Raw genomic sequence first — 56,049 nt, 5'->3', positions numbered from 1 at the left:
GCTGCCGCCCGCGAGGTCGCCCGCGAAGCGGTCGTCGGAGAGCAGCAGCCGCAGGGCGTTGGCGATGAGGTTCTGCTGGGGCTCGGTGCCGGCGCCGATGAGGACGACGAGCTGGTGGAGCATCTCCTCGTCGGTGAGCCGGGCGGGGTGGGCCATCAGCCAGGAGGTCATGTCCGCGCCGGGCTTGACGTGCTTGAGGCCGACGAGCTCGACGAGGCTCTGGGTGATGAGGGCGTCGGCGCGCTCGTGGTCGACGCCGTCGAAGATCCCGGAGAAGCCCTCGACGAGCCGGTCGCCGATCTCGGGCGGGCAGCCGAAGAGCTGCTGGAAGACCAGCAGCGGCAGCATCTTGGCGTACGCGCCGAGGAGGTCGGCCTCGCCGAGGGTCGCGAACCGGTCGATGAGGGTGTCGGCGCTGCGCTCGACGTAGCCGCGCAGGGCGTTGGGGTCGATGCGGGAGAGGCTGTCGGTGACGGCGGCGCGCAGCCGTCGGTGGGCCTCGCCGTCGGAGAAGAGGCAGTTGGGGCGGTAGGCCATCATCGGGACGACGGGGTTGTCCGCGGAGACGCGGCCGTCGGCGAGGGCCCGCCAGCGGCGGGCGTCCTTGCCGAAGCTGTCGGTGCTCCGCAGGACGTCGAGCGCCGCGCGGTAGTCGGTGACGAGGACGGCGTGGGCGCCGGGTGCCAGCTCGACGGGGGCGGCGGGGCCCTGGGCGCGCAGCCGTCGGTAGACGGCGTGCGGGTCGGCGGCGAAGTCCGGCCCGTGCAGCGGGGTGGGCGCCGCCTGGTGGGCGGGGCAGCCCGGCGGGGGGACGGGCGGTGCGGCGGTGCCCGCGTCGGGGCGGTGGGTCACACGGGCTCCTGGGCGGTGCGGGGCTGCGGGCTCTGCCGGTCGCGGAGGTATTCCACGAGGGAGATCAGGGCGCGGGTGGAGGAGACCCGGTCCCTGGCGTCGCAGGTGATCAGCGGGGTCTCGGGGAGGAGGTCGAGGGCCTCGCGGATCTCCTCCTCGGGGTGGGCGGGCGCGCCGTCGAAGTGATTGACGGCGACGGCGTACGGCAGGCCGTGCTCCTCCAGCAGCCCCATGACGTCGAAGGACTGCTCAAGGCGCCGGGTGTCGGCGAGGACGAGGGCGCCGAGCGCGCCGCGGGTCATGTCCTGCCAGAGCCGGGTGAAGCGCTGCTGGCCGGGGGCGCCGAAGAGATAGAGGACGAGGCTGTCGCTGAGGGTGACGCGGCCGAAGTCCATGGCGACCGTGGTGGTGCTCTTGCCCTCGATGCCGGCGAGGTCGTCGACGAGGGCGCCGGCCTGGGTCATGGTCTCTTCGGTGCGCAGCGGCCGGATCTCCGAGAGGGAGCCGACGAAGGTGGTCTTGCCGACCGCGAAGTGGCCCACGACGAGGAGTTTCGCGGCGGTGCGCACGCTCTGCCGCAGATAGACCGCTCCCTCAGAGGCGAGCGCGGAGTCCATCCAGTACCTCCTGAAGGATCTGGGCCTCGGGGAGTTGTGCCGAGGGGATGGGGGCCCGGGTGATGAGGTGGCCGCTGTCCACGAGGTCGCCGAGCAGCACCTTGGTGACGCTGACGGGCAGCATCAGGTGTCCGGCGATCTCGGCGACCGACAGCGCGCCGCCGAGGCAGAGTTCCATGAGCCGGCGTTTTTCGGGACTGAGCCCGCCGAGCGGCCGGTCGTACTGGGCGATGACCAACGTGACCAGGTCGAAGGTGTTGCGCGTGGGGTGGGCTCGGCCGTCGGTGACGACGTACGGTCGTACTAATCCCTGTCCGCGCCTCGGCGCCGGGGGTGTCATGGGGTGCCCGTGCCGTGCCAGGCGGCCTGCCGGGGCGGGCTGGTGAGCTCCTTCCCCAGCCGGTCGACCAGCTTCTGCATGCGGTAGGTGACGGCTTCCATGTCGACGTCCGCGGTGGTGGAGACGGCGAGGTAGGCGCCGGGGCCCGCGGCGATCAGGAAGACGTAGCCGTGGGCGAATTCCACGAGCGTCTGCCGCCAGGGGGTGTCCTGGTGGTTCTGGTGGGTGCAGAACTCCGAGGTGGAGCGGCTGATCGACTGGAGCCCGGAGAGCGCCGCGGCCTGCCGCTCGGCCTCGTCGCGGTCGATGCCCCCGGAACGGGCGCGCAGCATGCCGTCGGCGGAGAGGAGGATCGCGTGCCGGGCCTCCGGCATCTTCACGACCTCGTCGAGCATCCAGCCGAGCTCGTTGGTGAGGTGGTCGTTCACGCGTACGGGTTCCCTTCGTCGTCTGCGGGTGCCGGGTCGGGGTGACCGGCGGGGCCTGTGCTGCCCCCGGAGCGGCCGGAGCGGGTGCCGCGGGCGAAGGCGCCCATGCGGCGGGCGGTCTCCTCCGCGGTCCGCTCGGGGGCCGCGGCGGAGCCGGGCGCGGGCGGCGCGTCGGGTACGGCGGACGGTGCGGCGGGCCGCTCGGCGGGCAGGGGCGCGGCCGGCTGCTGGGGGGCGGGCTGCCGGCGGCGGCGCTTGGGGAGCCCGCCCGCCGTGGAGCCGGTGACGGCTCCGGCGTCCGCCGGGGGCATGGCGGAGGGCGGGAAGACGTCGGGCGCGGGCTCGGGGTGCTCCCGCGGCGCGGGGGCCCGGTGCTCCGGCGTGCGGACGGCGCCGGCGGCCGTGCGGGCCGGGCCGCCCTCGCGGGAGGGCGGCGCCAGCGGTGTGGTGTCGGGCCCGTCGAGGTCGATCTGGCTGAGCAGGGCGCTCGGCAGGAAGAGGACGGCGCGCACGCCGCCGTAGGGCGAGCGGGTGTCGACGGAGACGCTGAAGCCGTAGCGGGCGGCGAGCACCCCGATGACGGGGAAGCCGAACTGCGGGGGGTCGCCGAGCCGGGAGACGTCAACGGTGCGCTGGCCGGAGAGGAGGGCGGCGGCGCGCTGGACCTCCTGGGCGTTCATGCCGACGCCCGCGTCGTCGATGACCACGCAGGCGCCGTTGTGCACGGGCTGGAGGCCGACCTCGACGGTGGTGTTGGGCTGGGAGTGGCGGGCGGCGTTGTCGAGGAGTTCGGCGACGGCGAGGACGACGGGTTCCACGGCCCGGCTGACCACGGCGACGTCGGCGTGGTTGTGCACCTTGACGCGCCGGTAGTCGCGGATGCGGGAGGTGGCGCCGCGGACGACGTCGGTGAGCGGGGAGGCGGCGCGCTGCCTGCCGGGCCAGGATCCGCAGAGCACGGCGATGGCCTGGGCACGGCGGCCGAACTGGGAGTTGGCGTGGTCGATCTGGAGCAGGTCGCGCAGCACGTCGGGGTTGTCGTGCCGCTCCTGCATGTCGGAGATGGCCAGCTGCTGTTCGTGCGCGAGGCCCTGGAGGGCGCGCATGGACGCCTTGAGCGCGGCCTTCGCGGACTGGTCGGCGCGGGCCTGGGCCTTGTCGACGGCCTGGGTGAAGGTGTCCATCACGGCCTGGAGGCCCTGGGCGAAGACGGTGCCGCCGAGCCGCTCGTCGAGCAGTCCGGGCAGGGGCACCGGCTGGTGCATGGACGCCGTGACGGCGGGGAGCCGGACGGTGACCAGGTGCCTGACTTCGGTGTCACGTGACTGGAGGCTGTCTTCCAGTGCGGCGACACGCCTGCGCACGGCGGCGGTGATACCTCGCTGGCGCACCAGCAGCACCGCCACGGCGACCAGCGCGACGGCCAGGCACCAGCTCACCACCTCCGGTATGTGATGTGACATCAATTCCTCGCGGGCGAAGGGGGCATACGGTCGGCTGTACGGGGTCGGTGTCCTGAACGTCCCGCGCAGAAGCGGAATACGCCGATCATCCTAACCACGCGAACGGCCGCGTGGCCGATCTTCGCCCACGCTTTACCGAACAGGCATCCGAACCCTTCCCTCGTACGAGTCAACCGTACGACGGCTGCCCGGCGGCTCGGTGAAGATGCGTCATGAACACGGCGACCTGAACCCGTCGGTCCGCGCAGAGGGTGGGCTCAGACGGTGACTCAGGCGGTGACTCGGCCGGTGACCCGGGCGGTGACGGCGTCCCGTCGCCGGCCGGGGAACTCCGCGCCGGTCAGGGCGGTCAGCGGGGCGGCCTTCACCGCCGTCTCCTCGAACTCCTCCTCGGCGTCGGACAGCGCGATGATCGCGCCACCCGCGCCGTAGCGCACCCGGCCGGGAGTGATCACCGCGGTGCGGATGACGACGCTGAGGTCGGCCGCGCCGTTGAGCGAGAAATAGCCGATGGCGCCGGAGTAGACGCCGCGGGGCCCGCCCTCCAGCCGGTCGAGGATCCGCATGGTCCGGACCTTGGGAGCCCCGGTCATCGAGCCGGGCGGGAAGCAGGCGCGTACGCAGTCCACCGCCGTACGGTCCGCGCGCAGCCGGGCCCGGACCGTGCTGACCAGCTGGTGGGCCTTGGCGTAGCTCTCGACGCGGAAGATGTCGTCGGCCTCGACCGTGCCGGTGCGCGCGCAGCGGCCGAGGTCGTTGCGGACCAGGTCCACGATCATCAGGTTCTCGGCACGGTCCTTCTCGCTGGCGCGCAGGCCGGCCAGCAGCCCGGCGTCCTCCTCGGGGGTCGCGCCGCGCGGCCGGGTGCCCTTGATGGGCCGGGACTCGGCGAGCCCGTCCCGGCCGACGCGCAGGAACCTCTCCGGCGAGGTGCTGAGCACCGACAGCTCGCCGAAGAGCAGCAGCGCGCCGAAGGGGGACGCGCTGGCGCGGCGCAGGAAGCGGTAGCCCTGCCAGGGGTCCAGGGCGCTCTCGGCCTCTGCCATGTTGGTGAGGCAGATCTCGTAGGTCTCCCCCGCCGCGAGCTGTTCCGCGCAGTCGCCGATCAGCCGCAGGTACGCCTCGCGGTCGTGGCGCAGCCGCAGCGCGCCGGTGGACCCGGCGGGCCGGGCCGGTGCGGGCAGCCGCACGCCGGCGAGCGCCGCGAGCCGCCGGACGGTGACATCCAGCCAGGCGCGGGCGGCGCCCTCGGCACCGTCCTCGGCGAGCACGAGGAGGTGGGTGGTGCCCGTGTGGTGGTCGAGGACGAGCGCCCGGTCGGCGAACACCATGGTGGCGTCGGGCTCCTCGGACCGGTGGACCCGCTCGCCCCCGCACTCGGCCTTCAGGCCGTAGCCGAGGTAGCCGACCCAGCCCAGCGCGAAGTCGAAGGGCAGCTCCGGCCCCTCGGGCGGATCGGTGCGCGTGGCCCGCAGGTCCTGGTCGAGCCAGTCGAGGAACTGACCCGTGACCATCTCGGCGCCCGTCGCGGAACGCACGGTCACGGTGCCGCTCCAGACGTCGGCGGTGGCGACCCGGGCGAGCGGCCCGGAGGCGTCACCCATGACGGAGAAGCGGCCGGTGCCGGCGTCGCGGCGGCCGGCGTCGAGCCAATAGGCGTAGGGGTCCTCCCGGAAGAGCCGGTCGAACACGGTCTCGCCGTCCCACCGGGTGGGCAGGGCGGCGGCCAGGACGCGCAGCCGGCGGCGCGGACGTACGGGCGGGGCCGCCGGGGCGGGCGGGGACAGCGGCAGGACGGTGCGTCTGCCCCGGCCGCTCTCCTCGCTCAGGCGGCGGAAGTTGCGCAGGAGATGGTGGCCGTGGGCGCTGCCGACCGACTCCGGGTGGAACTGCACGCCCCAGAGCGGGCGTTCACGGTGGCGGAGCGCCATGACCAGGCCGTCGGCGGTCCAGGCGGTCGCCTCCATGACGGCGGGGAGCCCGCCGACGACGAGCGAGTGGTAGCGCACGGCCCGCAGGGGCGACGGCAGCCCTTCGAAGAGCCCGGTCCCCGTGTGCAGCAGGGACGAGACACGCCCGTGGTACGGCTCCGGGGCCCGGCGGACCTCGCCCCCGTGCAGCAGCGCCATGCCCTGGTGGCCCAGGCACACCCCCAGCGTGGGCAGGCCGCCCTCCGTCACGATCTCCCGGCAGATGCCGAAGTCGGCGGGGCGGCCGGGGTGACCGGGGCCGGGCGAGAGCACCACGTTGTCGAAGGCGGCGAGGTGGGCCGGCCGCCAGGCCGGGTCGTCGTTGACGACGACCTCGGGCTCCCGGCCGTTGATCTCGGCCAGATAGTGGAAGAGGTTGTAGGTGAAGGAGTCGTGGTTGTCGACGAGCAGCGTGCGCACAGGCCTCCCCCTGGACCGCAACTGGGCCCGCCCATCCTATCGTTGACGATCAGTCACCGGCCGGGGCGCCCTCGCGCCGGGCGGCCGGCCCCCGCGCTCCCGGCCGCGGACCGGGGCACGCGTCGACGCGGAGGCCGCGCCCCCGGATCTCTGGAGCACGCTCCGCGCGTGTCCCGCGGGCGCTCCGGGTAGGACCCCCGACGGCCGTCCGCGCCCGGCGGGCGACCCCGACCACTGCGTGGCCGACACCACCACAACAGCTACGGTGGACCCATGTGTGGACCCGGGCGAAGCCCAGGCGCCGAACAGAAAACAACAAGGGAAGATGTGAGCAGGTTGTTGGTGCAGGTCAGCGCGGTAGTCCGGAGCACGGGGTAACGTCATGCACATTGTGATCATGGGCTGCGGCCGAGTGGGCTCGGCCCTCGCGCAGACCCTTGAGCAGCAGGGTCATACGGTCGCCGTGATCGACCAGGACCCCACCGCCTTCCGGCGCCTGGGCTCCGGCTTCGGCGGACGGCGGGTGACCGGCGTCGGCTTCGACCAGGACACCCTGCGCGAGGCGGGCATCGAGGAGGCCGGGGCGTTCGCCGCGGTCAGCAGCGGCGACAACTCCAACATCATCGCGGCCCGGGTGGCCCGGGAGATGTTCGGCGTCGAGAATGTCGCGGCCCGCATCTACGACCCGCGGCGCGCCGAGGTCTACCAGCGCCTGGGCATCCCCACGGTGGCCACCGTGCGCTGGACGGCGGACCAGATGCTGCGACGGCTGCTGCCGTCCGGCGCGGAGCCCCTGTGGCGCGACCCGAGCGGCGGTGTGCAGCTCGCGGAGGTGCCCATCGCGGATGCCTGGGTGGGCCACAAGATCAGCCAGCTCCAGGACGAGACGGGCGTGCGCGTGGCGTTCCTCACCCGGCTGGGTGAAGCGATGCTGCCGACGTCGCAGACCGTCCTGCAGGAGGGTGACCTGGTGCACGTCATGATGCGCACGGACGAGGTCGAGAAGGTCGAGGCCGCGTGTGCGGAAGGCCCTGAGGAGGCGCACCGATGAGGGTTGCCATTGCGGGTGCGGGTGCCGTCGGGCGTTCGATCGCGGGTGAGCTGCTGGAGAACGGGCACGAGGTGCTGCTCGTCGACAAGGCGCCCACCGCCATCTCGGTGGAGCGCGTGCCGCTCGCGGAGTGGCTGCTGGCCGACGCGTGCGAGATCACCTCGCTCGACGAGGCGGCGCTCCAGCGCTGCAACGTGGTGATCGCCGCGACGGGTGACGACAAGGTCAACCTGGTCGTCTCGCTGCTCGCCAAGACGGAGTACGGGGTGCCGCGGGTCGTGGCCCGGGTGAACAACCCCAAGAACGAGTGGCTCTTCAACGAGTCCTGGGGCGTGGACGTCGCCGTCTCCACCCCGCGTCTGATGTCGGCCCTGGTCGAGGAGGCCGTGAGCGTCGGTGACCTGGTGCGCCTGATGCGCTTCAGCCAGGGTGACGCCAACCTCGTCGAGCTGACGCTGCCGCCGGAGTCCGCCCTGGCGGGCACGCGCGTCGGTGACGTGGACTGGCCGGAGGACACCTCGCTGGTGACCATCATCCGCGGCAACCGCGTGCTGACCCCGAACAAGGAGGACGCGCTGGAGGCGGGCGACGAGCTCCTCTTCGTGGCGGCTCCCGCGCGCGAGGAACAGCTGGAGGACCTCCTGTCGGTGCGCCGCGAGGACGCCACGGGCTGAGGCAAGCGGTAGAAACGCCGGACGGGCTGAAGTTCGCGGACCCGTGGTCCACGAGCTCCAGCCCGTCCGGCGTTTGAGGACAACGCGCGAAGCGTGTTGCGGGGTCCGGGGCGGAGCCCCGCGCAACGGACCTCAGCCTTACGAGACGTCCCGCACCACGGACTCCGGCTCAGCGGAAGCGCGCTCCGCGCGCTCGGCCGCTTCCATCTCCGCGAAGACGTCGATGGGCGCCGGGGCCTTCGCCAGGAAGATCCAGGTCAGGTAGACGGACAGCAGCATCGGCGGGATGCCGAGGGCCACCTTGACCCAGCCCAGGGACGTCGCGTCGCCCCACCAGTAGAGCGGGAAGAGGATCGCCGACTTGGCGAGCAGGATCAGGCCCCAGGCCCAGCTGGCCTTGGTGTAGGCGACCTTGCGGCCGGGGTTGCGGGTGCGCCAGGAGAGGTTCTCCTTGAACACCGGGCCGAGGATCAGGCCGAGCAGCGGATAGCCGGCGATCGAGGTGACGATGTACGCCACGGCCAGCCCGAGGCTGTAGAGCATGCCCGGCAGATAGAAGTTCTTGGCGTCGCCGGACATCATCGCGAAGACCGCGCCGAAGGCGACCCCGAAGACACCGCTGAAGGCGTGCTTGAGGGTGTCCTTGCCGACCAGTCGCGCGATGCCCAGCACCAGGGACAGGCCGAGCGCCGCGATGGCCGCGACGTGGAGGTCCCGCTTGACGGTGTAGATCGCCACGAAGACCAGGCCCGGCACGGTCGTCTCGACCATGCCCCGCACTCCGCCGAACGCCTCGAAGAGGGCCGCCTCGGTGGCCGATCTCGCGTCGGCGCCGTCGGCGCCCTGCTCCTGCTGGTCCGTCGGCTTGTCGAGAGACGTCACCCGCTACTCCTGTCCGAGCGGTCGGAGTTCGTACTTGGGATTGAACAGCACCCGGCGTCCGCGGCTCATGGAGACCCGGCCGGAGGCGATCAGCTTACGGCCGGGTTCGATGCCGACGATGGAGCGGCGGCCGAGCCACACCACATCGAGCGCCGCCGAGCCGTCGAACAGCTCCGCCTCCAGCGCGGGCACCCCGGCACGGGGGCGGAGCGTGACGGTCCGCAGGGTGCCGGTGACCTTGACTATCTGACGGTCGTCGCAGTCGCAGATGCGCGTGCAGCCGGTGGCCTCCGCGTCCTGTTGCAGCTCCGCGGAGTGCAGGTCCTCCTGCGAGGTGGACAGCCGGTCGAGCATCCGGCGGAAACGGCCGGTCGGCTTCTCGGAACGGGGTACGGCACTCATGAATCAAGCGTACCGGGCGCCCTCCGGGCCGGGACCCGCGTCACAGGGCTCGCCCACCCCGGGAAAGGCCCCCCGGGGCTCCGCCCCGGACCCGAAGCGGTACCCCGCCCCCGGCTCAGTGATGCCGCATCCCCCGGGGGACCACCCCCGGACCCCCGGCCCGTGCCAGGCCCCCTCACACCTCGAAGCGGTACCCCATCCCCGGCTCAGTGATGCCGCATCCCCCGGGGGACCACCCCCGGACCCCCAACCCCGTACCGGGCCCCCTCACACCTCGAAGCGGTACCCCATCCCCGGCTCAGTGATGCCGCATCCCCCGGGGACCACCCCCGGACCCCCGGCCCGTGCCAGGCCCCCTCACACCTCGAAGCGGTACCCCATCCCCGGCTCAGTGATGAAGTGCTTCGGGTGGGACGGGTCCAGTTCGAGCTTGCGGCGGAGCTGGGCCATGTAGACCCGCAGGTAGTTGGTCTCGGTGCCGTAGGACGGGCCCCAGACCTCCTGGAGGAGCTGCTTCTGGCTGACGAGACGGCCCGTATTGCGGACCAGGACCTCCAGCAGGTGCCACTCGGTCGGCGTGAGGCGGACGTCGCGACCCCCGCGGTTGACCTTCTTCGCCGCGAGGTCGACGGTGAAGACCTCGGTCTCGACGATCGCGTCGTCACCGGCCGCGGACGGCCCCGTCGGCTCCGCCCGCCGGACGGCGGCGCGCAGCCGGGCGAGCAGCTCGTCCATGCCGAAGGGCTTGGTGACGTAGTCGTCCGCGCCCGCGTCGAGCGCCTCCACCTTCTCGTCGGAGGTCTGCCGGGCGGAGAGGACGAGGATCGGCACCCGGGTCCAGCCGCGCAGCCCCTTGATCACCTCGACGCCGTCCATGTCGGGCAGGCCGAGGTCGAGGATGACCACGTCGGGGTGGCGGGCGGCGGCGAGCTGGAGTGCCGTGGCGCCGTCGGGGGCGGCGTCGACCTCGTACTTCCGCGCCTTGAGGTTGATCACGAGAGCGCGGACGATCTGCGGCTCGTCATCCACCACGAGCACCCGGTTCATTCGGAACCACCTCTGCTGTTCGTTCGGGCCCATCCGCTGGGCCCGGGGTCTTGGTCGGTGAGCTGTCTGTACGGTGCGCCGCCGGGGTGTCGCCGGCGGTCAGGAGGTGGCATGGGCCGGCAGTTCCGGGCGTACGGGCGGGTGGCCCGCGGCGGCACGCAGCGTGAGGACCATGGTCATCCCGCCGCCGGGGGTGTCCTCGGCGGTGAGCGTGCCGCCCATGGCCTCCGCGAAGCCCCGGGCGACGGCGAGACCGAGGCCGACGCCGGCTCCGCGCGGGGCGTCGCCGTAGCGCTGGAAGGGCTCGAAGATGCGGTCCTTGGCGCTGTCGGGGACACCGGGGCCGCGGTCGGCCACGCGGACCTCGACGCGCTCGCCGAGCGCGCTGGCGGCGACGAGGACGGGGGTGCCGTCGGGGCTGTACTTCACGGCGTTCTCGACGACGTTGGCGACGCTGCGCTCCAGCAGCCCCGGGTCGACGGCCACCATGGGCAGCGTCTCGGGGATGTCCAGGGTGACGCTGCCCTCGGGGACCCCGCCCAGGGCCATCGGGACGACCTCGTCGAGGTCGATCTCGCGGATCAGCGGGGTGACGGTGCCGGTCTGGAGCCGGGACATGTCGAGGAGGTTGCCGACGAGGTGGTCGAGGCGGTCCGCGCCGTCCTCGATGCCCGCGAGCAGCTCGGCCTCGTCCTCCTCGGACCAGGCGATGTCCTCGGAGCGCAGGGAGGTCACGGCCGCCTTGATCGCGGCGAGCGGCGTGCGCAGGTCGTGGCTGACGGCGGCCAGCAGGGCGGTCCGGATCCGGTTGCCCTCGGCGAGCTCCTGGGCCCGCTCGGCCTCGCCGACGAGCCGCTGCCTGTCCAGGAAGACGGCGGCCTGGGCGGCGAAGGCGGCGAGCACGCGACGGTCCTCGGCGGGCAGCACCCGGCCGGAGAGGGCGAGCGCCATGTTGTCGCCCACCGGCATGTCCACGTCGGCGTCCTCGGGGCGCAGCAGGGGCTTGCCGGTGGGGGTGACGACGCTGCTCGCGCAGGTCCAGGGGTCGACCTCGCTGGCGCGTTCCAACAGGGCGACGGACTCCATCGCGAAGGTCTCCCGGACCCGCTCCAGGAGGGCGTCCAGGCTGGTGTCGCCGCGCAGGACGCTGCCGGCGAGGAAGGACAGGACCTCCGACTCGGCGCGCAGCCGGGCGGCCTGGTGGGTGCGGCGGGCGGCGAGGTCCACCACGGAGGCCACGGACACCGCGACGAACACGAAGATCGTGATGGCGACGATGTTCTTGGGGTCGGTGATCGTCAGCCGGTGCAGCGGCTGGACGAAGTAGTAGTTCAGCAGCAGCGAGCCGAAGGCCGCCGAGGCCAGTGCCGGGAGGAGGCCGCCGAGCAGCGCGGCCGCGACCGTCAGGCACAGGAACAGCAGCATGTCGTTGGCCAGACCGAGGTCCGGGTCGATGTGCGTGAGCAGCAGGCTGAGCAGCGCGGGGGCGACGATGCCGGCGAGCCAGCCGCCCACGATGCGGCCCCGGCCGAGGCGGGCGCCGCGGGCGACGGGCAGGCCGCGCCCCTTGGCGACCTCCTCGTGGGTGACGATGTGGACGTCGAGGTCGGGCCCGGAGTCCCGGGCGACGGTCTGGCCGACGCCGGGGCCGAAGATGTACTGCCAGGTCTTGCGGCGGCTGGAGCCGAGCACGATCTGGGTGGCGTTGACCCCGCGGGCGAATTCCAGCAGCGAGGCGGGGACGTCGTCGCCGATCACGTGGTGGAAGGTGCCGCCGAGGTCCTCCACCAGGGTGCGCTGGACGGCCAGCTCCTTGGGCGAGGCCGAGGTGAGGCCGTCGCTGCGGGCGATGTAGACGGCGAGGATCTCGCTGCCGGAGCCCTTGGCGGCCATGCGCGAGGCGCGGCGGATCAGGGTGCGGCCCTCGGGTCCGCCGGTGAGGCCGACGACGATGCGCTCGCGGGCCTGCCAGATCGTGGAGACGCTGTGCTCGGTGCGGTACTGCCGGAGGTATTCGTCGACCCGGTCGGCCGTCCACAGCAGCGCCAGCTCGCGCAGCGCGGTCAGGTTGCCGGGCCGGAAGTAGTTGGAGAGGGCGGCGTCGACCTTGTCCGGCTTGTAGATGTTGCCGTGCGCCATGCGGCGGCGCAGGGCCTGCGGCGACATGTCGACGAGCTCGATCTGGTCGGCGCGGCGGACGACCTCGTCGGGGACGGTCTCCTGCTGCCGGACGCCCGTTATCGACTCGACGACGTCACCGAGTGATTCGAGGTGCTGGATGTTGACGGCCGAGACGACGTCGATGCCCGCCTGGAGGAGCTCCTCGACGTCCTGCCACCGCTTGGTGTTGCGGGAGCCCGGCACATTGGTGTGGGCCAGCTCGTCGACGAAGGCGACGGCGGGGCGGCGGGCCAGCACCGCGTCGACGTCCATTTCGCTGAAGACGGTCCCGCGGTAGACGATCTCGCGCCGGGGCACCTCCTCCAGGCCGTGCAGCAGGACCTCGGTGCGCGGCCGGCCGTGGTGTTCCACGAAGCCGACGGCGGCGTCGGTGCCACGCTCGACCCGGCGGTGCGCCTCGGAGAGCATCGCGTACGTCTTGCCGACGCCCGGTGCCGCGCCGAGGTAGATCCGAAGCTTGCCGCGTCCCATGGCCCCATTGTCTTTCACGAAGCGCGACAGTGTTCGAAACGGTTGTCCGTCCCGAGGTGCAGCACTGTCACGCATGTTCGACCTTACGGCCATGGTTGGGGACATTTGGCGCACGGGGCGGCCGCTCACCAGGTATTGACGCGGTCCTGACGCGTGCCCCCGTGACCCCGGGCCCGGTCGGCCGGGCCGCCTCCGGCGGGGTCCGGGATGGCACCATGCCGGTATGACTGACGTACGCACCGCGCACACCTCACAGCTGAGCACGGCGGAACTCACGGCGGTCCGCGCCCTGGTGGACGACGCCTTCGAGGGGAACTTCAGCGACGACGACTGGGACCACACCGTCGGCGGCATGCACGCCCTCGCGTACGGGGACGGCGAGCTGATCGGCCACGGCTCCGTGGTGCAGCGCCGCCTGCTGCACGGCGGCCGCGCCCTGCGCGCCGGATACGTGGAGGCCGTGGCGGTCCGCGCGGACCGCCGCCGCCAGGGTGTGGCCTCGGCCGTGATGGAGGCGCTGGAGCACGTCCTGCGGCACGGCGCGTACGAGCTGGGCGCGCTCGGCGCCGCCGACGGGGCGGCACCCCTCTACGTGGGCCGCGGCTGGCGGCTCTGGCGCGGCCCGTCCTCGGTCCTCGCCCCCACGGGCATCGCACGCACGGCGGAGGAGGACGGCTGCATCCACGTCCTCCCCCTGGGCGCCGCTCTCGACCTCGACGGCGACCTGGTGTGCGACTGGCGCCCGGGGGACGTCTGGTGACGTACGCGCCCCTGCCCCGGGGGAGTTGAGGTCCTGTCCTGTCACGCGTCCGTACGCGGCTGCGGCACGGGCCGGCGGCCCAGCAGTCCGGCGAGGCCCTGGCGGGTGGCGGCGACCACGACGCGGTCGTCGGGGCGCAGGACGTAGTCGTCGGCGTGGTCGGCCTGTGAGCGGGGTGTCTCGCCGTTGGTCTCCGTGACCGGGGCGAGGACGCACCAGGCGCCCGGCTCGAACGCCTGGGCGACCGTGCGGCCCGCCAGCCCCGGGTGGCCTCCGGCCTCCACGGCGGCGATGAGGAGCACCCGCCGCTCCACGGGCACGGCCCCCAGTATCTGGCGGCCCATCATCGCTCCGGCGAAGGCCGGGGCGACCAGATAGGAGACGCTGCGGGTGCGGGTCCGCGCGCGGGGGTGGGAGACGCGCAGCGTGCGGTAGACGGCTTTGGAGAACCGGTCCTCGTAGAGCCGCATGACCACGCCGACTTCGGGCCTGATCGCGCGGGCGTACAGCACGGCTTCGAGGTTGGTGGTGTCGCTGCTGGTGAGCGCGAGCAGCGTGCGGCTCTCGCCGATCTTGGCGGCTTCCAGCACGCCCTCCTCCGTGACGTCGCCGATGACGGTCGGCACCCGCAGCGAGCGCGCCAGCGCCACCCCGCGGGCCTGCGGGTCGCGCTCCACGCAGACCACGGGGATGTCCAGTTCGCGCAGCCGGGCGAGCACCCGGGAGCCGATCTTGCCGAGGCCGAGCAGCACCACGTGGCCGGACAGCCCGCGCGGCGGGCGGCGCAGCGCGGAGGCCGAGCGGAAGGTGCCGAGCCCTTCGAGGGCGGCGGCCACCAGCAGCGGGAGCAGCAGCAGCCCGGTGAGGCCGGAGAGGAGCTGGAGGATCTGCCGGCCGAGCGGCTGGCCGATCGCCGGGTCGTTGATCGCGAAGAGGTCGAGGAGGGAGAGGTAGGCGGCGTGCGTGGGGTTGGTGTCGGTGACCAGCCAGGAGGCGACGGCCAGCCCGAGGACGGCGGCCGCCAGGCAGCCCAGGGCCCAGCGCAGCCGGGGCGAGAAGAACGACCCGAGCGGCAGGCTGCGGTCCGTCAGCCGCGCCGGGCGCTGCGGTGCTCCCGGATAGTGGACGCGCTCCAGGACGATGCGGCCGCGCCCGCCCGACGCCGCCACCGACTCCGCGTCCGGCAGCATCGCGGGGCCCTCCCCGTCGGTGCCGTCCGGGCGTGCCGGGGAGAGCAGGGCCACGGTCCTGGTGCCGGGGCGGTCCCGCTCGCCGGGGGCGAGCGGGGGCCTCTCGGCGGCCCTCAGCAGCAGCCCGCCCGCCTCGATGACCTTGAAGTGGCCGGAGACGGCGGCCGCGACGAGCGCGGGGGCCGCGGTGTCGGCGTCCGAGAGGACGGTGGTGGTCGCTTCGGCGGCGCCGGGGCCGGCCGGGTCGCCGTTGCCCATCCGGGCCGCCTGGTCGAGGAGTTCCTCCAGGCGCTGGCCGAGCCGGCGGTTGTACATCCGGATGACGAGCCGCAACTGGGGGTTGGCCCGGCGGGCGCGCAGCGCGGCGTGGATGTTGGTCTCGTCGTCGTCATAGACGAGAGCGAGCGCGGTGGCACCGGCCACCCCGGCCTCGGCGAGCGCCTCGTCGTCGGGTTCGGGCGCCTGCACGACGCGTACGGGGGCGCCCTGCGGGCTTGCGGCACCGGCGCTGCCGCCCGCCCCCGCCGCGCGGCCCACCACGCCGGTCACCCGCCCGAGGAGGGTGACGGCGCGGCCGGGCACGGCGGCCTGCCGGGGGCGGCCGTCGCGGGCGGGCGGCACGACGAGAGTGACGCGCTCGCCGTAGACGCCGGAGAGTTCGGCGGCGAGCCGGTGGGCGAGGGCGTCGTCACCGCAGACCACCATGTGTGGTGCGGGCGGGACGACTTGGGGCTGCGGTGAGAGGGAGGCCACGCTCCCCAGAGTGCCCTGCCGCGGGTCGAACGTTCAGCTGATTCGGCGTGTTTCCGGGACTCAAGGCATCGGCGGACGGCCGGGGTTCACCACCCTGGCCGTCCGCCGTTACCGCCACTGCCCTCGCGTCAGCCCCGGGCGAGCTCGCGGAGCGCGACGTTGAGCTTCAGGACGTTGACGCGCTCCTCGCCCATGAAGCCGAGGATGCGGCCGTCGACATGCTCGTCGACCAGCTTGCGTACCTCGTCGGCGGGGAGGTGGTTGGCCTTGGCGACCCGGTCGGCCTGGAGGCGTGCGTAGGCCGGGGAGATGTCGGGGTCGAGGCCGGAGCCGGAGGCGGTGAGGGCGTCGGGGGGGACCGCCGCCGGGGAGACGCCGTTGAAGGCGGCGACGTCGGCGCGGCGCTGCTGGACGCTGTCGAGCAGGACCTTGCTGTCCGCGGCGAGGTTGGAGGCGCCGGACACCACGAGCTTGTACTGCGTGTTCTCGGTGTTGGGCCCGGCGGCCGAGGGGCGGCCCTGGAAGAACTTCGGGTCGGGCAGTGGGTTTCCGGCCTTGTCCTTCTCGTCGAGGGTGTAGGACTGACCGAGCCGCTCGGAGCCCACCGACGTGCCACCCGCCTTGATCTCGGAGCCGTTGGCGTTGCCGTGGAAGGCGGCCTGGGCGATGCCGGTGACGACGAGGGGGTAGATCACCCCGCAGATGACCGTGAGGACGAGCAGGGCCCGCAGGCCCGCGCCGGCGAGGCGGGCCGTGCCGCGTACGGAGTTGTTCATGGAGGTCACCCGATGCCAGGGATGAGGGAGATGAGCAGGTCGATGATCTTGATGCCGATGAACGGGGCGACGAGGCCGCCCAGGCCATAGACGGTGAGGTTGCGCCGGAGCATGCTGTCCGCGCTCATCGGGCGGTAGCGCACACCCTTGAGGGCGAGCGGCACCAGGGCCACGATGACCAGCGCGTTGAAGATGACGGCCGAGAGGATCGCGGTCTGCGGGCTGTGCAGGCTCATGACGTTGAGCTTGTCCAGGCCCGGGTAGGCGACCGCGAACATCGCCGGGATGATCGCGAAGTATTTTGCGACGTCGTTGGCGATCGAGAAGGTGGTCAGCGCGCCGCGGGTGATCAGGAGCTGCTTGCCGATCTCGACGATCTCGATGAGCTTGGTGGGGTTGGAGTCCAGGTCCACCATGTTCCCGGCCTCCTTGGCGGCCGAGGTGCCGGTGTTCATGGCCACGCCCACGTCCGCCTGGGCCAGCGCCGGGGCGTCGTTGGTGCCGTCGCCCGTCATCGCGACGAGCTTGCCGCCGGCCTGCTCGCGCTTGATGAGCGCCATCTTGTCCTCGGGGGTGGCCTCCGCGAGGAAGTCGTCGACACCCGCTTCCTCGGCGATGGCCTTGGCCGTCAGCGGGTTGTCACCCGTGATCATGACGGTCTTGATGCCCATGCGGCGCAGCTCGTCGAACCGCTCGCGCATGCCCTCCTTGACGACGTCCTTGAGGTGGATGACGCCGAGGACGCGGGCACCCTTCTCGTCCTCCACCGCGACCAGCAGCGGCGTGCCGCCGGCCTGCGAGATGTCGTCGGTCAGCTTCGTGGCGTCCTCGGCGACCGTGCCGCCCTGCTCCTTCACCCAGGCGACGACCGAACCCGTCGCGCCCTTGCGGACCTTCCGGCCCTCGACATCCACACCCGACATGCGGGTCTGAGCGGTGAAGGGAATCCACTCGGCGCCGACGAGCTCGCCCTCGTGGCGCTCGCGCAGCCCGTACTTCTCCTTCGCCAGGACGACGATCGAGCGGCCCTCGGGCGTCTCGTCCGCCAGGGACGACAGCTGGGCGGCGTCCGCCACCTCGGCGGCCATGGTGCCCTTGACCGGGACGAACTCGGCGGCCTGACGGTTGCCGTAGGTGATGGTGCCGGTCTTGTCGAGCAGCAGCGTGGAGATGTCACCGGCCGCCTCGACCGCGCGCCCGGACATGGCGAGGACGTTGCGCTGCACGAGCCGGTCCATGCCCGCGATGCCGATCGCGGAGAGCAGCGCGCCGATGGTGGTCGGGATCAGGCAGACCACCAGGGCCGCCAGCACGATCATCGACTGCTCGGCGTGGGCGTAGATCGCGAACGGCTGGAGCGTGACCACGGCCAGCAGGAAGACGATGGTCAGCGAGGCCAGCAGGATGTTCAGCGCGATCTCGTTCGGCGTCTTCTGCCGGGCCGCGCCCTCGACGAGGTTGATCATCCGGTCGATGAACGTCTCGCCGGGCTTCGTCATGATCTTCACGACGATGCGGTCGGAGAGGACCTTGGTGCCACCGGTGACCGCCGAGCGGTCACCGCCGGACTCGCGGATGACCGGCGCCGACTCACCCGTGATCGCCGACTCGTCGACCGACGCGACGCCTTCGACGACATCGCCGTCACCGGGGATGATGTCCCCGGCCTCGCAGACGACCAGGTCGCCCACGCGCAGCTCGGTGCCCGGCACCGACTCCTCCGTGCCACCGCTCAGACGGCGCGCGACGGTATCGGTCTTGGCCTTGCGCAGCGTGTCCGCCTGCGCCTTGCCACGCCCCTCGGCGACGGCCTCGGCGAGGTTGGCGAAGATGACGGTCAGCCACAGCCACACGGTGATCGCCCAGCCGAACCAGGCACCGGGGTCCCCCAGCGCCAGCCCGGTGGTGACCACCGAACCGACCTCGACCACGAACATCACCGGCGACTTCACCATCACCCGCGGATCGAGCTTGCGGAACGCCTCCGGCAGCGACTTCAGCAGCTGCGCCGGGTCGAACAGCCCGCCGGAGACCCGGCCGGGCTCCTCGGAGCCGTGCGGACGCTCCTCCTCGGGCCCTTCGGGGGCGGTACGGACAGGGGTGGTCGTGCTCATGAGAGTCCCTCCGCCATCGGGCCAAGGGCCAGTGCCGGGAAGTAGGTCAAGCCGGTGATGATCAGGATCGCGCCCACGAGGAGGCCGGCGAAGAGCGGCTTCTCGGTGCGCAGGGTGCCCGCGGTCTCGGGCACGGGCGTCTGCTCGGCCAGCGAGCCGGCCAGCGCCAGGACGAAGACCATCGGCAGGAAGCGCCCGAGGAGCATCGCGAGGCCGATCGTGGTGTTGTACCACTGCGTGTTGGCGTTCAGGCCGCCGAAGGCGGAGCCGTTGTTGTTGGCGCCGGAGGTGAAGGCGTAGAGCACCTCGGAGAAGCCGTGCGCGCCGCTGCCGTCCACGGAGTTGCCCGCGACGTTGAGCATCGAGTGCGGCGGGGTCGCCAGCGCCATGGACAGCGCGGTGAAGCCGAGGACCAGGGTCGGGGTGATGAGGATGTAGCACGCGGCGAGCTTGATCTCGCGGGTGCCGATCTTCTTCCCGAGGTACTCGGGCGTACGGCCGACCATCAGGCCCGCGATGAAGACCGCGATGACCGCCATGACGAGCATGCCGTAGAGGCCGGAGCCGACGCCGCCGGGCGCGATCTCGCCGAGCATCATGCCCAGCAGCGCGATGCCGCCGCCGAAGCCGGTGAAGGAGGAGTGGAAGCCGTCCACCGCGCCGGTCGAGGTCAGGGTGGTGGAGGTCGCGAAGATCGACGTGCCGCCGATGCCGAAGCGCTGCTCCTTGCCCTCCAGCGCGCCGCCCGCCGCCTGGAGCGCGGGCCCGCCGTGGTGGAACTCGGTCCACATCATCAGCGCGGTGAAGCCGAGCCAGATCAGGCCCATGGTGGCGAGGATCGCGTAGCCCTGCTTGACGTTGCCCACGAGCTTGCCGAAGGTCCGCGTCAGCGAGAAGGGGATGACGAGGATCAGGAAGATCTCGAAGAGGTTGGTGAAGGCGTTGGGGTTCTCGAAGGGGTGGGCGGAGTTGGCGTTGAAGTAGCCGCCGCCGTTGGTGCCGAGCTCCTTGATGGCCTCCTGCGAGGCCACGGCACCGCCGTTGACCTGCTGGGTGCCGCCGGTGAGCTGCCCGATGCCGTGGATGCCCGCGAAGTTCTGGATGGCGCCGCAGGCGACGAGCACGACCGCGGCGATCACGGAGATCGGTATCAGGATGCGGACCGTGCCGCGCACCAGGTCCGACCAGAAGTTGCCCAGGTCGCCGGTGCGCGAGCGGGCGAAGCCCCGTACGAGCGCGACGGCCACGGCCATGCCGACGGCGGCGGAGACGAAGTTCTGCACGGCGAGGCCGAGGGTCTGGACGGCGTGACCCATGGCCTGCTCGCCCGAGTACGACTGCCAGTTGGTGTTGGCGACGAACGAGGCGGCGGTGTTGAACGCCTGGTCCGGGCCGATCGCGGTGAAGCCGAGGGAGAGCGAGTGCGGCAGGACGCCCTGGATCCGCTGGAGCAGGTACAGGAAGAGCAGACTCGCCGCCGAGAAGGCGAGGATGCCGCGCAGATAGGCGGGCCAGCGCATCTCGGCGTCGGGGTTGGCGCCGATCGAGCGGTAGATCCACTTCTCGACGCGCAGGTGCTTCTCGGAGCTGTAGGCGCGGGCCATGTAGTCGCCGAGGGGGCGGTGGACCAGCGCCAGCGCCGCGACGAGCGCGGTCAGCTGGAGCACTCCGGAAAGGACGGGGCTCATATCTTTGCTAGAACCTCTCCGGGAAAACGAGGGCGAGGATCAGGTAGCCCAGCAGGGCGACGGCCACGACCAGGCCGACGACGTTCTCGGCGGTCACAGCTTCGTCACCCCCTTGGCGACGAGAGCCACCAGCGCGAAGACCGCGATCGTGGTGACGACGAAGGCCACGTCGGCCATCGTGTGCTCCTAGAGAGTTCGGATATGAACGGACTCCCAAAGCAAACCCCTGTTGTCACGGTGCGAGCGCTCCGTTGACGCCTCTCATACGGCCATTAGCGCCCCCTTGACGGATTCCATACGCGCACCCCTCTGACCTGCGAAAACGCCGCTGGGCCGCAACCCCGGATCGGGGTTGCGGCCCAGCGGAACGGCCTGATCCAGCCGTTTGACGAGCGGTTTTCAGCGCACCTCGGAGATCTCCGGACCCCGCTCCAGGCGGTCCACACCGCCGGCGAAGCGCGAGCCGCCGTCCTCCTCCGGCTGCTGGAGGCCCTCGGCGACCATCTGCGCGTCGTCCGGCAGCTTCAGCACGATCGGGTCGCGGGGCGCCATCGGGGACTCGCCGCGCACGACGACGGTGTCCTGGAAGATCTGCTCCAGCAGCCCGGCGGTCTGCGGCTGCACCGCGCCCTGGCCCGAGATGACGCCGCGCAGGAACCAGCGCGGGCCGTCACAGCCCACGAAACGGACGAGCTGGACGCCCTGGGTGCCGTCCGGCAGCGCGACCGGCACCTGGGCCCGCAGCTCCCAGCCCAGCGGGCCCTGGACCTCGTCCACGACACCGCCCTGCTGGGTGATGCCGGAGGCGATCTCCTCGCGCACCTCGTGCCAGATGCCCTCGCGCTTGGGGGCGGCGAACGCCTGCAGCTGCACGGCACTGTCGCGCAGCACCACCGTCGCGGCGACGATGGCGTCACCGGCGACCTCGACCCTCAGCTCCATGCCCTCGACCCCGGGCACGAACAGTCCGCCCAGGTCCACGCGGCCCTCCTGGGGGTCGCGGACCTCGGAGAGGTCCCACGGCCCGTCGGGGCGCGGCTCCGGCTCCAGCCGGACCCGGCTCTCGGCCGCGATGTCCTCTGCGGACGCGTTGGAGAGGGAGTCCTCAGCCAACTCCTCGGAGGTCACGTCGTCGACCTGGTCGACGGCGTCCTCCCCGCGCTTGCGGCGACGACCGAACACGTCACTGTCCTTCCCGGTCGCTTGCGACCGAAGCGAATCCATTCCCCACGGCAGCGTGGCCACCGGTGGACCCGAAGCCCCCTTCGGCCCGTGCCGAGCCTGGAAGCTCCGCCACCTCGTGGAAGCGGACCTTCTCGACCTGCTGGACAACCAATTGGGCGATACGGTCGAACCTCTCGAACCGCACGGTCTCGCGCGGGTCCAGATTGACCACAATCACCTTGATCTCTCCACGGTACCCGGCATCGATGGTCCCCGGGGCATTCACCATGGAGACCCCGCACCTGGCGGCGAGACCCGAACGCGGGTGCACGAAGGCGGCGTAACCGTCGGGCAGCGCGATGGCGACCCCGGTGGGCAGCACCAGCCGCTCCCCCGGCGCCAGCTCGGCGGCCTCGGTGGTGACCAGGTCGCAGCCGGCGTCGCCGGGGTGGCCGTAGGAGGGGACGGGCACCTCCGGGTCGACCCTGCGGATCAGCACATCCAGGGGCATACGGCTCACGGGTTCACCTCAAAAGCTCGCGCGACCTTCACCTGGTCGGGGTCGGCCAGGGCGGCCTGGATTTCGGTGGCGCGGCCGTTCTCGATGAAGTGGTCGACGTTGACCTCGATGAACACCGCCTCCGCCTGGACGGCGACCGGGCCTTCCGGGCCGCCGATCCGGCCGGTGGCCGTGGCGTAGATCTTACGGCCGTGCACGCCGCGGACCTCCGCCTGAAGGTGCAGCACGGTGTCCACGGGCACGGGCCGTACGTAGTCCGTCTCCAGCCGTCCGGTCACCGCGATCACCCGCAGCAGCCAGCCCAGCGAGCCCAGCGTCTCGTCGAGCGCCGTGGCCAGCACACCGCCGTGCGCGAGACCGGGGGCGCCCTGGTGCGCCTCCTTGACGCGGAACTCCGCGGTGACGCTCACACCCTCGCCGGCGCGCACCTCGACGTGCAGACCGTGCGGGACACCTCCGCCGCAGCCGAAGCAGTATTCGTAGTGCGCCCCGATGATCTCTCCGGGCGCGGGCGCGTCCGCGTGCCGCACCGGTGGCTCGGCCCCGGGCGGCAGCGTCGGCGTTGTCGTTCGTCCACTCACAGGGGCTGACCTTACCCGCGGGAGCGGGGCCCGGTCCCGTCCGTGGCAGGCTTGGCCCATGCAGCCTTACGAAGAACGCCTGACCGCGCCCCGATCCTGGTGGTTCATCGCGGTGCTCATCGGGGTCGCCATGGCGCTGATCCTGCTGCCGCTGGGCACCGTCCCGATGCTGGGCGGGCTCGTGGGCGGCGCGGCCCTCGCCTCGATCGCGGTCAGCTCGTACGGCTCGGTGCGCATCCGGGTCGTGGGCGGCGACCTCGTCGCCGGTGACGCGAAGATCCCGGTGGCGGCGCTGGGACCGGCGGAGGTGCTGGGCGCGGAGGAGGCCCGCGCCTGGCGCACGCACAAGGCCGACACCCGCGCCTTCATGCTGCTGCGCGGCTACATCCCCACGGCCGTGCGCGTCGAGATCACCGACCCGGCGGACCCCACGCCGTACGTCTACCTCTCCACCCGCTCCCCCGAGCGCCTGGCCGCGGCCCTGGCGGCCGTACGGGCCTAGGGGCTCGCAGGGGGTTCAGAGGGCGCCGGGCCCCGGCGGCAGGGCGTCCCAGGAGACCTGGCGGGTGCGCAGGTCCTTGCGGACCTTCTCGGCGAGCCTCTTGGTGTCGCGGCGGTTCATGACCGCGCCCACGGTCGCGCCGATCATGAACGGCGTGAGGTTGGGCAGATTGCGGAAGGTGCGCTTGAGGACCTGCTGGCGCAGCTCGCGCCGCAGCTGGCCGCCGAGGGCCGCGTTGACGGTCACGGGCGAGGTGACGTCGATGCCGCGCTCGTCGGCCCACGCACCGAGATAGGCGAACGAGCGCTGGCGCACGGTGCCGGGGGCCCGCAGGCCGTAGACCTCGTGCAGCTCGGCGATGAGCTTGAACTCCACCGCGGCGACGCCGATGATCTCGGCCGCCAGCTCGGCGGGCATGGCCGGCGGAACCGGCAGCATGGCCGCGGCGCCGACGCCGGCGCCCACGGTGGACGTGCCGTGCGCGGCGCCCGCGACCAGCTTGTCCGCGAGCTCCTCCGGGCCGAGGCCCGGGAACTGCTCGCGCAGGGTCGCGAGATCGCGCACCGGGACGCGCGGGGCGTTCGCGATGATCAGGTCGGCCATGGCGGACAGCCCCACCCTCGCCCCCCGGCCGCCCTTCCTGGCACCCCGGCCGACAGCCGCGGCGAGCGAGGCCGCACGGCCCCGCTCGACGTCTGTGCCGGCCCCGGCGGCAGGGGTGGTGTCCACGGCGCCGACGGTGACGTCGGCGTCATCGGCACCCTCCTGCCGCGCGGCGTCGCCCTCGGGTCCGGTGGTCAGTTCGGACCGCTGGGAGCGCCGCTTGCGAAACGGGATCGAGCCTGCCATGCAGACCCGCTCCTCACTCGCAGTCGCGGCAGATGGGCTGACCGTTCTTCTCGCGGGCCAGCTGGCTGCGGTGGTGCACGAGGAAGCAGCTCATGCAGGTGAACTCGTCGGCCTGCCGCGGCAGGACCCGGACGGACAGCTCCTCGTTGGAGAGGTCCGCGCCGGGCAGCTCCAGGCCCTCGGCGGCCTCGAAGTCGTCGACGTCGACCGTTGAAGCGGACTTGTCGTTCCGCCGGGCCTTCAGCTCCTCGATGCTGTCCTCATTGACGTCATCGTCGGTCTTGCGTGGGGTGTCGTAATCCGTTGCCATGTCGCTCTCCCCCTCTGGGTGTCTGCGGTGTCTCCAGCGCACGTAACGCGTGAGAGGCCGGACTTGTGCCCGACCCGAGGCGGAGATTTTGCCTCACATCAAGGTCTGTTACTCAATCGACACCCAACCGCACACCTGAAGAGGTGATGGGGATGGATGGCGAACGGGACCGTACACGGTCCGGATGCCGCATGTGGATACGCCATCACGTGTACTTCCCGTGATCAGGACCCCCGGAAACCCCCATTTTCCCGGCGTTCCGTCGGCCCCGATGATCACGGAGAGTGGATGGCCGGAAGTTTGCGCATGTGAGCGATCACACATGCCCCCGGCGAGGGGCGGACCATGAGAATTCCGCCCAAAGCGAACCTTCGGCCGCCCCATTCTCGCAGAGATTCTCAGGTCGGAAGTACCACTCTCATGATCAGTCCACCCCCGTCACGGGGTTCGGCGGTGATCCTGCCTCCGTGCGCGCGGGCGACGGAGCGGACGATCGACAGTCCGAGGCCCACGCCCTTGTCGCTGCCGGTGCGCTCGGTGCGCAGGCGGCGGAACGGTTCGAAGATGTTGTCCAGCTCGTAGGCCGGGACGATGGGGCCGGTGTTCTCCACGACCAGCACCGCCTGGCCCGGCTGGGCCTCGGTGGTGACCTCGACCCAGCCGTCGGCCGTGTTGTAGCGGACGGCGTTCTGCACGAGGTTGAGCGCGATGCGCTCCAGGAGCACGCCGTTGCCCTGCACGACCGCGGGCTGCCGGGTGCCGCGCAGCTCGACCCCCTTGGCCTGGGCCTCCGCGCGCGTCTGGTCGATGGCCTGGGAGGCCACCTCCGCGAGGTCCACGGGCTTGCGGTCCACGATCTCGTTGTCGCTGCGCGCGAGCAGCAGCAGGCCCTCCACGAGCTGCTCGCTGCGCTCGTTGGTGGCCAGCAGGGTCTTGCCCAGCTGCTGGAGCTCGGGGGACGCGCCCGGGTCGGAGAGGTGCACCTCCAGCAGGGTGCGGTTGATCGCGAGCGGGGTGCGCAGCTCGTGCGAGGCGTTGGCCACGAAGCGCTGCTGCGCGGTGAACGCCCGCTCCAGCCGGTCGAGCATCTCGTCGAAGGTGTCGGAGAGCTCCTTCAACTCGTCCTCCGGGCCGCCCAGTTCGATCCGCCGCGAGAGGTCCGTGGCGGCGACCCGGCGGGCCGTGCGGGTCATCCTGCCGAGCGGCGAGAGGACCCGGCCCGCCATGGCGTAACCGAAGGCGAAGGCGATCACGGCGAGGCCGAGGAGGGCCAGCAGCGAGCGCTTGAGGAGGCTGTCGAGGGCGAGGGCACGCTGGTGCTGCATGCACTGCTCCAGGCCCCGCATGAAGACCTGGCTGTCGGTGGTGCCGCTCAGGTTCGAGCAGGTGTCGCTGGTGAACTGCACCTGGGCGTTGAGGATCCGGAAGGGCAGGGCGTTGCCCTGGTCCAGGGCGTTCGCCGCCAGCAGATAGATGATCGTGAGCAGCAGGACACCCGCCATCAGGAACATCCCGCCGTAGAGCAGGGTGAGCCGTATGCGGATGGTCGGGCGCAGCCAGGGGAACGGCCGTACGACGGGCTGGCGGGGGTCCCAGCTGGGCTTCGGCGGGGTGGGCGGGGCTGCCTGCGGTGTGGGGGTGGCGGGCATCGGGCGTCAGATCCGGTATCCGGAGCCGGGCACGGTGACGATCACCGCGGGCTCCCCGAGCTTGCGGCGCAGCGTCATGACCGTGACGCGGACGACGTTGGTGAAGGGGTCGGTGTTCTCGTCCCAGGCCTTCTCCAGGAGCTGCTCGGCCGAGACGACCGCGCCCTCGCTGCGCATGAGCACCTCCAGCACCGCGAACTCCTTCGGCGCCAGCTGCACCTCCCGGCCCTCGCGGAAGACCTCGCGGCGGTTGGGGTCCAGCTTGATGCCGGCCCGCTCCAGGACGGGCGGCAGCGCCACGGTCGTACGGCGGCCGAGGGCGCGGACGCGCGCGGTGAGCTCGCTGAAGGCGAAGGGCTTGGGCAGATAGTCGTCGGCGCCGATCTCCAGGCCCTCCACGCGGTCGCTGACGTCGCCGGAGGCGGTCAGCATCAGGACGCGGGTGGGCATGCCGAGCTCGACGACCTTGCGGCACACGTCGTCGCCGTGGACGAGGGGAAGGTCGCGGTCGAGGACGATGACGTCGTAGTCGTTGACGGCGACACGCTCGAGCGCGGCCGCGCCGTCGTACACGACGTCGACGGCCATGGCCTCCCGGCGCAATCCGGTGGCGACGGCATCGGCGAGCAGCTGCTCGTCCTCGACGACGAGTACGCGCACGGCGTTGGTCCTTCCCTTGGAGCCCTTGGTCTGGGCAGGCATGTCGGTTCCCCGGTGGGTGTATCCATCCTGCCTCCTACGCCGGTAAACCGGCTGTAAGGGGCACCGGGGGCGGCCGTGGCAGGGCGTGTGGTCCCTGTGTGGTTCCGGTGTGATTCCGGATTGCCGGGCGGCCGCAGGTTTCCCCGCGGACGGCGGTGGGGAAGACGTCTGCACACCCGCGATCACGCCCGAGCAGCGGCACGTCACGATCGGCCGCCGACCGAAGGGGCAGGGTGTGATCGTTTCTCCCCCGGTCCCCGCCGGGGGTGACCCCCAGGCACACCCCCGTGCCGCCGAGCCGACCCTGGAGGGGGCGCAGCACTATGGACGCGTTCACCGCTGGCATTCTGCAGCGCATAGAGAGCACCCGGTCCGACCTGGACCAGGCCCGCAGGTCGGGCGACGAATTCCTCGCCGAGGTGGAGCAGTCGGCCCTGGAGGACCTGCACCGCCTCGCGGCGGAGCACGGCGTCGAAGTGAGCGCCGCCTGACGGCAGCCGCCACCGGCCGATCCACGCACCGAACGCCCTCGCACCTGCCGGTGCGGGGGCGTTCCGGTGTCTCTGTGTCTCTCCTGTGGGGCGGCGCCACGGGCGGTGAGGGGCCCGTACGGGCTCCGTCAGTCGTGCCAGGCGCCCAGGGTCTCCAGCCGCTCCTGGAGCCGCTCGAAGAGGGCCGGGGGCGCCGCCACCGTCAGCTCCGTGGACTCCGCCTCGCCGGGCCTGCCGCCCGTGAGCGCGCCCGCCTCGCGGGCGATCAGGGCCCCGGCCGCGTAGTCCCAGGGGTTGAGCCCGCGCTCGTAGTAGCCGTCCAGCCGGCCGCAGGCCACGTCGCACAGGTCGATGGCGGCGGACCCGCCGCGGCGGATGTCACGGACCTCCGGGAGCAGGCCGCGCAGGACCTCGGCCTGGGCGGCCCGGCGGGCGGTGAGATAGCCGAAGCCGGTGCCGATGAGGGCCTGGTCCAGGGGCGGCGCGGGGCGGACGGCGAGCCGTCGGCCGCCCAGGAACGCGCCGCGGCCGCGCACCGCGCTGTAGGTCTCGCCCCGCACGGGCGCCGCGACCACGCCGACGACCGTCTCGCCGTCGGTCTCGGCCGCTATCGAGACGGCCCAGGAGGGCAGTCCGTAGAGGTAGTTGACCGTGCCGTCGACCGGGTCGACGACCCAGCGCACCCCGCTGGTGCCCGCGCTGCTGGCGCCCTCCTCGCCGAGCACCCCGTCGGCGGGGCGCCGCTCGGCGAGGAAGCCGGTGATCAGCTTCTCGGCGGCGATGTCCATCTCGGTGACGACGTCGATGGGGCTGGTCTTGGTCGCGGCGACGCCCAGGTCGGCCGGGCGGCCGTCCCTGAGCAGGGCGCCGGCCCGCTCCGCGGCCTCGAGGGCCACGGCCAGGAGTTCGTCCTTCAGGGTGTCGCTCACAGTGCTCCTTACGCGTACGGGCTGTCGGCTCCGGCGGCGGCCGGGCGGGGGGCCCGGGCCGGGCAGCAGCCGACGGGACAGAGGTCGTGGGAGGGGCCGAGCTCGCCCAGCGCGCACCGGCGCGGGGCGAGGCCGCGCTCGGTGGCGGCGCGCTCCAGCACCAGCTCGCGGACGGCGGCCGCGAAGCGCGGGTCCGCCCCGACGGTGGCGGCGCGGGCGACCGGCAGGCCGAGCTCGGCGGCCTTGGCGGTGGCCTCGGTGTCGAGGTCGTACTTGACCTCCATGTGGTCCGAGACGAAGCCGATCGGGACCATCACGACCGCCTCGGCGCCCTCGCCGTGCAAGGTCTCCAGGTGGTCGCAGATGTCGGGTTCGAGCCAGGGGATGTGCGGGGCGCCGCTGCGGGACTGGTAGACGAGCTGCCAGGGGAGCTCGTCGCCCGTCTCCTCGCGGACCGCGTCGGCGATCAGACGGGCGACCTCGAGGTGCTGGGCGACGTAGGCACCGCCGCCCCCGTGGCCCTCGACGGGGCCCGAGGTGTCGGCCGCGGCCGTGGGGATGGAGTGCGTGGTGAAGGCGAGGTGCGCGCCCGCCCGGACGTCCTCGGGGAGACCGGCGAGCGCCGCGAGGGTCGCGTCGACCATGGGCCGGACGAAGCCGGGGTGGTTGAAGTAGTGCCGCAGCTTGTCGACGCGCGGCGGCGTGATCCCCTCGCCCTCCAGGGCGGCCAGCGCGTCGGCGAGGTTCTCGCGGTACTGCCGGCAGCCGGAGTACGAGGCGTAGGCGCTGGTGGTGAGCGTCAGGATGCGGCGGTGCCCCGCTGCGGCCATCTCGCGCAGCGTGTCGGTCAGATACGGGGCCCAGTTGCGGTTGCCCCAGTGGACCGGCAGGCCGCCGCCGTGGTCGGCGAACTCCTCGCGCAGCGCGGCCAGCAGCTCGCGGTTCTGGTCGTTGATCGGGCTGACGCCGCCGAAGAGGAAGTAGTGCTGCCCGACCTCCTTGAGCCGCTCGCGGGGGATCCCGCGGCCGCGGGTGACGTTCTCCAGGAAGGGGACGACGTCGTCCGGGCCCTCGGGGCCGCCGAAGGAGAGCAGCAACAGGGCGTCGTACGGGGCTGTTGCTCGCTGGTCTGCTGGCTGATCCGACATGGTCCGATCCTGCCACCCGCCACTGACAGGCAGGAAATGGCAGTGCACGGCACACCCCTCCGCACGTAAGCTGTATCGGCCACTTACATCCCTTACCGGCGGCCTCACCCACCGCCGGGCTCCTCGGTTCACCCCCCGATCCCCTGGCGGCCCCCTTGCCCAGTCCTTACCGCGAAATATTCGCCGCCCCCGGCTCCAGGAGCTTCTCCGCCGCCGGGTTCCTCGGCCGGATGCCGCTGTCGATGATGGGCATCGGCATCGTGACGATGGTGTCCCAGCTGACCGGCCGGTACGGGCTGGCGGGCGCGCTCTCCGCGACCCTGGCCATCTCCGCGGCCGTCCTCGGCCCGCAGATCTCCCGGCTCGTCGACCGGCACGGGCAGCGCCGGGTGCTGCGCCCGGCGACGCTGGTCTGCGTGGTCGCGGTCGCCGGGCTGCTGCTCAGCGCGCAGCAGCGCTGGCCGGACTGGACGCTCTTCGTCTTCGCGGCCGCCGTGGGCTGCGTGCCCAGCGTGGGCTCGATGGTGCGGGCCCGCTGGGCGGCGATCCACAGCGGGAGCCGCGAGCTGCACACCGCGTACTCCTTCGAGTCCGTGGTCGACGAGGTGTGCTTCATCTTCGGCCCGATCCTCTCGATCGGCCTGTCCACGGCGTGGTTCCCCGAGGCGGGCCCGCTGCTGGCCGCCGTGTTCCTGGCCGTCGGGGTGCTCTGGCTGACCGCGCAGCGCTCCACTGAGCCCGTGCCGCACCCCCGGGAGCACCACCAGGGCGGCTCCGCGCTGCGCTCCCCCGGCCTCCAGGTGCTGGTGGTGACCTTCGTGGCCATGGGCACGATCTTCGGCACGGTCGACGTGGTCACCGTCGCCTTCGCCGACGAGCAGGGCCACAAGGCGGCGGCGAGCCTGGTGCTCTCGGTGTACGCGCTGGGCTCCTGCCTGGCCGGAGTCGTCTTCGGGCTGCTGCGCCTCAAGGGCGAGCCGGCCCGCCGCTGGCTGCTGGGCGTCTGCGCGATGGCCGTGAGTATGATCCCCCTCCAACTGGTCGGGAGCCTGCCGTTCCTGGCCGTGGCGCTCTTCGTCGCGGGGCTCTCCATCGCGCCGACCATGGTGACGACGATGGCCCTCGTCGAACAGCACGTACCGCGCGCGAAGCTGACCGAGGGCATGACCTGGACGAGCACCGGGCTCGCGGTCGGGGTGGCGCTGGGTTCGTCGGCCGCCGGCTGGGTCGTCGACGGCGCCGGGGCGGCGGCGGGGTACGTGGTGTGCGTGGTGGCGGGTGCGCTCTCGGCCGCGGTGGCGTTCCTCGGCTACCGCCGGCTCCGCACGCCGGCGCCGCAGCGGCCGGGGGCACCCGTGCCGCAGGCAAGGGGAGGGTCCGACGCACATGACGAGAACGACCGGAACCACGAGCAGCACGACGACCGGGACAAGGGGCGCGTGGCGTAACTGGGCGGGGAACGTCACCGCCCGCCCCGCGCGAAGCGTGGCACCGGCGAGCACCGCGGAGCTCGCCGAGGCGGTGGCACGGGCCTCCTCGGACGGCCTGAGGGTCAAGGCGGCCGGCACCGGCCACTCCTTCACGGCGGTGGCCGCCACGGACGGGCTGCTGATCCGCCCGGAGCGGCTGACCGGACTGCGGGCGGTCGACCGGGCGGCGGGGACGGTGACCGTGGCCGCCGGGACCACGCTCCGGCAGCTGAACATGACGCTGTCCGCGCACGGCCTGTCGCTGGCCAACATGGGCGACATCATGGAGCAGACCGTCTCGGGCGCGGTCAGCACCGGCACCCACGGCACGGGCCGCGACTCCGCCTCGCTCGCCGCCCAGGTCCGGGGCCTGGAGCTGGTGACCGCGGACGGCTTGGTGCTCACCTGCTCACCGCGCGAGCACCCCGAGATCTTCACGGCGGCCCGGCTGGGTCTGGGCGCGCTGGGGGTCATCACCGCGGTCACCTTCGCCGTGGAGCCGGAGTTCCTCCTGCGGGCCCGCGAGGAACCGATGCCCTTCGACCGGGTCACCGCGGAATTCGATCAGCTGGTCACCGAGAACGAGCACTTCGAGTTCTACTGGTTCCCGCACACCACCCACTGCACCACCAAGCGCAACAACCGCAGTGCGGGCCCCGCAGCGCCGCCCGGCCGCGCCGCCGCCTGGGTGGAGGACGAGCTGATAGCCAACGGCCTCTTCCAGGCCGTGTGCTCCGTGGGCCGCGCCGCGCCCGGCGCGATCCCCGGCATCGCCCGGATCGCCGGCCGCGCCCTGTCGGCCCGCACGTACACCGACGTCGCCTACAAGGTCTTCACCAGCCCCCGGCGGGTCCGCTTCCTGGAGATGGAGTACGCCCTGCCGCGCGAGGCCGCCGTGGCGGCGCTGCGCGAGCTCCGTGCGGCGATCGAGCGGTCACGGCTGCGGATCAGCTTCCCGGTGGAGGTGCGAACCGCCCCGGCGGACGATGTCCCGCTGTCGACGGCGTACGGGCGGGACACGGCCTACGTGGCCGTGCACATGTACCGCGGCACGCCGCACCACGCGTACTTCGCGATCGCCGAGCGGATCATGACGGCGCACGGCGGGCGCCCGCACTGGGGGAAGCTGCACAGCCGCGACGCCGCGTATCTGGCCGGGGTCTATCCGCGCTTCGGGGAGTTCACCGCGCTGCGCGACCGGATGGACCCGGAGGGCGTGTTCGGCAACGCGTATCTGCGGCGCGTCCTGGGCTGAGATTCCCCCGCGGACGCGGGACGGGCCCGGTGGTGCGGGGAATTCCGCACCACCGGGCCCGTCCCGGCGCCAGGGCCGGAGCCCTACGACAGCGTGCCCTGGGTGACCGTGCTCGTGCCCGCCGCCGCGTTCTGGCCCTGCGGCGGCTTGGGGTCGGTCTGCCCGGTCGTGCCGGTCGTGCCCTGGCCGCCCGTGGTCGTGCCGCCCTTGCCGTCGGTGCCGCCCTTGCCGCCGTCGGGCGTCGGCGTGGGGTTGGACGGGTCCGGCTTCGGGCCGGGCGTCGAGCCGCCGGTGGTGCCGCCCGTACCGGACGACGTCGACGGGTTCGGCGACGGCTTGTCCGCCCCGCCGCCCTGGCCGGGCGTCCCGGCGTCGGGCGAGGGGGTGTCGCCGCCGCCCTTGCCCGGCTCCCGGTCGCCGTCGTGCGAACGGCCCGGGTCGGGGCTCTCGGAGGGCGTGCGCTCCTGCTTCTTCTCCGACTTCCCGCCGCCGCTGACCAACTGGCTGATCGTCGTGGAGTTCTTCTCGCCATCCGCGCTCTTGTCGCTGACCAGCTCGACCGCGGTGACGGTGCCCATGGCGAGCACGAAGACGGCGCCCGCCGCGAGCAGCGGCCGCTTCCAGCCGCGCAGCCGTGTGCCGTGGGTGGTGCCTGTCGTGTACTCGTCGCTCAGGCCGGCGATCTGTTCATCGGAATCCGCACCGGCGTGCGGTCCCTGATGCGCGCCCGCGTGCGCGCTGTGCTCCGGCGTGCGGCCCGCTCCGTGCAACAGCTGCGTCGCGTCCTCGGTGGGCAGACTCCGCGTCGCGTCGGCGGCCGGCAGCATCTGCGTCGCCTCGACCTGGCCGAGCAGCTGGGTGCGGGCGGCGTCGGGCGTGGCGTCCGGACCGAGGCGTCCCACGGCGCGCCCGGCGTCCTTCAGCGGCACCTGGCGCAGCGTCGGCCTGGCCGCCTGGACGGTCACCTCGCGGAGCTGCTCGCCCGTGCGCCGGAAGAGGTGCTGGAAGATCGTGCCGCCCGACGTGGCCACGACACTCACCACGCCGGCGCCGAGCACGGTGCCGTACACCCCGAGCTTGCCCGCCAGCAGCGCGGCCACGACCGCCGCGAGGGCGCTCCCGGCGACCTGCGCGAGGCTCAGCTCCAGACGCTTCTTCTTGGGTTTTGCCTCGCTTTCGCCTTTGTCGTCCATCTCCCGCCTCTGTGTAGCCCTTCGATCCCTCTTGTAGCTGGAAGAGACATTCGATCGTAACGAACAGTTCCGATTGGGGCGATTGTGTGAACCTCGACACCCGTTCGGTGGGCGTCCTCCCCGATGCCCTGGATCAACTCCCTTCTCCCGCGTGAACTTCGATGGCGCGCCGATCCACGCCCAGTGGCCCGAATGGAGTACTGTGGCGAGCCCTGGTCCCGGTGTCCCGTCCGGCTGCCCGGACCCAAACGGGAGGGGCCAGGCGGCTCTCGCCCCGTCAACTCGGCAATGTTGTGGCAGGCTGCACCCGGGCAGGCCACACTCGACTAGCGGAAGCAGCGACGCAGGTGACGTCGGCAGGCACCACCCGGGAGGTCCCCATGCCCGAACTGCGTGTCGTGGCCGTCTCCAACGACGGCACACGGCTGGTGCTCAAGGCTGCGGACAGCACGGAGTACACCCTTCCCATTGACGAACGGTTGCGCGCTGCGGTGCGCAACGACCGTGCTCGCCTGGGCCAGATCGAGATCGAGGTGGAGAGCCATCTCCGCCCGCGCGACATTCAGGCACGTATACGCGCCGGTGCCTCCGCGGAGGAGGTCGCGCAGCTGGCCGGCATTCCCGTCGAGCGGGTCCGCAGGTTCGAGGGCCCGGTGCTCGCCGAGCGCGCCTTCATGGCCGAGCGCGCCCGCAAGACGCCCGTGCGCCGTCCCGGTGAGAACACCGGTCCGCCGCTCGGCGAGGCGGTCGCGGAGCGGCTGGTGCTGCGTGGCGCGGAGAAGGACAGCTCGCAGTGGGATTCCTGGCGCCGCGACGACGGCACCTGGGAGGTGCTGCTGGTCTACCGTGCGGCAGGTGAGCCACGCGCCGCGAGCTGGACGTTCGATCCGCCGAGGCGGATCGTTCAGGCGATGGACGACGAGGCGCGGGCGCTCATCGGCGAGACCGACGACACGCCCGAGCCGAGCTTTCCCTTCGTGCCGCGCATCGCCCGGCTGCCGCGCGACCGGCCGCTGGACCGCACTCTGGACCGCACTCTGGACCGCCCCGCGCCCGTCCCGGCGCCGCCCGCTCCTCCCGCGGAGGCGGACACCGACGCCGCGGCCGAGGACACCGGCAAGGAGCGGGACTCCCTGACGAGCCTGCTCGAGGCCGTGCCCAGCTTCCGGGGCGACATGGTCGTGCCGGAGCCGCCCTCGGTGGCACCGGTGAGCGAGGAGAGTGACGAGGAGGCAGAGGCCGTCGAGCCTCCGGCCGCGAGCGCGGGCGCGGGAGCCGGTGCCGCGTACGCCGATGTGCTGATGCCGCGTTCGGTGGCCGGTCACCGCGACCGGCTCACCGGGACGACGGACCGTCAGGCCGAGGCGGACGGTGTCCGGCCCGGCCGCCGGGCGGCGGTGCCCAGTTGGGACGAGATCGTCTTCGGCACCCGGCGCAAGAAACAGGAGTGACGTCGGAGCGAGGAGAGGAGTGACCACCCGTCAACCTCGGCGGTGGGCACGCCTCGCCCCGTTTCCGGACAGCGGCAGCGCCCGGCCCGTCGAGGCCGGGCGCTGCCGCTTCCGCCGGTAGCTCCGGTCGGACGGCCTGGGCGGGATCAGCCCGGCTGCGGGCCCGTCGCCACGGGGCGGCTCCGGTCGGAGGACCACTCGCTCCACGACCCCACGTAGAGGGCCGCGGGGATGCCCGCCACGGCCAGCGCCAGTATTTCGTGCGCGGCGGAGACCCCGGAGCCGCAGTAGACCCCCACCTCGCCGCGCGCCCCGAGAGCGGCGAAGCGCGCGGCCAGCTCCTCGGCGGGCAGGAAGCGGCCGTCCTCGGTCACGTTCTCCGTCGTCGGCGCGGAGACCGCGCCGGGGATGTGCCCGGCGACCGCGTCGATCGGCTCGGTCTCACCGCGGTAGCGCTCCCCCGCCCGGGCGTCCAGCAGCACACCGCGCCGCGCCAGCGCGGCCGCGCCGTCCGCGTCGAGCAGCGGCAGCGCACCGGGCGCCGGGACGAAGTCCCCTTCCGCGACCGGCGGCGCGCCGGTCTCCAGTGCTCCACCCGCCGCGGTCCACGCGCCGAAGCCGCCGTCGAGGACCCGTACGGAGCAATGCCCGGCCCAGCGCAGCATCCACCACGCGCGGGCGGCCGCCCAGCCCGTGCCGCCGTCGTAGGTGACGACCTCGCGGTCGGACCGCACCCCGGCGCGCCGCATCGCCGCCCCGAACGCCTCCACGTCCGGCAGCGGGTGCCTGCCGTGCTCCCCCGCGGGGCCGGCCAGTTCGGCCTCGAGGTCCACATAGGCGGCGCCGGGGATGTGCCCCGTCTCGTACTGCGGACGGCCGGGCGGCCCGCCCATCTGGTAGCGGACGTCGAGCAGGACCGGCGGCCGCGCTCCGGCTGACGCGTTCACGAGTTCGGCTGCGGTGATGAGGGGATTCATGACCCCCATCCTGGCGTAACCGCACCCGCGCAAGGAGAGGCCCTCTGGTGGGACCGCGCACAACTGCTCGATACTGGGCGGCGATTCCGACACCGGGCGGCAACGGCGCCGAAACGGAACCGAAACGCGGATCCGGGCATTCTCCTGCGGGAACACGTGGGTCCCGGCGCGGCCGGGCGGCGCGCCGCGGCAGGTGGTGCAAACATCTGGACGTGCCCCGTCCCGTACCACCCGCGCGCCGCGGAACGGCGCGGGACGCGCGGCCACCACGATGGTCCGAGGAGAGAGTGGCGATGACCGAGGTTTGGGGCTCCCCCCGGCGGCCGAGCACGGGGGAGGCCAGGCAGACACCGGGCACCCCGTGCTGGACGAGCCTGCTGGCACACGACCTGGAGTCGATCAAGGACTTCTACAGCGGCCTCTTCGGCTGGTCCTACTACAACCCCGGGCCACGCCGGCTCGGCCCGTACGTGCGCGCCACGATCGACGGCCAGGACGTGGCGGGCATCGGCGGGCTGACGCCCGGACGGCGGCTGCCCACCGCCTGGACCACCTATCTCGCGAGCGACGACGCGGACGGGACCGCGGAGGGGATCCGCTCGTCCTGCGGCACGGTCGGCGTGGGTCCCCTGGCGGCGGAGGACGCGGGGCGGCTGGTGCTCGCCTCGGATCCGGCGGGGGCGTCGTTCGGCGTCTGGCAGGGTCAGCGGCTGGTGGGCCCGCAGCTGGTGGGGGCGCCGGGCACGCCGGTCCGGCACGAGCTGGTGACCCGCCGGACGTCCGCGGTCGTCACGTTCTACCGCGCCCTCTTCGGCTACGAGGCCGAGCCCGCGGAGGCGGGCGGCCCCGACTCCGTCACGCTGCGGCTGGACGGGCGGCCGGTGGCCGCGATCCACGGGGTCGGCGCGGCGCTGCCGCCCGCGCGGGGGCCGCACTGGATGACGTCGTTCGAGGTGGCGGACACCGATGCCGCCGCGCGCCGGGTGAGCGAGCTCGGCGGGCGGGTGCTGCGGCCCCCGCGGGAGAGTCCGGCCGGGCGGGCGGCCACGGTCGCGGATCCCGAGGGCGCCGTCTTCACCCTGCTGCGGACGGCCCGTTAGCGGGATCCAGGGGCAGCACGTCCGGCGACAGCGCGGCGGCGCGCGCCGCGGCGGCCGTCAGCCGGCGGCGGTGGTGACGCCGGCACAGCACCTCGTAACCCACCACGGCCTCGGGCTGGTTGACGTCCCCGACGACGACCTGGGCGCCCTCGACGACCATCTGTCCGCCGACCGTACGGGCGTTGTGCGTGGCCCGCGCGCCGCACCAGCACAGGGCCTCCACCTGGAGCACCTCTATCCGGTCGGCGAGTTCCACCAGGCGCTGGGAGCCGGGGAAGAGCCTGGTGCGGAAGTCCGTGGTGATGCCGAAGGCGAAGACGTCGAGTTCGAGGTCGTCGACGATCCGGGCGAGCTGGTCGATCTGCTCGGCGGTGAGGAACTGCGCCTCGTCGGCTATGACGTAGTCGGCCCGGCCGCCCGCCGAGAGGTGCGCGACGATGTGGGCGTAGAAGTCGAAGCCGTCGCCCGCCTCGACGGAGTCGGTGACCAGGCCGAGCCGGGAGGACAGCTTGCCCTCGCCCGCGCGGTCGTTCCGGGTGTAGATCATCCCTTGCAGACCGCGTGCCGAGCGGTTGTGCTCGATCTGAAGAGCGAGGGTGCTCTTTCCGCAGTCCATGGTTCCGGAGAAGAACACCAGCTCGGGCATGGGAAAGCCAATGCCTTTCGTACGTAGGAGGGGGTGGAGGGGGCCGGGCGGGGTCAGGAACGCACTTCGAGGAGCGGGACCAGCTGCTCCACCGGCGTCATGGAACCGTGCAGTCCGACCATCGCGGACTCGTTCGGCTCCGTCTCGGTGGCGACGATGGCGATGTCATCGCGGGCCGCGGCGACCACGTCGCCGATCCGCCCGTGGACCCGGTCGTCCACGCCCTCGCCGGGCGGACCGAACCAGCCGGCCTCGATCGCCTCGTCCCGCCCGGCGACCCACATCTGCTCGCCGAGCACCTCGCGCCAGACGGCCAGCACGTCGGCGGCCGCGCCGGGCACGGCGTAGACGTGACGGGCGCGGGCCTCGCCGCCGAGGAGGGCGACGCCCGCGCGCAGCTCCCAGTCCTCGTCGAAGTCGATGCGCGACTCCGGGTCGAAGGGGATGTCGATCATGCCGTGGTCGGCGGTGACGTACATCGCGGAGCGCGGCGGCAGCTGTTCGGCGAGGCGCTGGGCGAGCCGGTCGACATACATCAACTGACCGCGCCACTCGTCGGAATCGACGCCGAAGCGGTGGCCCTTGCCGTCCACGTCGCTGTAGTAGGTGTAGACCAGCGCGCGGTCCGCGGCGGCGAGCCGGTCGGCGGCGAAGTCCATCCGGTCCTCTCCGGAGAGCCGGCCGTGGAAGGTGCCGCCGCTCAGCGCGATCTTCGTCAGCGGCGTGTGCTGGAAGTCGGGGGCCGAGACCTGGCAGGTGTGGACCCCGGCGGCGTCCGCGAGCTGGAAGACCGTGGGGTAGGGCTGCCAGACGTGCGGGTCGGTCCAGGGGCGCCAGCGGAGCTGGTTCATCAGCTGCCCGGTGGCGGGGTCGGCCACGGTGTAGCCGGGCAGGCCGTGCGCGCCCGGTGGCAGGCCGGTGCCCACCGAGGCGAGGGAGGTCGCGGTGGTGGAGGGGAAGCCGGCGGTCATCGGCTGCCCGGTGCCGTTCATGGACGTGCCCAGCAGGGAGTTCAGGAACGGCGCCTCCGCGGGGTGGGCCCGCAGCAGCTCCCAGCCGAGGCCGTCGACGAGGAAGACGCAGACCCGGTCGGCGGGGGCGAGCTCCAGGCCGGTGCTCAGCCCGGGGACGCCCAGGCCCGTCGCGATCGACGGCAGCAGGTCGGCGAGCGAGCCGGTGCCGTAGCGCGGGAGGGGCGCGGAGCGGGGGTCGAGCGGGACCGGGTCGTGCCAGGACCGGCCCGCGGTGGTCACCTGGGGCATCAGCGGGCGGTCGCCGCGGTCGCCTCGGAGAGCGCCTGGGCGAAGGCGAGGGTCTGCCGGACGGTGTCCGGTCCGTCGCCCGCCTCGCTGACGCGCAGGCTCAGGTCGTCGGCCGTGGAGGAGCCCGTGTAGCCGTGGTCGGCGTCGCAGTTGGGGTCGCCGCAGGCGGCGGGCTCCAGGTCGATCCGGGAGACCGCGCCCCAGCCGATGGTGAGGACGACCTCGCGGGGCAGGGTGCCCGGGGTGTACGCCTCGGGGTTGGCGACGACGCGGCTCAGCACGACGGAGGAGATCCGGCCGATCTTCACGGACTCCGTGGACGTCGTGGCGTAGGGCGAGGGGGACGTGCCGTCGGCGGCCTGCTCGTCGGTGTGGCTGACGATGAAGCGGTTGTCCGTCAGGACCAGGACCGTGACGTGGCGGCGGACCTCGTTGGAGTCGAACGTCGTCTCCTGGTGCACCAGGTACGACACGATCGGCTCCCCGCCCACGGCGGCCTCCACCGCCTCGGCCACCAGGGCCGGGTAGTAGCCGCTGCGCTCGATCGCCGCGCGGAGCCCTTGGGTCGTCGTACCGGTCTTCGCCATACGCCCATCCTACGGGGCGCAGGGGGCCCGCCCGCGCCTGCCTCCGGCGGGAGGCCGACGGTCAGGAGGGCCTTCGGGGCCCCTCGCGCCCGCGGGCGGAAGCGTGGGATCGCCGTCTCCGGGGCGGGCGGCGATCAGGGCCGCGCGCCCTGCGGAGTGCCTGTCGGGCGTCCCGGACGGAGTCCGGGGAAGATGCCGTGGGCGCACCGGACCCGCGCCCCGGCAGCAGTGGACCGCGGGTCCACGCCCGGCAGGAGGCCGGGGCCGGCGATGCGGACACGGCCCGGTGGTCTGCCCGCTCAGACCACCGGCAGGCTGCGCGGGCCCAGGTCCGTACGGGCGGGCGGCGGGGCCAGGCGTATGGACGCGCCCAGGACGTGGACGCCGTGCGGGGCGACGATCACCGGCTCCAGGTCGGCGCCCACGACCTCGGGGTGGTCGTCGACCAGCCGGGAGACCCGCAGCAGCAGCTCCTCCAGGGCCCGGGTGTCCACCGGGGTCGTGCCCCGCCAGCCGAAGAGCAGCGGGGCGGTCCGGATCGAGCGGATCTGCTCGGCGGCGTCGCGGTCGGTGACGGGGACCAGCCGGTGCGCGGTGTCGCCGAGCAGCAGGGAGGGCGCGCCGGCCAGGCCGAAGGAGAGCACGGCGCCCGCCGCGGGGTCGATGGCGGCCCGCACCACGGTGTCGACGCCGCGGGGGGCCATCGACTGGACCACGAAACGGGTCTCCTCGGGCTTGCCGAGCAGCTCGGTCAACTCGCCGTAGGCGCGGAGCAGTTCCGCCTCGCCGCCCAGGTCGAGCCGGACGCCGCCGAGGTCGGCGCGGTGGCGCAGGTGCGGGGCGGTGGGCTTGAGGGCGATGGGGAAGCCGAGCCGGTGCGCGGCCCGGACGGCGCTCTCGGGGTCGGGGGCGGGCAGCGCGGGCAGCACGGCGATGCCGTAGCGCGCGAGCAGGCGCTGGGTGTCGGCGGCGGAGAGGGTGACGGCTCGCGGGCCGGTGAGCGGAGCGGGGGTCGCGCCGTGGGCGGCCAGCAGCACGTCGATGTCGGCGGCGGCCCCCGCCTCGTCGATGTCCTCGTACTCGGGCACCCGGCCGGGCTCGGCCGCCTGCCGCCGCCACCGGGCGTAGCGCGCCGCCTCGGCCAGCGCCCGCACGGCCCGCTCGGCGGCGGGGTAGGCCGGTATCCGCACGGCGGACGGCCGGCAGGCCGGGCCGCCGACGGGATCGGCGGGATCGGCGGCAGGCGTGCTCCCGGCCGCGGGCGGCCGCTCCTCCGCCGCGAGCGCCTCCGCCAGGCCCGGGATCTCCAGGTGGACGACGGTGACGGGCTTCGTGGACGCGGACGCGGCCACCGCCTGGCGGAGCGCGGCGGCGAGGTCCGCGGCGGAGGCGTCGCCGACCCAGGGGATCGCGGTGACGACCGCGGCGTCGCACTCCTCGTCGGCCAGGGCGTCCAGGAGCGCGGCCCGGAAGTCGGCCGGTTCGGCGGCGGTGGTGAGGTCGTACGGAGGCTGCGGGCGCAGGCCGTCGGTGAGGCAGGCGTCGTAGGTGAGCAGGGCGAGGGACTCGGAGTTGCCGAGGATGGCGACGCGGGGACCGGCGGGCAGCGGCTGGGAGGCCAGGAGGAGACCGGCGTCGGCCAGTTCGGTGACCGTGTCGACGCGGATGACGCCGGCCTGCCGCAGCAGGTCGGAGACGGTGGCGTCGGGGATGCGGGTGGTGGGCACGGCGTGGCCGGTGGGGGCGGCGCCGCCGTGGCGGGCGCCCTTGACGACGACGACCGGCTTGAGGGCGGCGGTGCGCCGGGCGAGCCGGGTGAATTTCCGGGGGTTGCCGATCGACTCCAGATACATGAGGACGACGTCGGTGTCGGGGTCGTCGTGCCAGTACTGGAGGAAGTCGTTGCCGGAGACATCGGCGCGATTGCCCGCGGAGACGAAGGTGGAGATGCCCACCAGCCCGGCGGCACGGCGGTGCAGCCCGGAGAGCAGGGCGATGCCGATGGCCCCGGACTGGCTGAACAGGCCCAGCCGCCCCGCGCTGGGCAGCTCGGGCGCGAGGGAGGCGTTGAGGCGGACCCCGGGCGCGGTGTTTATCAGGCCGAACGCGTTGGGCCCGATGATGCGCATGCCGTACGAGCGGGCCTGGCGGACCAGCTCGCGCTGCCGGTCGCGGCCGTCGGCGCCGCTCTCGGCGTAGCCCGCGGCGAGGACGACGAGGCCCTGCACGCCGTGCTCACCGCACTCGGCGACGACGGAGGGCACCTGCTCGGCGGGCACGGCGACGACCGCGAGGTCGACGGGCTCGTCGATGCCGAGGACCGAGCGGTGGGCGGGCACCCCCTCGGGCTGGAGCCGCGAAAGCCCCTCGGGGAAGGCCCGGTTGACCGCGTGCACCCGGCCCGTGAAGCCGCCGGCGAGCAGATTGCGCAGCACGGTGCGGCCCATGCCGCCGGGCTCGCGGCCGGTGCCGATGACGGCGACGGAGCCGGGGGCGATGAGGCGGTGCACGGAGCGGGCCTCGGCGCGCTGCTCGCGGGCGCGCTGGACGGCGAGGGAGCGGTCGGTGGGCTCCAGGTCGAGCTCCAGGCGGACGACGCCGTCCTCGAAGCTGCGCTTCTGCGTATAGCCCGCGTCCGTGAACACCTTGATCATCTTGGTGTTGGCGGGCAGCACCTCGGCGGCGAAGCGGCGGATGGAGCGCTCGCGGGCGACGGCGGCGATGTGCTCCAGCAGGGCGGAGGCCACGCCGCGGCCCTGGTGGGCGTCCTGGACGAGGAAGGCGACCTCCGCCTCGTCGGCCGGGCCGGAGGACGGCAGGCCGCGGGGGCCTATGCGGTCGTAACGGACGGTGGCGATGAACTCGCCGCCGACGGTGGCGGCGAGGCCCACCCGGTCGACGTAGTCGTGATGGGTGAAGCGGTGCACGTCACGGTCGGAGAGGCGGGGGTAGGGGGCGAAGAAGCGGTAGTACTTCGACTCGTCCGAGACCTGTTCGTAGAAGCTGACCAGGCGCTGCGCGTCGTCCGGGGTGATGGGGCGGATCTGTGCGGTGCCGCCGTCGCGCAGCACCACATCGGCTTCCCAGTGGGTCGGGTAGGCATGCTCGGACGGCGTCTGCATGCAGCCAGCGTAAGGCCGCCCACCGACAACGGGTCCGGCTCGCGCCGGTGGGCCGGACCGGGGAGGGTGGGGGCAGCCGGAGCACCGCGGACCCCGTGAGACACTGGTCTAGACAACCAATAGCGACTTGAAGGGCAACACCATGGCTGAGCGCCGCGTCAATGTCGGCTGGGCCGAGGGCCTGCACGCTCGTCCCGCGTCGATCTTCGTCCGTGCGGCGACGGCCGCGGGCGTCCCGATGACGATCGCCAAGGCCGACGGCAACGCCGTCAACGCCGCGTCCATGCTGGCCGTGCTGGGCCTGGGCGCCCAGGGTGGCGAGGAGATCGTCCTGGCCTCGGACGCCGAGGGTGCCGAGGCGGCGCTCGACCGTCTGGCGAAGCTGGTCGCCGAGGGGCTCGAGGAGCTCCCGGAGACCGTCTGATTCACGGTCAATCGCGCGCGGCGGGGCCGCGGCGGCCGATGGAGGCCGCCGCGGCCCCGTTGTCCGTTTTCCCGGGCCGTCCGCATTCCGCCGGGCCACCCGGGCCGGGTTTCGCGCCGTGCGCGCCCCGCGCGAATTCCTCCCAGGGACAAGGCGGCAACGGACCGCGGATAACCGCCTGTTGTCAGGACGGGGCGGCCGCCGTGCGCACCGATTGTTTCGGATTCCGCGCCCGGACCTGACGGACGGGCCTGCGCAGCCGGTATTCACCCGGCGCGCGGTCGGCGCGCGTCGCGGCGAGCGCCCGCGCGCGCTCCGCGTCGCCCCGGGCGATCGCGTCGACGAGGGCGCCGTGCGCCTCCCAGGTGCGCACCGGCCGCAGGGGCGGCTCGGCCACGTACACCCAGGCGATCTTGAGCCGCAGCTGGGTGAGCAGGGCGGCGAGGCTGGGGCTGCCGGTGGCCTGGGCGAGGGTCTCGTCGAACCAGTCGTCCAGGGGCCGCAGTTCGCCGGTCCGGCCGGCCCGCGCCCGCTCCAGACCGAGCCTGACCAGCCCACGGAGCACCTTGAGGTGCGCCTCGGTGCGGCGCTGCGCGGCGCGCGCGGCGCCCAGGGGCTCCAGCAGGGCCCGGACGTCGAGCAGGTCGGCGGCCTCGTGCTCGGTGGGTTCGGCGACGCAGGCGCCCGCGTGGCGGCGGGTGGTCACGAAGCCTTCGGAGGCGAGGGTGCGCAGGGCCTCGCGCACGGGCACGCGGGAGACGCCGTAGCGGCGGGCGAGCAGTTCCTCGATGAGCCTGCTGCCGGGCGGGAAGGAGCCGGAGACGATGTCGTCGCGGATCGCGGTGCACACGGCCTGCGTGGGAATTCCGCGGCTGTCCGGCGCTGGGTTGTCATAGCCGTTCACGTACGGCCCCGCATGGGTGAACCTCCGCATTGACCCCCGCGAAACGCGGCCGATTGACGCCTGTCGGGCGACTCTATTGCAGGGGCCGGGAATTTCCGATGGCGCCGGTGAAGTCAGCGATATGTTTTGGCCAACACGAAGGCCCCGGTCGGTGAACCGGGGCCTGGTGACGGGAAACTCCGCGATACGGCTGTGAGAGCCGGGGCGCGCGGTGCGTCAGACGTTGACGCCGTGCGAGCGAAGGTACTCGACCGGGTCGATGTCGGAGCCGTAGGTGGGCGCAGTGCGGGCCTCGAAGTGCAGGTGCGGGCCGGTGACGTTGCCGGTGGCGCCGGAGAGGCCGATCTGCTGGCCGGGGGTGACCGTCTGGCCGACGCTGACGTCGATGGACGACAGGTGGCCGTACTGCGTGTAGGTGCCGTCGTTGTGCTGGATGACGACGTTGTTGCCGTACGCGCCGCCCCAGCCCGCCTCGACGATGGTGCCGGCGCCCACGGCGTGCACCGAGGTGCCCGACTCGGCGTGGAAGTCGACACCGGTGTGGCTGCCGGAGGACCACAGGCCGCTGGACGCCTTGTAGGCGGTGGAGACGTAGGAGCCGTCGATGGGCGCCACGAAGGTGTTGAGGCGCTTGCGCTCCTCGTCGCGGGCGATGCGCTCCTTCTCGGCGCGCTCGGCGTCCGCCTTGCGCTTGGCCTCGTCGGCCTTCTGCTTGACCTCGGCGGCCTGCTTCTTGGCGGCGGCCTCGGCCTGGAGGCGGGCGGCGGTCTCGTCCGCGGCGCTGCGCTGGATCTCGGCCTGCTCGCCGACGCGGTCGGCCGTGTCGTCACCGATGACGATGGCCTGCGTCAGGCCGGTGTCCTCGACGCGCGGGGCGTCGTCGGTGGCGGCGAGCGCCGGCGCGGCGAAGCCCGCCATGACACCGGTGGCCGCGAGGGTGGCTATGCCCGCCGCGTTCGCCCCGGCGCGGACGGCGCGGCTCGGACGGCGGTGCTTACCGGTGGGACGAGTGAACGCCATGGGTACGGCTGATCCTTTCCTTCCTTCTCGCCTACCGGGTTAGCTGACGGGTTCGGAGCAGGAAGGTCTCCTACGGATCCCTCCGGAGAGGGGCCCGATTCACCCCAGGGACATGTGGGTCCCCGGCTCCCCTGGCTCGCGCCGTACGGGGACTCGGCGATGACTGTCCGGGGCCGCGGATGCGACTCACATCTGACGGGCAGCCGCCCTGACGCTAGACGCCGCTACTTTCGAACGGCAAACAGAAGCCGGGATTTGTGGCGTACGACACAGCGGAGATGTGCAACCAGTCCACTAAATCGGGCATAAGGGAGGCGCGCCGGGCCCATCGGCCCCGCGCGCCTCCCGAGTGGCTGATGTCACTCGGCGTCAGACATCAGCCGTCGGACGCGACTCGGGTGTGAGTCACCGTCAGGCGTCAGCCGCTGACGACGGTGACCTCGCCGATCCCGAGCGCCTTGACGGGCTCCTCGATCTCCGCGGCGTCACCGACGAGGACGGTCACGAGCCGGTCGACCGGGAAGGCGTTGACGACGGCGGCCGTCGCCTCCACCGTGCCGGTCTGCGCGAGGCGCTCGTAGAGCCGCGCCTGGAAGTCGTCCGGCAGATACTGCTCGACCTGGTCGGCGAGCGTGCCCGCGACGGCCGCGGCGGTCTCGTACTTCAGCGGCGCGACACCGACGAGGTTCTGCACGGCGGTGTCCCGCTCGGCGTCCGTCAGGCCCTCGGCGGCGAGGGTGCGCAGCACCGTCCACAGGTCTTCCAGGGCGGGGCCGGTGGAGGCGGTGTCGACCGAGCCGCTGATGGCGAGCATGGCCGCGCCGGTGCCCTCCGGGGAGGAGCGCAGCACCTGGCCGAAGGCCCGTACGCCGTAGGTGTAGCCCTTCTCCTCGCGCAGGACGCGGTCCAGGCGGGAGGTGAGGGTGCCGCCCAGGCAGTACGTGCCGAGCACCTGGGCGGGCCAGACGCGGTCGTGCCGGTCGGCGCCGATCCGGCCGATCAGCAGTTGCGTCTGGACGGCGCCGGGGCGGTCCACGATGACCACGCGGCCGGTGTCGTCGGCGGTGATCGGCGGCACCGGCCGGGGCTCGGCGGCGGAGCCCGTCCAGGCGCCGAGGGAGTCGCCGAGCGCCTCCTCCAGGTCGATGCCGGTGAAGTCGCCGACGACCACGGCGGTCGTGGTGGCGGGCCGGACGTGCGCCTCGTAGAAGGCGCGCACGGCGGCGGCGTCGACGCGCTCGACGGTCTCCTCGGTGCCCTGGCGGGGGCGCGACATGCGCGCGTCGGCCGGGAAGAGGTGCTTCGAGAGCGCCATGGCGGCGCGGCGGGAGGGGTTGGCCAGCTCGTGCGGGATCTCGTCCAGGCGGTTGCGGACGAGCCGCTCGATCTCGCTGTCGGGGAACGCGGGGGCGCGCAGGGCGTCCGCGAGCAGGGCGAGGGCCTTGGCGAGCCGGGAGGCGGGCACCTCCAGGGAGACCCGGACGCCGGGGTGGTCGGCGTGCGCGTCGAGGGTGGCGCCGCAGCGCTCCAGCTCGGCGGTGAACTCCTCGGCGGTGTGCTTGTCGGTGCCCTCCGACAGGGCGCGGGCCATGATGGTGGCGACCCCGTCGAGGCCCTCCGGCTCGGCGTCCAGCGGCGCCAGGAGGTTGACCTCGACGGCCACGATCTGCTGGCCGGGGCGGTGGCAGCGCAGCACGGTCAGGCCGTTGGGCAGGGTGCCGCGCTCGGGGGCCGGGAAGGCCCAGGGGGTCGCCTCGCCGGCCCGCGGGCGCGGGTGGAAGGTCATCGAAGATCCTGCGGTTCCGGTGGCCACGGCGTCACTCACTGGGCCGTCTCCTCGTCGTTCAGGTCGTGCTCGGCGTGCTCTTCGGCGGGGGCGGTGGGCTCGTAGACCAGCACCGCGCGGTTGTCCGGGTGGAGCCTGGCCTTGGCGGCCCGCTGCACCTCCTCCGGGGTGATGTCGAGGGCGCGCTCCACGGCGGTGAGGGCGAGCTGGGGGTCGCCGAACAGCACGGCGAAGCGGCACAGTTCGTCGGCGCGGCCGCTGACCGTGGCGAGCCGGTCCAGCCACTCGCGCTCCAGCTGCGCCTGGGCGCGCTCCATCTCCTCCGGGGTCGGGCCCTCGGCGGCGAAGCGGGCCAGCTCGTCGTCGACGGCGGCCTCGATGTCGCTCACCTCGACGCCGCCGGACGCCTTGACGTCCAGCCAGCCGAGCGAGGGCGCGCCCGCCAGGCGCAGCATCCCGAAACCGACGGCCACGGCGCTGCGGTCGCGGCGGACCAGGCGGTTGTAGAGCCGGGAGGACTCGCCGCTGCCGAGGACGGTCAGGGCGAGGTCGGCGGCGTCGGCGTCGCGGGTGCCGTCGTGCGGGAGGCGGTAGGCGGCCATCAGGGCGCGCGCCGGCACCTCCTCGCGCACGACCTCGCGCAGTTCCTCGCCGATGGTGTCGGGGAGGGAGCCGTCGCGCGGCGGCTGCTTGGCGTCGTGCGCGGGGATGGAGCCGAAGTACTTCTCGATCCAGGCGAGGGTGCGCTCCGGGTCGATGTCACCGACGACGGACAGGACGGCGTTGCCCGGCGCGTAGTAGGTGCGGAAGAAGGCGCGCGCGTCCTCCAGGGACGCGGCGTCCAGGTCGGCCATGGAGCCGATCGGGGTGTGGTGGTACGGGTGGCCGTCGGGGAAGGCCATGGCCGTCAGCTTCTCGAAGGCGGTGCCGTAGGGGACGTTGTCGTACCGCTGGCGGCGCTCGTTCTTGACGACGTCGCGCTGGTTCTCCATGGACTCGTCGTCGAGCGCGGTGAGCAGCGAGCCCATGCGGTCGGCTTCCAGCCACAGGGCCAGCTCCAGCTCGTGGGCCGGCATGGTCTCGAAATAGTTGGTCCGCTCGAAGCTGGTGGTGCCGTTGAGCGAACCGCCCGCGCCCTGCACCAGCTCGAAGTGGCCGTTGCCCTTGACCTGGGCCGAGCCCTGGAACATAAGGTGCTCGAAGAGATGGGCGAGGCCGGTGCGGCCCTTGACCTCGTGGCGCGAGCCGACGTCGTACCAGAGGCAGACGGCGGCGACCGGGGTCAGGTGGTCTTCGGAGAGCACCACCCGCAGGCCATTGGCCAGGCGGTGCTCGGTCGCTGTCAGGCCGCTGGAACCGGCCTGTTGCGTGGCCGTGTGACCCATGGGCATGTACGTCCCTTCGATCGCGTGGAATCCCGCGTGGAGGCTCGCGATGGTTCGCGACGACTCGCGTGATGAACAGTCCTGTCACTGTATGCAAGCGTGCTGACATCTGGCGAAGTTCCCGGTGCGGTGCGCTCTTACGGACGGGTCGGTTGTCGGCGTTGTCAGTGGGGCGGTCCACAATGGTCGGCGTCAGCATCCCGCCTCGACAATCGATCGAAGGAGCAGCAGCCGCGATGGCCCGCCGCAGCACGAAGACCCCGCCGCCGGACGACTTCGAGGAGCGCGTCCTCGACATCGACGTCGTCGACGAGATGCAGGGCTCCTTCCTCGAGTACGCCTACTCGGTCATCTACTCGCGCGCCCTGCCCGACGCCCGGGACGGCCTCAAGCCGGTCCAGCGCCGCATCCTCTTCCAGATGAACGACATGGGCCTGCGCCCGGAGCGTTCGTATGTGAAGTGCGCGCGCGTCGTCGGCGAGGTGATGGGCAAGCTCCACCCGCACGGGGACGCGTCCATCTACGACGCCCTGGTGCGCATGGCGCAGCCCTTCTCCATGCGCGTGCCGCTGGTCGACGGCCACGGCAACTTCGGTTCGCTGGGCAATGACGACCCGCCCGCCGCGATGCGTTACACCGAGGCGCGGATGGCGGCGACCACGTCGCTGATGACGGAGTCGATCGACGAGGACACCGTCGACTTCACGCCGAACTACGACGGCAGTGAGCGGGAGCCGGTCGCGCTCCCCGCCGCCTATCCGAACCTGCTGGTCAACGGCGCCTCCGGGATCGCCGTCGGTATGGCGACGAACATGCCGCCGCACAACCTCGGCGAGGTCGTGGCCGCCGCCCGGCACCTGATCAAGCACCCGGGCGCCGACCTGGACACCCTGATGCGGTTCGTGCCCGGCCCGGATCTGCCCACGGGCGGCCGGATCGTGGGCCTGGGCGGCATCCGTGACGCGTACGAGACGGGCCGGGGCACCTTCAAGATCCGCGCCACCGTCGCCGTGGAGAACGTGACGGCCCGTCGCAAGGGCCTGGTCGTCACCGAGCTGCCCTACACGGTCGGCCCGGAGAAGGTGATCTCCAAGATCAAGGACCTGGTCGGCGCCAAGAAGATCCAGGGCATCGCCGACGTCAAGGACCTCACCGACCGCTCCCACGGCCTGCGTCTCGTCATCGAGATCAAGAACGGCTTCAACCCCGAGGCCGTGCTGGAGCAGCTCTACAAGCTGACGCCGATGGAGGAGTCCTTCGGCATCAACAACGTCGCGCTGGTGGACGGGCAGCCCCTGACGCTGGGTCTGAAGGAGCTGCTGGAGGTCTATGTCGACCACCGCTTCGAGGTGGTGCGGCGGCGCAGCGAGTTCCGGCGCACCAAGCGGCGGGACCGGCTGCACCTGGTCGAGGGCCTGCTGGTGGCGCTGCTCGACATCGACGAGGTCATCAGGATCATTCGATCGAGTGATAACGCCGCGCAGGCCAAGGAGGGCCTGATCGCGCGCTTCTCGCTCTCCGAGATCCAGACGCAGTACATCCTCGACACCCCGCTGCGCCGTCTGACGAAGTTCGACCGGGTCGAGCTGGAGTCGGAGCGCGACCGGCTCAACGACGAGATCGCGAAGCTGACCACGATCCTGGAGTCCGACGCGGAGCTGCGCAAGCTGGTCTCCGGTGAACTGGCCGACGTGGCGAAGAAGTTCGGCACCGACCGGCGCACGGTCCTGCTGCAGTCGGCGGGCTCCCCCGCGTCGGCCGTGCCGCTGGAGGTCGCGGACGACCCGTGCCGGGTGCTGCTGTCGTCCACCGGGCTGCTGGCCCGCACGGCGGGCGGCGAGCCGTTCCCGGACGACGGTGAGCGGGGCGCGAAGCGCGTCAAGCACGACGTGATCGTCTCGGCGGTCCCGGCGACGGCCCGCGCCGACGTCGGCGTGGTGACCTCGGCGGGCCGGCTGCTGCGCATGCCGGTGATCGACCTGCCGCAGCTGCCGGAGACGGCGGCCGCGCCCAGCCTGGCGGGCGGGGCGCCGGTGTCGGAGTTCCTGACCCTGGATGATGACGAGCGGGTGGTGTGTCTGACCACCCTGGACGAGTCCTCGCCGGGTCTCGCGATCGGCACGGAGCAGGGTGTCGTCAAGCGCGTGGTCCCCGACTATCCGGCCAACAAGGAGGAGCTGGAGGTCATCTCCCTCAAGGACGGTGACCGCATCGTCGGCGCGGTCGAGCTCCGGACGGGCGAGGAGGATCTGGTCTTCATCACGGACGACGCTCAGCTGCTGCGCTATCCGGCGGGGCAGGTCCGTCCGCAGGGCCGTCCGGCGGGCGGCATGGCGGGCGTCAAGTTGTCGTCGGGGGCGAAGGTGATCTCGTTCACCGCTATCGACCCGGCGGCGGACGCCGTGGTGTTCACGGTGGCCGGCGCGGCGGGCACGCTGCTGGGCGCCTCGGAGACGTCGGCGAAGCTGACGCCGTTCGATCAGTATCCGCGCAAGGGGCGGGCGACGGGCGGCGTGCGCTGCCAGCGCTTCCTCAAGGGCGAGGACTGCCTCGTCATGGCGTGGGCGGGCGCGTCCCCGGCGCGCGCGGCCACGTCCAACGGCACCCCGGCCGACCTGCCCGAGGTGGACCCCCGGCGCGACGGCTCGGGCACGCCGCTGACGAAGTCGGTGGCGGCGGTGGCGGGCCCGGTGTAGGGCTCCTGTGACGCAGGCGCCGTGCGGCCGGTTCTTCCGGCCGCACGGCGCCCGTACGCCGGCTGTCAGCCCTGGGCGTAGCGCAGCACGCCCCACATCGTGTTCTCGTCCGCGTCGCCCGTCTCCAGCCGCCGGCAGCTCTCCAGACCGGTCCGCAGGGCGGGCGCGTCGATGCCCGTGCCGATCAGCACCAGTTGGGTGACCCGCTCCTCGGCCCGGCCCCACGGGGCGGCGTAGAAGCGCAGGAAGTCGCCCACCGCGTGCACCGCGTACCGCACGCCCCGGTGGCCTTGTGCCCCGAAGTGGACGAAGCCCTTGACGCGGTACAGGCCCTCCGGCCGGTTGTCGAGGAAGTCCATCAGCCTGCGCGGGTCCATCGGTTCCGCGGAAGTGAAGGAGACGCTGTCGTACGCGGCGTGCAGATGGCCGTGGCCGGGGCTGCCCCCCGCGCAGTCCCCGCCGCAGCAGTGCTCGCCTCCTTCTTCCAGGTCCCGCACGAGATCCTCGAAGGACAGCTGGCGTATCGCGCCCGGCTCTTCCCGCTCCCGCGCCTTGCGGTCGAAGAGCAGCTCCGGGTCGACCCGCCCGTGAGCCGACTCCAGGACGGGCGTGCCGGGGCCGAGCCGGGCCAGCTCGTCGAGGACGGCCCGGCGCTCCTCCTCCCCCGCGCGGTCCGTCTTGTTGAGGACGATGAGATCGGCGATGGCCAGATGGCGGTCGATCTCGGGGTGCCGGGCGCGGGTGCGGGCGAACTCCGCGGCGTCCACGACCTCGACCAGGCCGCCGTAGACGATGCTCGCGTTGTCGCTGGCGAGGATCATGCGGATGAGCTCTTGCGGTTCGGCCAGTCCGCTGGCCTCGATGACGATGACGTCGATCCGGGCGGCCGGGCGGGCGAGCTTGTCGAGGAAGCCGTCGAGCTCGCTGGTGTCGACGGCGCAGCACAGGCATCCGTTGCCCAGGGAGACCATGGAGTCGACCTGCCCGGCGACGCTCATCGCGTCGATCTCGATGCTGCCGAAGTCGTTGACGACCACGCCGATCCGGCTGCCCCCGCTGTGCTTCAGCAGGTGGTTGAGCAAGGTGGTCTTGCCTGATCCGAGGAAGCCCGCCAGCACGATGACCGGGATCTGTCGTTTCGCCAAGAGGCAGCCTCCGTCACATGTCGGGCGCAGCCGGGACCGGCTGCGGCGGGGGCGGGCCGACATAGCGGGCCGCCGGGCGGATGATCTTCGTGTCCTCCGCCTGTTCCAGGATATTGGCGCTCCAGCCGACCACGCGGGCCGCGCAGAACGTGGGCGTGAACATCTCCCGCGGCAGCCCGCAGAGCTCCATGACGACGCCCGCGTAGAACTCCACGTTGGTGTGCAGCTCGCGCCCCGGCTTGAGCTCGGCGAGGATCGCCTCGACCTTCCCCTCGACCTCGACGGCGAGGTCGACCAGGGGGCCGCCGAAGTCCTGCGCGATGGAGCGCAGCATCACGGAGCGCGGGTCCTCGGTGCGGTAGACGGGGTGTCCGAAGCCCATGATGCGCTCGCCCGCCAGGACGCGTTCGCGGATCCAGGGGTCGATGCGGTCCGGGGTGCCGATGGCGTCGAGGGTGTCCAGGGCCCGGCTGGGCGCGCCGCCGTGGAGCGGCCCGGACAGGGCGCCGACGGCGCCGCCCAGGCAGGCGACGAGGTCCGCGCCGGTGGAGGCGATGACGCGGGCGGTGAACGTCGAGGCGTTGAAGCCGTGGTCGACGGTGGAGATGAGATACCGCTCGATCGCGCGGGCCCGGCGGGGGTCGGGCTCGCGCCCGTCCAGCATGTAGAGGTAGTTGGCGGCGTAGGGCAGGTCCTCGCGCGGCTCGACGGGCTCCAGTCCTCGCCCGAGCCGGTGCAGCGCGGTGAGCAGGGTGGGGACGGCGGCGCAGGCGGCGAGGGCGTCGGCCTCGCGCCGGGCCGCGGTGATGTCGTACAGCGGGCGGAGGCCGGCCGAGGCGCCGAGCAGCGAGAGCGCGGTGCGCAGCCCGGCGAGCGGGCCGGACGGCGCGCAGGAGCGGGCGATGGCGGGCAGGGCGTCGCGTACGTCGGCGGGGAGCCGGCGCAGGGCGGCGGTCTCGGCGGCGAACGCGGCCCGCTGCGCCGCGTCGGGGAGGTGGCCTCGGAACATCAGGTGCCAGACGTCCTCGAAGGAGCGGCTCCCGGCGAGCTCGACGGCGGAGAACTGGCGGTAGTGGTAGAAGCCTTCGCCACCGCGGACGTCGCCCAGGGCGGTGTCGGTGACGACGACGCCCGCGAGTCCGCGCGGTACCTCGGTGATCGGCATGGGGGTGCTCCTCGATCCCTCTGAGTGGTGCTCCTCGAATCTTGATAAGACTGTCCATCCTTGATTCCACAGCTGTCAACGTTGATTGAATCAATATGTACAGGCCGGTTACGGTGTGCCCATGGCGGATCATGTGACGGTCGACGCGACGGCGGGCGACGACGACAGAGGACGGCTGACCACCCGCGAGGTCGCCGAGCGGCTGGGCGTCAAACCCGAGACGGTCTACGCGTATGTCAGCCGCGGCCAGCTCTCCAGCCGCCGTGGCCCCGGCGGCCGGGGCAGCACCTTCGACGCGCGGGAGGTCGACGCGCTCGCCCGGCGCGGCAGGCGCGAGCCGGCGTTCGGCGGCGAGACGGCGATCCGTACGGGCATCACGCTCATCGAGAAGGACCGGTATTTCTACCGCGGCGTCGACGCGACCGCGCTCGCCGAGCGCCACGCCTACGAGGAAGTGGCCGACTGGCTGTGGACCGGCGAGCTGCGCCCCGGCATCCGCTTCGCCGCACCGGAGGAGACGCTGGCCGCCGCGCACCGCGCCGTGGGCGCGCTGGCGGCCCACAGCGGGCCCACCGACCGGCTGCGGGTGGCCGCGATCGCGGCGGCGGCCGCGGACCCGCTGCGCTTCGACCTCTCCCCGCGTGCCGTGCTCGGCACGGCACGCGGCCTGATCCCGACCCTGGTCGACGCCCTGCCGCCCGCCGGTGAGACGGCGGGCACCGGCGACCGGATCGCGCCGCGCCTGTGGTCGCGGCTGACCTCGCACACCCCGGACGAGGCGTCGCTGCGCGTCCTGGAGACCGCCCTCGTCCTGCTGATCGACCACGACCTCGCCGCCTCCACCCTCGCGGTCCGGGTCGCGGCGTCCGCGCGCTCCCATCCGTACGCCGTGGTCTCGGCGGGGCTCGGCGTGCTGGAGGGGCCGCTGCACGGTGCGGCGAGCGGGCTGGCCCACCGGATGCTGACGGAGGTGCTGGAGCGCGGCAGCGCGGCAGCGGTGGTGGCCGACCACCTGCGGGACGGCAGGCGCGTACCGGGACTCGGCCACCGCCTCTACCCCGGCGCGGACCCGAGGGCGGCCGCGCTCTTCACGCGGCTGGAAGCCGTGCCCGCGGCCGGAGCGGCCCTGGCGGCGGCCCGCGAGGTCGAGGCCACGACGGCGCGCCACGTGCCCCTGCACGCGAACGTGGACCTCGCGCTGGCGGTCCTCTCGGTGTCCTCCGGCATGCCGCCCGAGGCGGGCGAGACCGTCTTCGCGGTCGCGCGCACGGCGGGCTGGATCGCGCACGCCCTGGAGGAGTACGCCGAGCGGCCCATGCGGCTGCGCCCCACGGGTCACTACTGCGGCCCGCGGCCACCGCGGCCCTTGCCCTGACGGGCCGAGCGGGAAGCCGGGACAGGGCCGGGCGGGGGCTCCGGAACACCCGTACGACCCACACACTCCCCCAAAGGCAGGTTAGGCTTGCCTTCGTGAGTACGTGCGCGACCGCCTCCCGTCAACTCTCCGAGCCGCTGGCCGGCACCGCCGCCACCGCCCGGACCTGGCTGCTGCTCGAACAGCCCGGCCCCTGGGGTGCGAACGCGCTCGCCACCAGCCACCTCGACCCCGCCGTCGGCCGCGCGCTGGAAGCGGCCGCGGCGGGCACCGGCGTACGGATCGCCCTCATCCGGCGCCCCGGCCGCCACGCCGACTGCCACCGGCCCACCACACAGCGGGTGTTCGTCGCCCACACCGCGCCCGGCCGATCCTGGATCCGCGCCACCGACCTGACCGACCCGGCCGCGCTGACGGCGCTGGACCTCGCGGCGCTCGGCGCGGGCGAGCACGGCGGGCTGTGGGAGCCGTACGCCGGGGACCCGCTGGTGTTCGTGTGCACCAACGGCAAGCGCGACCGCTGCTGCGCCCTGCTCGGCAGGCCGCTCGCCGCCGAACTGGTCAGCACGGGCGGCATCGAGACCTGGGAGGTCACCCACATCGGTGGCCACCGCTTCGCGCCGACGCTCTTCGTCCTCCCCTACGGCTACGCCTACGGTCGGGTCACCGCGCACGGCGTCAAGGACGTGCTCGAAGCGGTGCGCGACGGCCGGATCGTGACCGAGGGGTGCCGCGGCCGCTCCGCGTGGGAACGCCCCGCCCAGGCCGCCGAGCTGGCCGTCCGCGAACTCACCGGCGAGGAGGGCGCGGACGCCCTGGACGTCTCCGGCACCGAATCCCTCGACGGCCCGGCCGCGCACTGGTCCGTGACCGTCACCCACGCCGACGGCCGGTCCTGGCGGGTGCTCGTCGGGCAGGGTTCCGCCGAGCCGCCCCGCCCGGAGAGCTGCGGCCGGGCGCTCGGCACCCCGGCCCGGATGGACGTCGTGGCGGTCACCCGGCTTTCCTGACGAACTCCGTCGTGTAGGTCTTCTCCAGGTCGATGCCGGCGTCGCGGACCGTGGGGTTGAACGCCTTGAGCACGTCGTGCACGGTCTTCGGCCCGTCGTCGGGCATCACACCGTCCCGGGTGAACATGGGCAGCGTGTCCTTGACGGCCCGGACGTAGAGGTCCTTGCCGCCCTTGGCGTAGTCGGCGGGCATCTTGGCGGCGATCTCCTCGGGGCTGTGCGAGGCCATCCACGCCAGGGTCTTCACGAAGGCGTTGGCGAGCTTCTGCGTGGTCTCCTTGTGGCCGTCGGCCCACGAGGTGTTCATGTAGAGGCTCGACGCGGGGTAGAGCCCGCCGAGCGCGGCCCGGGAGCCCTCGGGCGTCCGCAGGTCGACGAGCACCTTGCCGATGCCCTGGGCGAGGACCTGGGCCACGGTCGGGTCGGTGGTCATGCCACCGTCGACGGAGCCCTGCCGGAGCGCGGAGACGAAGGTCTGGCCCGCGCCGACGGCGACCGGGGTGACATCGCTGACCTTCACACCGTTGCGTACGGCCAGATACTTCGTCAGGAAGTCGGTGGAGGAGCCGAGTCCGGTCACACCCAGCTTCTTCCCCTTGAAGTCCGCGGGTGACGTGAGATCGCCCTCCGCCTTCTTGGAGACGATCTCCACCTCGCCCGGCGTGCGGGCGAGCTGGACCACCGACTCCACCCGCTTCCCCTTCGCCTGGAGGTCGAGGGTGTGGTCGTAGAAGCCGACGACGCCCTGCACTTCGCCGGCGACCAGGGCCGTGGTGGCCTGCACTCCGGCCGGTTCGGTGAGGAGCTGGACGTCGACGCCCTGCTCCCGGAAGAAGCCGAGCCGCTGGGTGAGCACCGCGGGCAGATAGATGACCTTGTCGAGACCGCCGACCATGATCTTCACGGTCTTCCCCGAGGATGTGCCGGAGGACTTGCCGCCCCCGGAGCCGGCGCCGTTTCCGGACACCTCGTCGGCGCATCCGGCGAGGAGGGTCACGAGGGCCACGGCGACGGCCGCGAAGCGGAGGCGGGGGCTGCTGGTTGTACGCATGGCTGGTGTCCTACCTTTCAGGTGTGGGTCTGACTCTGGTCATTCGTAAGATCGGAGGGCCCAGGGGCTCTGGGTATGGCTGGCATGGCGGAGACCGTTCGA

Annotated in this window: 50 protein-coding genes and 1 riboswitch (1 of these 51 only partly in view); of the genes, 13 read left to right on the top strand and 37 right to left on the bottom strand. The window is 72.8% G+C overall.

Going from position 1 to position 56,049, the window contains the following annotated elements:
* The 6 genes from ACFY1P_RS18090 to pabB all read right to left on the bottom strand — a co-directional run.
* Positions 1–852, bottom strand: the 5' portion of a protein-coding gene (locus ACFY1P_RS18090; protein ID WP_390751099.1) for a cytochrome P450. 630 nt of this gene lie to the left of the window's left edge; the window shows 852 of its 1,482 coding nt (coding positions 1–852); its start codon is at positions 850–852; the stop codon falls past the left edge of the window.
* The gene (locus ACFY1P_RS18085; protein WP_361523556.1) at positions 849–1,469 is read right to left on the bottom strand and encodes an ATP/GTP-binding protein; all 621 of its coding nucleotides are present in this window, start codon (positions 1,467–1,469) and stop codon (positions 849–851) included. The genes ACFY1P_RS18090 and ACFY1P_RS18085 overlap by 4 nt, the downstream gene beginning before the upstream one ends.
* Positions 1,447–1,809, bottom strand: coding sequence for a DUF742 domain-containing protein (locus tag ACFY1P_RS18080; protein WP_361523558.1), 363 nt, complete (start codon positions 1,807–1,809; stop codon positions 1,447–1,449). The genes ACFY1P_RS18085 and ACFY1P_RS18080 overlap by 23 nt, the downstream gene beginning before the upstream one ends.
* Complete coding sequence (locus ACFY1P_RS18075; RefSeq protein WP_390751169.1) at positions 1,806–2,204, bottom strand: roadblock/LC7 domain-containing protein; 399 nt, start codon at positions 2,202–2,204, stop codon at positions 1,806–1,808. The genes ACFY1P_RS18080 and ACFY1P_RS18075 overlap by 4 nt, the downstream gene beginning before the upstream one ends.
* Positions 2,205–2,233: 29 nt before the next feature.
* Entirely contained in the window at positions 2,234–3,700 is a 1,467-nt protein-coding gene (locus ACFY1P_RS18070; RefSeq protein ID WP_390751098.1) for an ATP-binding protein, read from the bottom strand.
* 269 nt (positions 3,701–3,969) lie between these two features.
* A complete protein-coding gene (gene pabB / locus ACFY1P_RS18065; protein ID WP_390751097.1) occupies positions 3,970–6,090 on the bottom strand; it encodes an aminodeoxychorismate synthase component I in 2,121 nt (706 codons plus the stop codon).
* Between the two features lie 382 nt (positions 6,091–6,472).
* Between pabB and ACFY1P_RS18060 the strand changes: the two genes are divergently transcribed.
* Both ACFY1P_RS18060 and ACFY1P_RS18055 read left to right on the top strand, forming a co-directional pair.
* Positions 6,473–7,141, top strand: a complete 669-nt coding sequence (locus ACFY1P_RS18060) for a TrkA family potassium uptake protein (RefSeq protein ID WP_361532178.1) — start codon at positions 6,473–6,475, stop codon at positions 7,139–7,141.
* Positions 7,138–7,815: a TrkA family potassium uptake protein gene (locus ACFY1P_RS18055; RefSeq protein ID WP_361532175.1), complete on the top strand. Its 678-nt coding sequence runs from the start codon at positions 7,138–7,140 to the stop codon at positions 7,813–7,815. Before ACFY1P_RS18060 ends, ACFY1P_RS18055 begins: the two co-directional genes overlap by 4 nt.
* A 138-nt stretch (positions 7,816–7,953) precedes the next feature.
* Here ACFY1P_RS18055 and ACFY1P_RS18050 read toward each other — a convergent pair whose 3' ends face one another.
* From ACFY1P_RS18050 to ACFY1P_RS18035, 4 genes are all read right to left on the bottom strand, one after another.
* The gene (locus ACFY1P_RS18050) at positions 7,954–8,697 is read right to left on the bottom strand and encodes a DUF3159 domain-containing protein (RefSeq protein ID WP_361532172.1); all 744 of its coding nucleotides are present in this window, start codon (positions 8,695–8,697) and stop codon (positions 7,954–7,956) included.
* 3 nt (positions 8,698–8,700) lie between these two features.
* The gene (locus ACFY1P_RS18045; RefSeq protein ID WP_361532169.1) at positions 8,701–9,099 is read right to left on the bottom strand and encodes an OB-fold nucleic acid binding domain-containing protein; all 399 of its coding nucleotides are present in this window, start codon (positions 9,097–9,099) and stop codon (positions 8,701–8,703) included.
* A gap of 357 nt (positions 9,100–9,456) precedes the next feature.
* A complete protein-coding gene (locus tag ACFY1P_RS18040) occupies positions 9,457–10,146 on the bottom strand; it encodes a response regulator (RefSeq protein WP_116214311.1) in 690 nt (229 codons plus the stop codon).
* Between the two features lie 99 nt (positions 10,147–10,245).
* Positions 10,246–12,798 carry a sensor histidine kinase KdpD gene (locus ACFY1P_RS18035; protein ID WP_361532166.1) on the bottom strand — a complete coding sequence of 851 codons (2,553 nt, stop codon included), beginning with the start codon at positions 12,796–12,798 and terminating at the stop codon, positions 10,246–10,248.
* Between the two features lie 223 nt (positions 12,799–13,021).
* Between ACFY1P_RS18035 and ACFY1P_RS18030 the strand changes: the two genes are divergently transcribed.
* The gene (locus ACFY1P_RS18030; protein ID WP_361532163.1) at positions 13,022–13,558 is read left to right on the top strand and encodes a GNAT family N-acetyltransferase; all 537 of its coding nucleotides are present in this window, start codon (positions 13,022–13,024) and stop codon (positions 13,556–13,558) included.
* 41 nt (positions 13,559–13,599) lie between these two features.
* Here ACFY1P_RS18030 and ACFY1P_RS18025 read toward each other — a convergent pair whose 3' ends face one another.
* The 8 genes from ACFY1P_RS18025 to ACFY1P_RS17990 all read right to left on the bottom strand — a co-directional run bounded on the left by ACFY1P_RS18025 (position 13,600) and on the right by ACFY1P_RS17990 (position 22,344).
* The gene (locus ACFY1P_RS18025) at positions 13,600–15,453 is read right to left on the bottom strand and encodes an NAD-binding protein (RefSeq protein WP_390751168.1); all 1,854 of its coding nucleotides are present in this window, start codon (positions 15,451–15,453) and stop codon (positions 13,600–13,602) included.
* 176 nt (positions 15,454–15,629) lie between these two features.
* The gene (gene kdpC, locus ACFY1P_RS18020; protein ID WP_390751096.1) at positions 15,630–16,277 is read right to left on the bottom strand and encodes a potassium-transporting ATPase subunit KdpC; all 648 of its coding nucleotides are present in this window, start codon (positions 16,275–16,277) and stop codon (positions 15,630–15,632) included.
* Positions 16,278–16,282: 5 nt separating this feature from the next.
* A complete protein-coding gene (gene kdpB, locus ACFY1P_RS18015; RefSeq protein WP_390751095.1) occupies positions 16,283–18,391 on the bottom strand; it encodes a potassium-transporting ATPase subunit KdpB in 2,109 nt (702 codons plus the stop codon).
* On the bottom strand, positions 18,388–20,079 hold the full coding sequence (gene kdpA, locus ACFY1P_RS18010) for a potassium-transporting ATPase subunit KdpA (protein ID WP_361535044.1): 1,692 nt from the start codon (positions 20,077–20,079) through the stop codon (positions 18,388–18,390). The genes kdpB and kdpA overlap by 4 nt, the downstream gene beginning before the upstream one ends.
* A gap of 7 nt (positions 20,080–20,086) precedes the next feature.
* Positions 20,087–20,176, bottom strand: coding sequence for a K(+)-transporting ATPase subunit F (gene kdpF, locus ACFY1P_RS18005; RefSeq protein ID WP_087925864.1), 90 nt, complete (start codon positions 20,174–20,176; stop codon positions 20,087–20,089).
* 302 nt (positions 20,177–20,478) lie between these two features.
* A complete protein-coding gene (locus ACFY1P_RS18000) occupies positions 20,479–21,261 on the bottom strand; it encodes a DUF3710 domain-containing protein (RefSeq protein WP_361532642.1) in 783 nt (260 codons plus the stop codon).
* 1 nt (position 21,262) lies between these two features.
* Complete coding sequence (gene dut / locus ACFY1P_RS17995) at positions 21,263–21,763, bottom strand: dUTP diphosphatase (protein ID WP_361532639.1); 501 nt, start codon at positions 21,761–21,763, stop codon at positions 21,263–21,265.
* Complete coding sequence (locus tag ACFY1P_RS17990) at positions 21,760–22,344, bottom strand: PaaI family thioesterase (protein ID WP_361532636.1); 585 nt, start codon at positions 22,342–22,344, stop codon at positions 21,760–21,762. Before ACFY1P_RS17990 ends, dut begins: the two co-directional genes overlap by 4 nt.
* 58 nt (positions 22,345–22,402) lie before the next feature.
* On the opposite strand from ACFY1P_RS17990, the gene ACFY1P_RS17985 reads away from it, so the two are divergent.
* Complete coding sequence (locus tag ACFY1P_RS17985) at positions 22,403–22,846, top strand: DUF3093 domain-containing protein (RefSeq protein WP_361532633.1); 444 nt, start codon at positions 22,403–22,405, stop codon at positions 22,844–22,846.
* 15 nt (positions 22,847–22,861) lie between these two features.
* Here the strand turns inward: ACFY1P_RS17985 and ACFY1P_RS17980 are convergent, their stop codons facing one another.
* The 4 genes from ACFY1P_RS17980 to ACFY1P_RS17965 form a co-directional block, all read right to left on the bottom strand.
* Positions 22,862–23,695 carry a hypothetical protein gene (locus ACFY1P_RS17980; RefSeq protein ID WP_390751094.1) on the bottom strand — a complete coding sequence of 278 codons (834 nt, stop codon included), beginning with the start codon at positions 23,693–23,695 and terminating at the stop codon, positions 22,862–22,864.
* 13 nt (positions 23,696–23,708) lie between these two features.
* Positions 23,709–24,005: a DUF4193 domain-containing protein gene (locus ACFY1P_RS17975; protein ID WP_116214298.1), complete on the bottom strand. Its 297-nt coding sequence runs from the start codon at positions 24,003–24,005 to the stop codon at positions 23,709–23,711.
* Positions 24,006–24,403: 398 nt separating this feature from the next.
* Positions 24,404–25,654: a HAMP domain-containing sensor histidine kinase gene (locus ACFY1P_RS17970; RefSeq protein ID WP_361532627.1), complete on the bottom strand. Its 1,251-nt coding sequence runs from the start codon at positions 25,652–25,654 to the stop codon at positions 24,404–24,406.
* A gap of 6 nt (positions 25,655–25,660) precedes the next feature.
* Complete coding sequence (locus ACFY1P_RS17965) at positions 25,661–26,314, bottom strand: response regulator transcription factor (RefSeq protein WP_116215978.1); 654 nt, start codon at positions 26,312–26,314, stop codon at positions 25,661–25,663.
* Between the two features lie 365 nt (positions 26,315–26,679).
* On the opposite strand from ACFY1P_RS17965, the gene ACFY1P_RS17960 reads away from it, so the two are divergent.
* On the top strand, positions 26,680–26,847 hold the full coding sequence (locus ACFY1P_RS17960; protein ID WP_361532624.1) for a hypothetical protein: 168 nt from the start codon (positions 26,680–26,682) through the stop codon (positions 26,845–26,847).
* Between the two features lie 128 nt (positions 26,848–26,975).
* On the opposite strand, the gene ACFY1P_RS17955 is transcribed toward ACFY1P_RS17960, so the two are convergent.
* Together ACFY1P_RS17955 and ACFY1P_RS17950 are read right to left on the bottom strand one after the other, a co-directional pair.
* Complete coding sequence (locus tag ACFY1P_RS17955) at positions 26,976–27,776, bottom strand: inositol monophosphatase family protein (RefSeq protein WP_361532621.1); 801 nt, start codon at positions 27,774–27,776, stop codon at positions 26,976–26,978.
* An 8-nt stretch (positions 27,777–27,784) separates the two neighbouring features.
* Positions 27,785–28,924, bottom strand: a complete 1,140-nt coding sequence (locus ACFY1P_RS17950) for a ferrochelatase (RefSeq protein WP_390751093.1) — start codon at positions 28,922–28,924, stop codon at positions 27,785–27,787.
* A gap of 155 nt (positions 28,925–29,079) precedes the next feature.
* On the opposite strand from ACFY1P_RS17950, the gene ACFY1P_RS17945 reads away from it, so the two are divergent.
* Together ACFY1P_RS17945 and ACFY1P_RS17940 are read left to right on the top strand one after the other, a co-directional pair.
* Positions 29,080–30,372 carry an MFS transporter gene (locus ACFY1P_RS17945; RefSeq protein ID WP_361532615.1) on the top strand — a complete coding sequence of 431 codons (1,293 nt, stop codon included), beginning with the start codon at positions 29,080–29,082 and terminating at the stop codon, positions 30,370–30,372.
* A complete protein-coding gene (locus tag ACFY1P_RS17940; protein ID WP_390751092.1) occupies positions 30,311–31,648 on the top strand; it encodes a D-arabinono-1,4-lactone oxidase in 1,338 nt (445 codons plus the stop codon). The genes ACFY1P_RS17945 and ACFY1P_RS17940 overlap by 62 nt, the downstream gene beginning before the upstream one ends.
* 83 nt (positions 31,649–31,731) lie before the next feature.
* Here ACFY1P_RS17940 and ACFY1P_RS17935 read toward each other — a convergent pair whose 3' ends face one another.
* Positions 31,732–32,841, bottom strand: coding sequence for a hypothetical protein (locus ACFY1P_RS17935; protein ID WP_390751091.1), 1,110 nt, complete (start codon positions 32,839–32,841; stop codon positions 31,732–31,734).
* 347 nt (positions 32,842–33,188) lie between these two features.
* Here ACFY1P_RS17935 and sepH point away from each other — a divergent pair, with 347 nt between their 5' ends.
* Positions 33,189–34,292 (top strand): septation protein SepH, encoded by a 1,104-nt coding sequence (gene sepH / locus ACFY1P_RS17930; protein WP_390751090.1) that lies wholly within the window; start codon positions 33,189–33,191, stop codon positions 34,290–34,292.
* Between the two features lie 146 nt (positions 34,293–34,438).
* On the opposite strand, the gene ACFY1P_RS17925 is transcribed toward sepH, so the two are convergent.
* Positions 34,439–35,269, bottom strand: coding sequence for a sulfurtransferase (locus tag ACFY1P_RS17925; protein ID WP_361533997.1), 831 nt, complete (start codon positions 35,267–35,269; stop codon positions 34,439–34,441).
* A 293-nt stretch (positions 35,270–35,562) separates the two neighbouring features.
* Between ACFY1P_RS17925 and ACFY1P_RS17920 the strand changes: the two genes are divergently transcribed.
* Positions 35,563–36,369, top strand: coding sequence for a VOC family protein (locus tag ACFY1P_RS17920; RefSeq protein WP_361533999.1), 807 nt, complete (start codon positions 35,563–35,565; stop codon positions 36,367–36,369).
* Here the strand turns inward: ACFY1P_RS17920 and ACFY1P_RS17915 are convergent.
* From ACFY1P_RS17915 to ACFY1P_RS17900, 4 genes are all read right to left on the bottom strand, one after another.
* Positions 36,344–37,015, bottom strand: coding sequence for a thymidine kinase (locus ACFY1P_RS17915; protein WP_361534002.1), 672 nt, complete (start codon positions 37,013–37,015; stop codon positions 36,344–36,346). The two genes, ACFY1P_RS17920 and ACFY1P_RS17915, sit on opposite strands and share 26 nt — an antisense overlap.
* 53 nt (positions 37,016–37,068) lie before the next feature.
* Positions 37,069–38,277, bottom strand: coding sequence for a nucleotide pyrophosphatase/phosphodiesterase family protein (locus tag ACFY1P_RS17910; protein WP_361534005.1), 1,209 nt, complete (start codon positions 38,275–38,277; stop codon positions 37,069–37,071).
* Positions 38,277–38,864: a DUF5998 family protein gene (locus ACFY1P_RS17905; protein ID WP_361534008.1), complete on the bottom strand. Its 588-nt coding sequence runs from the start codon at positions 38,862–38,864 to the stop codon at positions 38,277–38,279. The genes ACFY1P_RS17910 and ACFY1P_RS17905 overlap by 1 nt, the downstream gene beginning before the upstream one ends.
* A 299-nt stretch (positions 38,865–39,163) precedes the next feature.
* A complete protein-coding gene (locus ACFY1P_RS17900; protein WP_390751089.1) occupies positions 39,164–41,986 on the bottom strand; it encodes a GNAT family N-acetyltransferase in 2,823 nt (940 codons plus the stop codon).
* 142 nt (positions 41,987–42,128) lie between these two features.
* Between ACFY1P_RS17900 and ACFY1P_RS17895 the strand changes: the two genes are divergently transcribed.
* A complete protein-coding gene (locus tag ACFY1P_RS17895; protein ID WP_361535724.1) occupies positions 42,129–42,410 on the top strand; it encodes an HPr family phosphocarrier protein in 282 nt (93 codons plus the stop codon).
* 184 nt (positions 42,411–42,594) lie between these two features.
* Here the strand turns inward: ACFY1P_RS17895 and ACFY1P_RS17890 are convergent, their stop codons facing one another.
* The 4 genes from ACFY1P_RS17890 to ACFY1P_RS17875 form a co-directional block, all read right to left on the bottom strand.
* Entirely contained in the window at positions 42,595–43,260 is a 666-nt protein-coding gene (locus tag ACFY1P_RS17890) for a GntR family transcriptional regulator (protein WP_361520823.1), read from the bottom strand.
* Between the two features lie 270 nt (positions 43,261–43,530).
* Positions 43,531–44,334: a M23 family metallopeptidase gene (locus tag ACFY1P_RS17885; protein WP_361520820.1), complete on the bottom strand. Its 804-nt coding sequence runs from the start codon at positions 44,332–44,334 to the stop codon at positions 43,531–43,533.
* A 13-nt stretch (positions 44,335–44,347) separates the two neighbouring features.
* A riboswitch (cyclic di-AMP (ydaO/yuaA leader) is annotated at positions 44,348–44,503 on the bottom strand.
* Positions 44,504–44,752: 249 nt separating this feature from the next.
* Entirely contained in the window at positions 44,753–46,120 is a 1,368-nt protein-coding gene (locus tag ACFY1P_RS17880; protein WP_361520845.1) for a pitrilysin family protein, read from the bottom strand.
* Positions 46,121–46,155: 35 nt separating this feature from the next.
* Positions 46,156–47,505: a pitrilysin family protein gene (locus ACFY1P_RS17875; RefSeq protein ID WP_361520842.1), complete on the bottom strand. Its 1,350-nt coding sequence runs from the start codon at positions 47,503–47,505 to the stop codon at positions 46,156–46,158.
* 236 nt (positions 47,506–47,741) lie between these two features.
* Here ACFY1P_RS17875 and ACFY1P_RS17870 point away from each other — a divergent pair, with 236 nt between their 5' ends.
* On the top strand, positions 47,742–50,201 hold the full coding sequence (locus tag ACFY1P_RS17870) for a DNA topoisomerase IV subunit A (RefSeq protein ID WP_361520817.1): 2,460 nt from the start codon (positions 47,742–47,744) through the stop codon (positions 50,199–50,201).
* A gap of 65 nt (positions 50,202–50,266) precedes the next feature.
* On the opposite strand, the gene ACFY1P_RS17865 is transcribed toward ACFY1P_RS17870, so the two are convergent.
* Together ACFY1P_RS17865 and ACFY1P_RS17860 are read right to left on the bottom strand one after the other, a co-directional pair.
* Positions 50,267–51,346 carry a GTP-binding protein gene (locus ACFY1P_RS17865; RefSeq protein WP_361520814.1) on the bottom strand — a complete coding sequence of 360 codons (1,080 nt, stop codon included), beginning with the start codon at positions 51,344–51,346 and terminating at the stop codon, positions 50,267–50,269.
* 13 nt (positions 51,347–51,359) lie between these two features.
* Positions 51,360–52,511, bottom strand: coding sequence for a citrate synthase/methylcitrate synthase (locus tag ACFY1P_RS17860; protein ID WP_390751088.1), 1,152 nt, complete (start codon positions 52,509–52,511; stop codon positions 51,360–51,362).
* 121 nt (positions 52,512–52,632) lie between these two features.
* On the opposite strand from ACFY1P_RS17860, the gene ACFY1P_RS17855 reads away from it, so the two are divergent.
* The gene (locus ACFY1P_RS17855) at positions 52,633–53,886 is read left to right on the top strand and encodes a citrate synthase family protein (protein WP_361520808.1); all 1,254 of its coding nucleotides are present in this window, start codon (positions 52,633–52,635) and stop codon (positions 53,884–53,886) included.
* Between the two features lie 95 nt (positions 53,887–53,981).
* The gene (locus ACFY1P_RS17850; RefSeq protein WP_390751087.1) at positions 53,982–54,896 is read left to right on the top strand and encodes a sucrase ferredoxin; all 915 of its coding nucleotides are present in this window, start codon (positions 53,982–53,984) and stop codon (positions 54,894–54,896) included.
* Here ACFY1P_RS17850 and ACFY1P_RS17845 read toward each other — a convergent pair.
* A complete protein-coding gene (locus ACFY1P_RS17845) occupies positions 54,880–55,947 on the bottom strand; it encodes an ABC transporter substrate-binding protein (protein ID WP_361520804.1) in 1,068 nt (355 codons plus the stop codon). The two genes, ACFY1P_RS17850 and ACFY1P_RS17845, sit on opposite strands and share 17 nt — an antisense overlap.
* Between the last annotated feature and the right edge of the window lie 102 nt (positions 55,948–56,049).

Origin of the sequence: Streptomyces sp. NPDC001407, assembly GCF_042895325.1 — a bacterium.
Taxonomy (GTDB): domain Bacteria; phylum Actinomycetota; class Actinomycetes; order Streptomycetales; family Streptomycetaceae; genus Streptomyces.
Note: the sequence above shows the minus strand (reverse complement) of the source record. Positions and strands in the feature narration are given on the sequence as shown.

Excerpts from the sequence above, each read along its gene's own strand:
- ACFY1P_RS18085 (WP_361523556.1), bottom strand. The coding sequence starts at position 1,469 with ATGGACTCCGCGCTCGCCTCTGAGGGAGCGGTCTATCTGCGGCAGAGC.
- ACFY1P_RS18080 (WP_361523558.1), bottom strand. The coding sequence starts at position 1,809 with ATGACACCCCCGGCGCCGAGGCGCGGACAGGGATTAGTACGACCGTAC.
- ACFY1P_RS18075 (WP_390751169.1), bottom strand. The coding sequence starts at position 2,204 with ATGCTCGACGAGGTCGTGAAGATGCCGGAGGCCCGGCACGCGATCCTC.
- ACFY1P_RS18070 (WP_390751098.1), bottom strand. The coding sequence starts at position 3,700 with ATGTCACATCACATACCGGAGGTGGTGAGCTGGTGCCTGGCCGTCGCG.
- ACFY1P_RS18060 (WP_361532178.1), top strand. The coding sequence starts at position 6,473 with ATGCACATTGTGATCATGGGCTGCGGCCGAGTGGGCTCGGCCCTCGCG.
- ACFY1P_RS18055 (WP_361532175.1), top strand. The coding sequence starts at position 7,138 with ATGAGGGTTGCCATTGCGGGTGCGGGTGCCGTCGGGCGTTCGATCGCG.
- ACFY1P_RS18045 (WP_361532169.1), bottom strand. The coding sequence starts at position 9,099 with ATGAGTGCCGTACCCCGTTCCGAGAAGCCGACCGGCCGTTTCCGCCGG.
- ACFY1P_RS18040 (WP_116214311.1), bottom strand. The coding sequence starts at position 10,146 with ATGAACCGGGTGCTCGTGGTGGATGACGAGCCGCAGATCGTCCGCGCT.
- ACFY1P_RS18035 (WP_361532166.1), bottom strand. The coding sequence starts at position 12,798 with ATGGGACGCGGCAAGCTTCGGATCTACCTCGGCGCGGCACCGGGCGTC.
- ACFY1P_RS18030 (WP_361532163.1), top strand. The coding sequence starts at position 13,022 with ATGACTGACGTACGCACCGCGCACACCTCACAGCTGAGCACGGCGGAA.
- ACFY1P_RS18025 (WP_390751168.1), bottom strand. The coding sequence starts at position 15,453 with ATGGTGGTCTGCGGTGACGACGCCCTCGCCCACCGGCTCGCCGCCGAA.
- kdpC (WP_390751096.1), bottom strand. The coding sequence starts at position 16,277 with ATGAACAACTCCGTACGCGGCACGGCCCGCCTCGCCGGCGCGGGCCTG.
- kdpB (WP_390751095.1), bottom strand. The coding sequence starts at position 18,391 with ATGAGCACGACCACCCCTGTCCGTACCGCCCCCGAAGGGCCCGAGGAG.
- kdpA (WP_361535044.1), bottom strand. The coding sequence starts at position 20,079 with ATGAGCCCCGTCCTTTCCGGAGTGCTCCAGCTGACCGCGCTCGTCGCG.
- ACFY1P_RS17985 (WP_361532633.1), top strand. The coding sequence starts at position 22,403 with ATGCAGCCTTACGAAGAACGCCTGACCGCGCCCCGATCCTGGTGGTTC.
- ACFY1P_RS17980 (WP_390751094.1), bottom strand. The coding sequence starts at position 23,695 with ATGGCAGGCTCGATCCCGTTTCGCAAGCGGCGCTCCCAGCGGTCCGAA.
- ACFY1P_RS17975 (WP_116214298.1), bottom strand. The coding sequence starts at position 24,005 with ATGGCAACGGATTACGACACCCCACGCAAGACCGACGATGACGTCAAT.
- ACFY1P_RS17970 (WP_361532627.1), bottom strand. The coding sequence starts at position 25,654 with ATGCCCGCCACCCCCACACCGCAGGCAGCCCCGCCCACCCCGCCGAAG.
- ACFY1P_RS17960 (WP_361532624.1), top strand. The coding sequence starts at position 26,680 with ATGGACGCGTTCACCGCTGGCATTCTGCAGCGCATAGAGAGCACCCGG.
- ACFY1P_RS17950 (WP_390751093.1), bottom strand. The coding sequence starts at position 28,924 with ATGTCGGATCAGCCAGCAGACCAGCGAGCAACAGCCCCGTACGACGCC.
- ACFY1P_RS17940 (WP_390751092.1), top strand. The coding sequence starts at position 30,311 with ATGACGAGAACGACCGGAACCACGAGCAGCACGACGACCGGGACAAGG.
- ACFY1P_RS17935 (WP_390751091.1), bottom strand. The coding sequence starts at position 32,841 with ATGGACGACAAAGGCGAAAGCGAGGCAAAACCCAAGAAGAAGCGTCTG.
- ACFY1P_RS17925 (WP_361533997.1), bottom strand. The coding sequence starts at position 35,269 with ATGAATCCCCTCATCACCGCAGCCGAACTCGTGAACGCGTCAGCCGGA.
- ACFY1P_RS17920 (WP_361533999.1), top strand. The coding sequence starts at position 35,563 with ATGACCGAGGTTTGGGGCTCCCCCCGGCGGCCGAGCACGGGGGAGGCC.
- ACFY1P_RS17915 (WP_361534002.1), bottom strand. The coding sequence starts at position 37,015 with ATGCCCGAGCTGGTGTTCTTCTCCGGAACCATGGACTGCGGAAAGAGC.
- ACFY1P_RS17910 (WP_361534005.1), bottom strand. The coding sequence starts at position 38,277 with ATGCCCCAGGTGACCACCGCGGGCCGGTCCTGGCACGACCCGGTCCCG.
- ACFY1P_RS17905 (WP_361534008.1), bottom strand. The coding sequence starts at position 38,864 with ATGGCGAAGACCGGTACGACGACCCAAGGGCTCCGCGCGGCGATCGAG.
- ACFY1P_RS17900 (WP_390751089.1), bottom strand. The coding sequence starts at position 41,986 with ATGCAGACGCCGTCCGAGCATGCCTACCCGACCCACTGGGAAGCCGAT.
- ACFY1P_RS17895 (WP_361535724.1), top strand. The coding sequence starts at position 42,129 with ATGGCTGAGCGCCGCGTCAATGTCGGCTGGGCCGAGGGCCTGCACGCT.
- ACFY1P_RS17885 (WP_361520820.1), bottom strand. The coding sequence starts at position 44,334 with ATGGCGTTCACTCGTCCCACCGGTAAGCACCGCCGTCCGAGCCGCGCC.
- ACFY1P_RS17880 (WP_361520845.1), bottom strand. The coding sequence starts at position 46,120 with ATGACCTTCCACCCGCGCCCGCGGGCCGGCGAGGCGACCCCCTGGGCC.
- ACFY1P_RS17875 (WP_361520842.1), bottom strand. The coding sequence starts at position 47,505 with ATGGGTCACACGGCCACGCAACAGGCCGGTTCCAGCGGCCTGACAGCG.
- ACFY1P_RS17870 (WP_361520817.1), top strand. The coding sequence starts at position 47,742 with ATGGCCCGCCGCAGCACGAAGACCCCGCCGCCGGACGACTTCGAGGAG.
- ACFY1P_RS17860 (WP_390751088.1), bottom strand. The coding sequence starts at position 52,511 with ATGCCGATCACCGAGGTACCGCGCGGACTCGCGGGCGTCGTCGTCACC.
- ACFY1P_RS17855 (WP_361520808.1), top strand. The coding sequence starts at position 52,633 with ATGGCGGATCATGTGACGGTCGACGCGACGGCGGGCGACGACGACAGA.
- ACFY1P_RS17845 (WP_361520804.1), bottom strand. The coding sequence starts at position 55,947 with ATGCGTACAACCAGCAGCCCCCGCCTCCGCTTCGCGGCCGTCGCCGTG.